Origin of the sequence: Paenibacillus cremeus, from assembly GCF_007786445.1 — a bacterium.
Lineage (GTDB): Bacteria > Bacillota > Bacilli > Paenibacillales > NBRC-103111 > Paenibacillus_G > Paenibacillus_G cremeus.
Map to the genome: position 1 here is coordinate 345,539 of NZ_VNJI01000001.1, position 57,671 is coordinate 403,209.

44 protein-coding genes and 1 riboswitch (2 of these 45 running past the window's edge) are annotated in these 57,671 nt (G+C 54.5%); of the genes, 33 read left to right on the forward strand and 11 right to left on the reverse strand.

The features are described 5' to 3' along the window. A protein-coding gene (locus tag FPZ49_RS01540) for a hypothetical protein (protein ID WP_144842573.1) crosses the window boundary here: on the forward strand, positions 1 to 138 show its final stretch. 1,710 nt of this gene lie to the left of the window's left edge; only the last 138 of its 1,848 coding nucleotides appear in the window; the start codon falls outside the window, past its left edge; the stop codon is at positions 136 to 138. A 68-nt stretch (positions 139 to 206) separates the two neighbouring features. On the opposite strand, the gene FPZ49_RS01545 is transcribed toward FPZ49_RS01540, so the two are convergent. After that, positions 207 to 1,094: a hypothetical protein gene (locus tag FPZ49_RS01545; RefSeq protein ID WP_144842574.1), complete on the reverse strand. Its 888-nt coding sequence runs from the start codon at positions 1,092 to 1,094 to the stop codon at positions 207 to 209. A 220-nt stretch (positions 1,095 to 1,314) separates the two neighbouring features. Here FPZ49_RS01545 and FPZ49_RS01550 point away from each other — a divergent pair, with 220 nt between their 5' ends. Then, positions 1,315 to 2,184 carry a DMT family transporter gene (locus tag FPZ49_RS01550; RefSeq protein WP_144842575.1) on the forward strand — a complete coding sequence of 290 codons (870 nt, stop codon included), beginning with the start codon at positions 1,315 to 1,317 and terminating at the stop codon, positions 2,182 to 2,184. Between the two features lie 74 nt (positions 2,185 to 2,258). Here the strand turns inward: FPZ49_RS01550 and FPZ49_RS01555 are convergent, their stop codons facing one another. Both FPZ49_RS01555 and FPZ49_RS01560 read right to left on the reverse strand, forming a co-directional pair. Then, positions 2,259 to 3,275 carry an electron transfer flavoprotein subunit alpha/FixB family protein gene (locus FPZ49_RS01555; RefSeq protein WP_144842576.1) on the reverse strand — a complete coding sequence of 339 codons (1,017 nt, stop codon included), beginning with the start codon at positions 3,273 to 3,275 and terminating at the stop codon, positions 2,259 to 2,261. Positions 3,276 to 3,801: 526 nt separating this feature from the next. Beyond that, the gene (locus tag FPZ49_RS01560; RefSeq protein ID WP_144842577.1) at positions 3,802 to 4,578 is read right to left on the reverse strand and encodes an electron transfer flavoprotein subunit beta/FixA family protein; all 777 of its coding nucleotides are present in this window, start codon (positions 4,576 to 4,578) and stop codon (positions 3,802 to 3,804) included. Positions 4,579 to 4,843: 265 nt separating this feature from the next. Between FPZ49_RS01560 and FPZ49_RS01565 the strand changes: the two genes are divergently transcribed. The 7 genes from FPZ49_RS01565 to FPZ49_RS01595 all read left to right on the forward strand — a co-directional run bounded on the left by FPZ49_RS01565 (position 4,844) and on the right by FPZ49_RS01595 (position 16,803). Continuing rightward, positions 4,844 to 7,003: a (Fe-S)-binding protein gene (locus FPZ49_RS01565; RefSeq protein WP_144842578.1), complete on the forward strand. Its 2,160-nt coding sequence runs from the start codon at positions 4,844 to 4,846 to the stop codon at positions 7,001 to 7,003. 60 nt (positions 7,004 to 7,063) lie between these two features. Then, complete coding sequence (locus tag FPZ49_RS01570) at positions 7,064 to 9,463, forward strand: 3-hydroxyacyl-CoA dehydrogenase/enoyl-CoA hydratase family protein (RefSeq protein WP_144842640.1); 2,400 nt, start codon at positions 7,064 to 7,066, stop codon at positions 9,461 to 9,463. Between the two features lie 411 nt (positions 9,464 to 9,874). Next, positions 9,875 to 11,071 carry an acetyl-CoA C-acyltransferase gene (locus tag FPZ49_RS01575; protein WP_144842579.1) on the forward strand — a complete coding sequence of 399 codons (1,197 nt, stop codon included), beginning with the start codon at positions 9,875 to 9,877 and terminating at the stop codon, positions 11,069 to 11,071. A 194-nt stretch (positions 11,072 to 11,265) separates the two neighbouring features. Further along, positions 11,266 to 13,038: an acyl-CoA dehydrogenase family protein gene (locus tag FPZ49_RS01580; protein WP_144842580.1), complete on the forward strand. Its 1,773-nt coding sequence runs from the start codon at positions 11,266 to 11,268 to the stop codon at positions 13,036 to 13,038. Between the two features lie 47 nt (positions 13,039 to 13,085). After that, entirely contained in the window at positions 13,086 to 14,780 is a 1,695-nt protein-coding gene (locus tag FPZ49_RS01585) for a long-chain-fatty-acid--CoA ligase (RefSeq protein ID WP_144842581.1), read from the forward strand. 67 nt (positions 14,781 to 14,847) lie between these two features. Then, entirely contained in the window at positions 14,848 to 15,174 is a 327-nt protein-coding gene (locus tag FPZ49_RS01590; protein WP_261381195.1) for an SCP2 sterol-binding domain-containing protein, read from the forward strand. Between the two features lie 369 nt (positions 15,175 to 15,543). After that, complete coding sequence (locus FPZ49_RS01595; protein ID WP_186445546.1) at positions 15,544 to 16,803, forward strand: sialidase family protein; 1,260 nt, start codon at positions 15,544 to 15,546, stop codon at positions 16,801 to 16,803. A gap of 2 nt (positions 16,804 to 16,805) precedes the next feature. Here FPZ49_RS01595 and FPZ49_RS01600 read toward each other — a convergent pair whose 3' ends face one another. Continuing rightward, entirely contained in the window at positions 16,806 to 17,714 is a 909-nt protein-coding gene (locus tag FPZ49_RS01600) for an AraC family transcriptional regulator (RefSeq protein ID WP_186445547.1), read from the reverse strand. 117 nt (positions 17,715 to 17,831) lie between these two features. Here FPZ49_RS01600 and FPZ49_RS01605 point away from each other — a divergent pair, with 117 nt between their 5' ends. Beyond that, positions 17,832 to 19,973: a glycoside hydrolase family 31 protein gene (locus tag FPZ49_RS01605; protein ID WP_261381196.1), complete on the forward strand. Its 2,142-nt coding sequence runs from the start codon at positions 17,832 to 17,834 to the stop codon at positions 19,971 to 19,973. 373 nt (positions 19,974 to 20,346) lie between these two features. On the opposite strand, the gene FPZ49_RS01610 is transcribed toward FPZ49_RS01605, so the two are convergent. Next, the gene (locus FPZ49_RS01610; protein WP_144842584.1) at positions 20,347 to 20,931 is read right to left on the reverse strand and encodes a TetR/AcrR family transcriptional regulator; all 585 of its coding nucleotides are present in this window, start codon (positions 20,929 to 20,931) and stop codon (positions 20,347 to 20,349) included. Positions 20,932 to 21,308: 377 nt separating this feature from the next. Next, positions 21,309 to 21,429: riboswitch (guanidine-I (ykkC/yxkD leader) on the forward strand. A gap of 63 nt (positions 21,430 to 21,492) precedes the next feature. On the opposite strand from FPZ49_RS01610, the gene FPZ49_RS01615 reads away from it, so the two are divergent. From FPZ49_RS01615 to FPZ49_RS01705, 19 genes are all read left to right on the forward strand, one after another. Continuing rightward, positions 21,493 to 22,527, forward strand: coding sequence for an ABC transporter substrate-binding protein (locus FPZ49_RS01615; protein ID WP_144842585.1), 1,035 nt, complete (start codon positions 21,493 to 21,495; stop codon positions 22,525 to 22,527). 49 nt (positions 22,528 to 22,576) lie between these two features. Further along, positions 22,577 to 23,380 carry an ABC transporter permease gene (locus FPZ49_RS01620; RefSeq protein ID WP_144842586.1) on the forward strand — a complete coding sequence of 268 codons (804 nt, stop codon included), beginning with the start codon at positions 22,577 to 22,579 and terminating at the stop codon, positions 23,378 to 23,380. Between the two features lies 1 nt (position 23,381). After that, a complete protein-coding gene (locus tag FPZ49_RS01625) occupies positions 23,382 to 24,212 on the forward strand; it encodes an ABC transporter ATP-binding protein (RefSeq protein ID WP_144842587.1) in 831 nt (276 codons plus the stop codon). 225 nt (positions 24,213 to 24,437) lie between these two features. After that, on the forward strand, positions 24,438 to 25,790 hold the full coding sequence (locus FPZ49_RS01630) for an Nramp family divalent metal transporter (protein WP_261381197.1): 1,353 nt from the start codon (positions 24,438 to 24,440) through the stop codon (positions 25,788 to 25,790). 45 nt (positions 25,791 to 25,835) lie between these two features. Further along, positions 25,836 to 26,129, forward strand: a complete 294-nt coding sequence (locus FPZ49_RS01635; RefSeq protein WP_186445548.1) for an FAD-dependent oxidoreductase — start codon at positions 25,836 to 25,838, stop codon at positions 26,127 to 26,129. A gap of 116 nt (positions 26,130 to 26,245) precedes the next feature. Then, positions 26,246 to 27,013 carry a ZIP family metal transporter gene (locus tag FPZ49_RS01640; protein ID WP_261381198.1) on the forward strand — a complete coding sequence of 256 codons (768 nt, stop codon included), beginning with the start codon at positions 26,246 to 26,248 and terminating at the stop codon, positions 27,011 to 27,013. 136 nt (positions 27,014 to 27,149) lie between these two features. After that, positions 27,150 to 28,823 carry a histidine kinase N-terminal 7TM domain-containing diguanylate cyclase gene (locus FPZ49_RS01645; RefSeq protein ID WP_144842588.1) on the forward strand — a complete coding sequence of 558 codons (1,674 nt, stop codon included), beginning with the start codon at positions 27,150 to 27,152 and terminating at the stop codon, positions 28,821 to 28,823. A gap of 303 nt (positions 28,824 to 29,126) precedes the next feature. Continuing rightward, a complete protein-coding gene (locus FPZ49_RS01650) occupies positions 29,127 to 30,257 on the forward strand; it encodes an ROK family transcriptional regulator (protein ID WP_144842589.1) in 1,131 nt (376 codons plus the stop codon). A gap of 74 nt (positions 30,258 to 30,331) precedes the next feature. Further along, positions 30,332 to 31,258 (forward strand): ABC transporter permease, encoded by a 927-nt coding sequence (locus FPZ49_RS01655; RefSeq protein WP_261381208.1) that lies wholly within the window; start codon positions 30,332 to 30,334, stop codon positions 31,256 to 31,258. A gap of 12 nt (positions 31,259 to 31,270) precedes the next feature. Next, positions 31,271 to 32,152 (forward strand): carbohydrate ABC transporter permease, encoded by an 882-nt coding sequence (locus FPZ49_RS01660; protein WP_144842590.1) that lies wholly within the window; start codon positions 31,271 to 31,273, stop codon positions 32,150 to 32,152. 30 nt (positions 32,153 to 32,182) lie between these two features. Further along, positions 32,183 to 33,823, forward strand: coding sequence for an extracellular solute-binding protein (locus FPZ49_RS01665; RefSeq protein ID WP_144842591.1), 1,641 nt, complete (start codon positions 32,183 to 32,185; stop codon positions 33,821 to 33,823). A 195-nt stretch (positions 33,824 to 34,018) separates the two neighbouring features. After that, positions 34,019 to 36,382: a helix-turn-helix domain-containing protein gene (locus tag FPZ49_RS01670; RefSeq protein ID WP_144842592.1), complete on the forward strand. Its 2,364-nt coding sequence runs from the start codon at positions 34,019 to 34,021 to the stop codon at positions 36,380 to 36,382. A 195-nt stretch (positions 36,383 to 36,577) separates the two neighbouring features. Then, positions 36,578 to 38,263, forward strand: a complete 1,686-nt coding sequence (locus tag FPZ49_RS01675; RefSeq protein ID WP_144842593.1) for an ABC transporter substrate-binding protein — start codon at positions 36,578 to 36,580, stop codon at positions 38,261 to 38,263. Between the two features lie 56 nt (positions 38,264 to 38,319). Next, positions 38,320 to 39,306 (forward strand): ABC transporter permease, encoded by a 987-nt coding sequence (locus FPZ49_RS01680; protein ID WP_144842594.1) that lies wholly within the window; start codon positions 38,320 to 38,322, stop codon positions 39,304 to 39,306. Positions 39,307 to 39,385: 79 nt separating this feature from the next. Next, positions 39,386 to 40,240 carry an ABC transporter permease gene (locus tag FPZ49_RS01685; RefSeq protein ID WP_144842595.1) on the forward strand — a complete coding sequence of 285 codons (855 nt, stop codon included), beginning with the start codon at positions 39,386 to 39,388 and terminating at the stop codon, positions 40,238 to 40,240. A gap of 39 nt (positions 40,241 to 40,279) precedes the next feature. Further along, the gene (locus FPZ49_RS01690; protein ID WP_261381199.1) at positions 40,280 to 41,272 is read left to right on the forward strand and encodes an ABC transporter ATP-binding protein; all 993 of its coding nucleotides are present in this window, start codon (positions 40,280 to 40,282) and stop codon (positions 41,270 to 41,272) included. After that, positions 41,244 to 42,197 (forward strand): ABC transporter ATP-binding protein, encoded by a 954-nt coding sequence (locus tag FPZ49_RS01695; RefSeq protein WP_144842597.1) that lies wholly within the window; start codon positions 41,244 to 41,246, stop codon positions 42,195 to 42,197. Before FPZ49_RS01690 ends, FPZ49_RS01695 begins: the two co-directional genes overlap by 29 nt. A gap of 33 nt (positions 42,198 to 42,230) precedes the next feature. Next, positions 42,231 to 43,715, forward strand: coding sequence for a sulfatase (locus tag FPZ49_RS01700; RefSeq protein WP_144842598.1), 1,485 nt, complete (start codon positions 42,231 to 42,233; stop codon positions 43,713 to 43,715). A 32-nt stretch (positions 43,716 to 43,747) separates the two neighbouring features. Then, positions 43,748 to 45,040 (forward strand): sulfatase-like hydrolase/transferase, encoded by a 1,293-nt coding sequence (locus FPZ49_RS01705; protein WP_144842599.1) that lies wholly within the window; start codon positions 43,748 to 43,750, stop codon positions 45,038 to 45,040. 63 nt (positions 45,041 to 45,103) lie between these two features. Here FPZ49_RS01705 and FPZ49_RS01710 read toward each other — a convergent pair whose 3' ends face one another. The 4 genes from FPZ49_RS01710 to FPZ49_RS01725 form a co-directional block, all read right to left on the reverse strand. Continuing rightward, positions 45,104 to 47,431 carry a helix-turn-helix domain-containing protein gene (locus FPZ49_RS01710; protein ID WP_144842600.1) on the reverse strand — a complete coding sequence of 776 codons (2,328 nt, stop codon included), beginning with the start codon at positions 47,429 to 47,431 and terminating at the stop codon, positions 45,104 to 45,106. Between the two features lie 175 nt (positions 47,432 to 47,606). Beyond that, positions 47,607 to 49,124: an extracellular solute-binding protein gene (locus tag FPZ49_RS01715; protein ID WP_144842601.1), complete on the reverse strand. Its 1,518-nt coding sequence runs from the start codon at positions 49,122 to 49,124 to the stop codon at positions 47,607 to 47,609. A gap of 27 nt (positions 49,125 to 49,151) precedes the next feature. After that, positions 49,152 to 50,030 (reverse strand): carbohydrate ABC transporter permease, encoded by an 879-nt coding sequence (locus FPZ49_RS01720; RefSeq protein WP_144842602.1) that lies wholly within the window; start codon positions 50,028 to 50,030, stop codon positions 49,152 to 49,154. Positions 50,031 to 50,072: 42 nt separating this feature from the next. Then, positions 50,073 to 51,029 carry an ABC transporter permease gene (locus FPZ49_RS01725; RefSeq protein WP_144842603.1) on the reverse strand — a complete coding sequence of 319 codons (957 nt, stop codon included), beginning with the start codon at positions 51,027 to 51,029 and terminating at the stop codon, positions 50,073 to 50,075. Positions 51,030 to 51,263: 234 nt separating this feature from the next. Between FPZ49_RS01725 and FPZ49_RS01730 the strand changes: the two genes are divergently transcribed. The 4 genes from FPZ49_RS01730 (at position 51,264) to FPZ49_RS01745 (ending at position 56,717) form a co-directional block, all read left to right on the forward strand. Continuing rightward, a complete protein-coding gene (locus FPZ49_RS01730) occupies positions 51,264 to 52,568 on the forward strand; it encodes a hypothetical protein (protein ID WP_144842604.1) in 1,305 nt (434 codons plus the stop codon). Next, entirely contained in the window at positions 52,562 to 53,116 is a 555-nt protein-coding gene (locus tag FPZ49_RS01735; RefSeq protein ID WP_144842605.1) for a hypothetical protein, read from the forward strand. The genes FPZ49_RS01730 and FPZ49_RS01735 overlap by 7 nt, the downstream gene beginning before the upstream one ends. Before the next feature lie 30 nt (positions 53,117 to 53,146). After that, a complete protein-coding gene (locus FPZ49_RS01740; RefSeq protein ID WP_144842606.1) occupies positions 53,147 to 55,030 on the forward strand; it encodes a heparinase II/III domain-containing protein in 1,884 nt (627 codons plus the stop codon). Positions 55,031 to 55,253: 223 nt separating this feature from the next. Beyond that, positions 55,254 to 56,717 (forward strand): hypothetical protein, encoded by a 1,464-nt coding sequence (locus FPZ49_RS01745; protein ID WP_144842607.1) that lies wholly within the window; start codon positions 55,254 to 55,256, stop codon positions 56,715 to 56,717. Between the two features lie 63 nt (positions 56,718 to 56,780). Here FPZ49_RS01745 and FPZ49_RS01750 read toward each other — a convergent pair whose 3' ends face one another. Further along, positions 56,781 to 57,509: a glycosyltransferase family 2 protein gene (locus FPZ49_RS01750; protein WP_144842608.1), complete on the reverse strand. Its 729-nt coding sequence runs from the start codon at positions 57,507 to 57,509 to the stop codon at positions 56,781 to 56,783. A 30-nt stretch (positions 57,510 to 57,539) separates the two neighbouring features. Further along, positions 57,540 to 57,671, reverse strand: partial view of a PIG-L deacetylase family protein gene (locus FPZ49_RS01755; protein WP_144842609.1) — the end only. Its footprint extends 570 nt past the window's final position; the window shows 132 of its 702 coding nt (coding positions 571–702); the start codon falls outside the window, past its right edge; its stop codon occupies positions 57,540 to 57,542.

Here is a 57,671-nt window from a genome sequence, read left to right on the forward strand (position 1 = left end):
ATCAGCGGCAAGCAGTACATCACCTTCGACAATCTGAAGACGGATGAGCAGCTGTACCCGTTGTCTGTGAACATCTATGAAACGATCACGACGGCAACCGGCGAAGCGAAGCGCTTGGTCGGCGTGCTGCAGCAGTAATGAAAAAATCCGCTCGGTGGCTTAGTGGCCATCGGGCGGATTTTTTTGGTTGCTGTTGGGAGGGGCCGCTAACGATTGGTTCGGCTGCCTGGGACGACAACCATTGGATTGATCCAAAAGGGTGAGCCTTTGCGTTGGGCTGTTACTGCTGCTGTCTTTTTGGCGGTCCGATTGACCGTTGGATTGGTGCTGCGAGGCTTGCCGGTGGCGGAGAAGGTTCGATTTTGCTGCTGCGTATTCCACTCGGTGGGAACTGGTTTCGCTGAGCGGTTGGCCTGTTGCATCGGCTGCTTGTGCTGCTTCGGTTGCTCTGCAAACCCTTGGGACACATGCTGCGGTCCATGCGATTTATCCCCAGTGAAATACAACATCCGGGTGACCTGATTATACTCAAGCCAGTGGCTGTCGCTGCTGTTTAAGCCCAGCTTGGCTGCGGCTTGCGAAGGGAGCACGAAGTCCTCATCGAGCTCGTTTTCCGGTACGACCAATCGGAGCTTGAGCGTGGTCGGACCTTTTTTGATTCGGAGCTGGGAAGGAGGGTTTTCTGTTCCTCCCAGCATGCTAAGCAGCGAGTAGCCGATGACGACGCGGTTTTGCCGGTTTTGAGAGCGTTCGATGGTGATCGGGACGTTCACGCGGCTAGTTGGCATCGAGTTGAACATCAGCTGTGCGCTTTCCTCGTCATAGGTCAATCTGTAGCGGGAGCCGTGCTTTAATCCCAGTTTTTTGGCCGTTTCGGGATTCAGCTCCATGTAGTGGAAGGCGCATTCGTCGGCTTTTTCCCGAACAATGGTGATTTGGGGCAGCTCTATGCCGCCGCGCATCAGCGTCACCTCATCCCCTGGCTGCAGGATATGCAGATCGTGGGGAAAGCCATTATAGCAATCTGTTACCAGCACGATCTCCGATGCGCTCACGCTTTTACTTACCCAAAGATCCAAAATTCCTCTTGCCACCGGTTCCACTCCCTCTTCTTTATGTTCTATCTCAGTTCACGACACTCTTCCGTGCTACAGGGTATGTTAGGAACCCGGCTGCCGTCTGTATCGTTGTCCATGGTGAAATGTCACGAATCGGCTGGACTATACCGAGCAAGGGCTAAATGTGCTACGATAGGCTGAAGTGCTGTTTTTGTCGATTATTGCCTGGGAAATGAGTCAAGGGAGGGGATGCTGGATGCGGTGGCTGCCTGTAGTGCTTTTGATTACAGCTACTTTTTTGATGGGATCATCGTTCGTGATTGGAAAAATGGGACTGGCCTACGCGCCTCCGCTTATGCTGACTGCGTACCGGTTTTTGATCGGCGGGGGCTTGCTGCTGGCGGTCGTGCTGTGGAAAATGAAGCGTTGGCCCTCGTTTGCCACGGTCTGGCGAGCGGCCGTGATCGGGGCTTTTCAGACGACGGGGGTGATGGCTTGTATTTTCATCTCCATGAAGACGATCAGCGCGGGGGAAAGCTCGATTTTGACGTTTACGAATCCGATCTTTGTGCTTGTGCTCTCTAGTTTGCTTTTGAAGGAGAGGTACCGGCTGCGGCAATGGTTCGGTGTGCTGCTAGGATTGCTCGGAGTGAGCTTCGTACTTAGCGCGGAGCTGAGTTTTAATTATGGCATGTGGATCGGCCTGCTTTCCGGCATCCTATGGTCGTTCGCAACGCTGCTGGTGAAGCGGTGGGCTGGGCATTTTACCGTGTGGCTGCTGTCGGGGCTGCAAATGACGTTCGGCGGCTTGCTGCTTTGGGGGCTCTCGATCCTTAGCGAGCACGAGCCGGGGCAGTGGAACGCGGTTAGTATCTCGATTTTGCTCTGGCTGGCGATTCCGGGCTCGATTGTTCAGTTCGGGCTCTGGTACATGCTGCTGTCACGGATGGAGCCGTCGCGGGCGTCGTCGTTTCTGTTTTTGGCACCGGTGTTCGGTGTGCTGACTGGAGCTTGGTGGCTGCACGAGCCGCTTGGAGTGGGCAAGCTGGTGGGTGGGCTGATGGTGTTTGCGGGCATTTTTTTGGCGAATTTCAAAGGCGGCGTGGAGCGGGCGGGCGCGGAATGATGTAAGAAACCCTGAGTATACCGGTTACCGGTTGTACTCAGGGTTTTTGGATTTGCGTTTGCCGCTGGGCTAGGTTACCCGAGCGCTTTTTTGAACTCCTCGGTCAGCAGGGGTACGACCTCGAACAGGTCGCCGACGATGCCGTAGTCTGCCACCTGAAAAATTGGCGCGTCCGGGTCCTTGTTGATCGCGACGATGACGCGCGACTGGCTCATCCCCGCCAGATGCTGGATGGCGCCGCTGATGCCGCAGGCGATGTAGAGCTCCGGCGTCACGACCTTGCCGGTCTGGCCGATCTGCAGCGCGTAGTCGCAATAGCCGGCGTCGCAGGCGCCGCGGGAAGCGCCGATAGCTGCGCCCAGCACCTCAGCGAGCTGCTCGAGGGGCTGAAAGCCCTCGGCGCTTTTGACACCGCGGCCGCCGGAGACGATGATTTTGGCTTCCGTCAGGTCGACCTTGCCGGACGTTTTGCGCACGACATCCTTCACCACGGTGCGGAGCGAGGGGGCGGGCGTGAAGTCGATGGAGACGACGGAAGGCGTAGGCGCGTCCGGCTGCTGCGGCTCCACCGGTTCGGCGGGCGGGAGGTTGTTCGGACGAATGGTGACGACCACCGGCTCGGCTGCCGCTGTCCCGGCGGTGAAGTGAAGGGTTTCAAACGCTTTGCCGGCATAGATCGGACGCGTGAAGCGGATATCGCCGCCGCCGTTGTCGCTGTGCTCGATGGCTATGATGTCGGAGATTTGCCCGGCATTCAGGTGTGCGGCCAGCATCGGAGCGAGGTCGCGGCCGATCGCTGTGTGCCCCAGCAGCACCGCGCGGGGCTGCAGCTCTTGCAGCAGCGGCTTCAGCGCGGTGAAGTACGCCTCGGGGTTGTAATGCTCCAGCTCGGCGTGATCGACGAGCTGGATGCTTTGGCAGCCGTAGGGAGCGAGAGCCTCGCCCAGCCAGCCGATGTGCTGGCCTAAGGCGGCGACGCAGACGGCATCGCCTTCGTTTTTGATGCGCTGCGCCGCATGCAGCGCCTCTAGCGTGACCTGCCGCAGCGCGCCGCCTCGCTGCTCGGCGATCACGAGTATCGCTTTGCTCATGGTGCGTGTACCTCCTTTTTGTTGAGTGGTGAGGGAGAGAAAAGCGGCGGAAAAGCCGCTTTGGAGCGTGCTCGAAGGGCCCGGGAGAGCGAATAAAGCGGAAAAGTCGCTTTGGAGCGTGCTCGAAGGGCCCGGGAGAGCGAGAAAAGCGGAAAAGCCGCTTTGGAGCGTGCTCGAAGGGCCCGGGAGAGCGAGTAAAGCGGAGAAGCCGCTTAGGAGCGTGCTCGAGGGGCCCGGGAGAGCGAGAAAAGCGGAAAAGCCGCTTTGGAGCGTGACCGAAGGGCCCGGGAGAGCGAGAAAAGCGGAAAAGCCGCTTTGGAGCGTGCTCGAAGGGCCCGGGAGAGCGAGTAAAGCGGAAAAGCCGCTTTGGAGCGTGCTCGAAGGGCCCTGGAGAGCGAGTAAAGCGGAAAAGCCGCTTTGGAGCGTGCTCGAGGGGTCCTGGAGAGCGAGAAAAGCGGAAAAGCCGCTTTGGAGCGTGACCGAAGGGCCCGGGAGAGCGAGAAAAGCGGAAAAGCCGCTTTGCCGGCTACAGCACCTTCGCCTCCGTGCGCAGCAGGTGCACGAGCTGCGCCGCCTGCGCCTGCGGGTCGCCCGCAAGCCGCTTGCCGGCCCCACGGGCGGAGGGCAGCGCGAGGCTGAGCCGCTCGGTTCGGGCTGCGACGGCCTCCACCGTCAGCCCAAGGTCTTGCAGCGAAAGCCGGTGAAACGGCTTTTTCTTCGCTTTCATAATGCCGGGCAGCGACGGGTACCGCGGCTCGTTCAGGCCCTGCTGCGCGGTGAACACCGCTGGCAGCGTGACCTCCAGCGTCTCCGCATCGCCCTCGGCGTCGCGGAGCACGACGGCGACCCCCGCCGCCGAGTCGATGTCGAGCTGCGTGATCGAGGAGACGTGCGGGAGGCCGAGCAGCCCCGCGACTCGGATCGCCGTCTGCCCGGCGCCTTGGTCGACGGAAAATAAGCCGCCGAGGATCACGTCCGCCTTCGGCAGCCGGCCAAGGGCGGCGGCGATCATCAGCGAGATGCCGCGGCTGTCCGTCAGCGTGCCTTCGCCGCTGATCAGCACCGCCTCGTCGGCGCCCATGGCCAGTGCCGTGCGAAGCGCCTCGGCGGCGCGCTCGGGGCCGACGCTGACGACGGTTACGGTGCCGCCGTGGCGCTCTTTTTGCCGGATCGCCTCTTCCACCGCATACTCATCATACGGGTTAATGATAAATTTGACGCCGTCCTCCGACACTTGCCCGCCGTGTACAGCGACTTTTTCCTCGGTATCGAACGTTTGCTTCAGCAGGACCACGATGTGCATACCACTCGCTCCTTTCCTTAATGCCCACTACTACAAGTCTATTGGAAACCGTCCATGAAAAATGACTCGGAATTTGAGACAGTCATGGACTGCGAATTTCGCTCATAAGTATAAAAGTACATACCAAATGTAAACGCTTTCGGACAAACCTTCCCTTTCCGTCGGTACTGTTGCTTCACACAAGTGATGAGTTCAGAGGTGAGCAGAGCCAGGGCAGCGCAGCAGAGAGCAGCACTTCAGCTTCAGCGAAAGGACGGAGGCGCGGATGTGGCTAAAGGTGAACTTCCTTTTATTTTTAGTGACGCTTGGGTGCGGCGTGTATTGGTTTGCACAGGCGGTGGCGAGACGATGGCTGTACATCCGGCTCGGTCAGCCGAACGATCCCGTCGACGAGGGGGCACGAAGGCAGGGGCTTTCCGACTTTATGAAGCAGGTTTTCGGCCATCGAAAGCTGATGAAGGACCGGCGAAGCGGCTGGATGCATGGGGTTATTTTTTACGGCTTTATTGTGCTGCAGTTCGGCGCGCTAGACGTTATTTACAAAGGACTTTCGGGAGGCGGGACGTTTCCGCTATTCCGGTTTCAAGCGTTCAGCTTGATGCAAGAGCTGACGGTGGCGCTGGTGCTTCTGGCGATGCTGTATGCCGCGTTTCGGCGGTATGTGGAGCAGCTGCCTCGGCTGAAGCGGGGCTGGAAGCCTAGTTTAGTGGTGTTTTTTATCTTCTTTTTGATGCTGTCGGTGCTGCTCTCGCTCACCTTCGACCGCGTCGTGCAAGGGCTGGCGCCGTCGGGATACGCTCCGATTTCGTCGTTTTTGGCCGCCGGGTTTCAGGGCCTGTCGGGGGAAGCGGCGCTGGTGCTATTTTACGTGTGCTGGTGGATGCATTTGCTTATTCTTCTAGCCTTCCTCGTGTACGTTCCCCAGTCGAAGCATTTTCACATCATTTCGGCACCGGTCAATTTGTGGCTGAAGCGGGGAGGCGGCAAGACCCATCCTTTAAAAGCCTTGGATCTGGAAGAGGAGGATACGGAGACGTTCGGTGTCGGCCGGATCGAGGATTTTTCACAAAAGCAGATGCTGGACTTTTACGCCTGCGTGGAATGCGGACGCTGCACGAATGTGTGCCCCGCCTCGAATACGGGGAAGGTGCTGTCGCCGATGCATTTGATCACGAAGCTGAGGGACCATTTGACCGAAAAAGGAGCGGCCGTCACCTCCAAATCGCCTTGGGTGCCTGCGTTCGCCTTTACCGATCATGAACAGGTGCGAGCACATCGTATGGTTGAGGGCATGGAGTGGACCGAAGTACAAGGTTCTTTGATTACGGATATCCGGCCAACGGTGGGGTGGCAGCAGGCCTCCTGGCAAACCCAAACGGAAACGCGCCCCGAGGAGCTCGAGCTGATCGGCGATGTAATGACGGAGGGTGAAATTTGGGCTTGCACGACGTGCCGCAACTGCGAGGATCAATGTCCGGTCGGCAACGAGCACGTGGATAAAATTATCGACCTACGGCGGCATCTCGTGCTGATGCAGGGCAGTGTACCGACGGACGGCCAGCGGGCGATGCAAAATATCGAGCGGCAGAGCAATCCTTGGGGGTTGAACCGGAACGACCGGGCGAACTGGCGCAGCGATTTGGAGGCTCTGGGGATCAACGTGCCCACAGTGAAGGAGAATCCGAAGTTTGACTATTTGCTGTTTGTCGGCTCGATGGGCTCCTACGATCTGCGAAGCCGTAAAATCACGGTCGCGCTAGTGAGGCTGCTTCGGGAAGCTGGCGTCAATTTTGCCATTTTGGGCACCGAGGAAAAAAATTCAGGGGATACCCCGCGCCGAATGGGCAATGAATTTTTGTTTCAGCAGCTGTGCCAGGAGAACATCGAGACGTTTCAAAGATATCGCGTCCGACGCATTGTGACCGCCTGCCCGCATACGTACAATACGCTGAAAAATGAGTATCCGGATTTCGGCCTGAAGGGCGTGGAGGTGCTGCATCATACCGAGCTGCTTGCGAAGCTGCTTGCGGAAGGAAGACTGAAGCCGGAGGCTCGCGTGCGGGAGCGGATCACGTACCACGATTCCTGTTATTTGGGCCGGTACAACGGGGTGTATGAGCAGCCCCGGGATATTTTGCGGGCCATTCCGGGCGTGGAGCTGGTGGAGATGGAGCGCTCCCGCGAAAATGGCATGTGCTGCGGCGCTGGCGGCGGCATGATGTGGATGGAGGAGGCCGGCGGCAAGCGGGTGAACCAAGCGCGTACCGAGCAGGCGCTGCTGACGAAGCCGACGGTCATTTCGAGCGCGTGCCCGTACTGCCTGACGATGATGGAGGACGGGACGAAGCTGAAAAACGTCGAGGATCGCGTTCAAGCGAAGGATGTTGCCGAGCTGCTGGCTCGGTCAGTGTTTGGGGAGGCGTAGGGTGAGTGTTTGAAAAAGAAACTAGGAGCTTTTGGAAGCTGGAGGTGCAAACCAATGAGCATAAGCAAACCTATCCGCAAGGCGGCGGTCATCGGTTCGGGTGTCATGGGCTCGGGGATTGCCGCGCATTTGGCCAATTGCGGGATCGAATGCCTGCTGCTGGATCTGGTGCCGAAGCAGCTAACGGTGGAGGAGACGGCCAAGGGGCTGACGCTGGAGCATCCGGCGGTGCGCAACAGGCTGGCTGCCGGTGCCATTGCAAGGCTGGCGAAGCAGAAGCCGGCGCCGCTCTATGACGATAGCTTTGCGAAGCGGATCACGCCGGGCAATATTAGCGATCATTTGGCGCAGATTGCCGGGGTCGACTGGGTGATCGAGGTCATCGTCGAAAACCAGCAGGCCAAACAGGACCTGCTCGCCCAAATCGAGCTCCATTGGAAGCCGGGAACGTTCGTTACTACGAACACCTCAGGCATTTCGGTGAATGCGATGTCGGCGGGGTGCGGGGAGGCGTTCCGGCGTCATTTTCTGGGCACGCATTTCTTCAACCCGGCCCGCTATATGAAGCTGCTGGAGTTCATTCCTGGCGAGCATACGGACCCGGAGGTGGTGGCGGGGCTGAAGCAGTTTTGCGAAACGCGTCTGGGCAAAACGGTGGTGATCGCCAAGGATACGCCGAATTTTATCGCCAACCGGATCGGCACGTACGGGCTGCTCGTCACGCTGCAGGAGATGGTAGACAACGGCTTCCGCATCGAAGAGGTAGACGCCGTCACCGGGCCTGCCATGGGGCGGCCGAAAAGCGCGACCTTCCGCACGCTCGATCTCGTCGGTCTGGATACATTCATGCATGTGGCGAATAACGTGTTTACGAATGTGAGCGATCCGCAAGAAAAAGCGGTGTTTGACGTCCCGAACGTGCTGAAAACGATGGTCGAGCGCGGCTGGCTCGGGGAAAAAGCGGGGCAGGGCTTCTATTTGAAGCAAAAGGGAGCGGACGGGGGCAGTGTCATTTTGTCGCTGGATTTGGCGGCGATGGCATATGTTCCTCAACGTAAGGTGGCGTCGGTATCACTGGATGCAGCCAAACGCGCCAAAGGTGCGGGGGCACGCACGAAAGCGCTGATCGAAGCGGGGGATAAGTACTCCCTGCTCGCGTGGAACATTTTGAAAAAGGTGCTGCTCTACTCGGCTGACAAGGTGGGGGAAATTGCAGGCTCGATCCATGAGATCGACGAGGCGATGAAGTGGGGCTTTAACTGGGAGCTCGGGCCTTTCGAAACCTGGGACGCGATCGGGCTGGCGAAGTCGGTGGAGCGGATGGAGGCGGAGGGCGATTCCGTGCCGGCTTGGGTGAAGGCGTGGATTGCCGAGGGGCATGCGGCGTTTTATGAGAAGCGGGATGGCGGGCGGTTTTTCGTGCACGACGGGCAGCTTCGCAAGCTGGAGATGCCGCCGGAGGCGATTTCGCTTCGTGAGCTGAAGGAGCAGGGCCGGGTGGTGCGGTCCAACAGCGGCGCGAGCTTGATCGATCTGGGCGACGGGGTCGCGTGCCTGGAGTTCCATTCGCCGAACAATGCGATTGGCGCGGATATTTTGCATATGATCCGGCAGAGTACGGAGGCGGTGCGGGACGGTTTTGACGGGCTGGTGATTGCAAATCAGGGCAAAAATTTTTGCGTCGGCGCGAACCTCGTGATGCTGCTGATGGAGGCGCAGGACGGAGAGTGGGATGAAATTGACGGGATTATCCGGCTGTTTCAAAGCACGATGTACCGCTTGAAGCGGTTCGAGAAGCCGGTAGTGGCGGCGCCCCACCGCATGACGCTGGGCGGGGGCGTGGAGGCGTGCATGCCGGCGGATCAAGTGATCGCTTCCGCGGAGACCTATTACGGGCTCGTCGAGGTCGGCGTGGGCCTGATCCCCGCAGGGGGCGGCTGCAAGGAGCTGGCGCTTAGAGCGAGTCTTAGCGCGACGCATCCGGAAGCGGATATTCAGCCGTATGTGAACCGCGCTTTCGAGACGATCGGCCTCGCGAAGGTGTCAACCAGTGGGCATGACGCGATCCGGATGGGGCTGATGCGGCCCGGCGACCGGGTCGTGACGAATCCGGATCATCAGATCTATGAGGCGAAGCAGGCGGTTTTACGCTTGGTGCAAGCGGGCTACGAGCCGGAGCGCGAGGAGAAGTTCCGCGTGGCGGGCGCCGACGGCAAATCGGTGCTGCTCACCGGCGCGCAGGCGATGCGCCACGGCGGCTACATCAGTGAGCACGATCTGAAGATCGCGGCGAAGCTTGCGCATGTGCTCGCTGGCGGCGATGTCCCGGCGGGGACGCTGGTGACCGAGCAATATTTGCTCGAGCTGGAGCGTGAGGCGTTCCTCAGCCTCTGCGGCGAGCCAAAGACGCAGCAGCGGATGCAGCACATGCTGACGAAGGGCAAGGCGCTGCGGAATTAGGCGGTTGCCGTGAGGGTGCTGGCGAGGGAGTAAAGCGGGATTGCCGCTTTGGAGCGTGCCCGAGGGCCTGGGCGAGAGAGTAAAGCGGGATATCCGCTTTGGAGCGTGCCCGAAGGGCCCGGGAGGGTGAGTAAAGCGGCATATCCGCTTTGGAGTGTGCCCGAAGGGCCCGGGGCGAGTGCGTAAAGCGGGATTGCCGCTTTGGAGCGTGCCCGAGGGACTGGGCGAGTGCGTAAAGCGGGATTGCCGCTTTGGAGTGTGCCCGAAGGGCCCGGGCGAGCGTGTAAAGCGGAATATCCGCTTTGGAGTGTGCCCGAAGGGCCCGGGGCGAGTGAGTAAAGCGGGATTGCCGCTTTGGAGTGTACCCGCTGGCCCAAGGAGAGCGAGTAAAGAAATGTGAGGTGAAACCATATGAGTACAAATCCCAGAGATCCGGTAATCGTGTCGATCGTGCGGACGGCGGTGGGTAAGGCGAAGCGGGGCAGCCTTGCACAGACGCGGGCCGAGGATCTCGGCAAAGCAGTGCTGCAGGCGGCCGTCGATCGGGTGCAAGGACTGCGCAAGGAAGAGGTCGAGGACATCATCATCGGCTGCGCGATGCCGGAGGGGGAGCAGGGGCTCAACTTCGCGCGCATCATGTCGCTATACGCGGGGTTTCCGGTGACGGTGCCGGCGCTGACGGTCAACCGGTTTTGCTCGTCGGGGCTGCAGACGATCGCCATGGCAGCGGAGCGCATACGGCTTGGCGATGCGGATGTGATTATCGCCGGGGGCGTAGAGAGTATGAGCCACGTACCGATGGCCGGCTTCAAGCCGGCGCCCCACCCGTACCTGGCGGAGCATATGCCGCAGGTGTACATGGGCATGGGGCACACGGCGGAGCTGGTAGCGGAGCGCTTCGGCGTCTCGCGCGAGGCGCAGGATCAGTTCGCCGTCAGCTCGCACCGTAAGGCGGCGGAGGCGCTCCGGCAGGGACGGTTCAAGGAGGAGATCGTCCCCTTGACCGTCGCGATGGCGCAGTTTGACGAGCAGCACAGCAAGGTGACGAAGCGCGAGTTCGTCTTCGACACGGATGAAGGCGTACGAGCGGATACAACGGAGCAGGCGCTGAGCCGGCTGCAGCCGGCCTTCAAGCTCGGCGGCACGGTGACGGCGGGCAATGCCTCGCAGATGAGCGATGGAGCGGCGGCGGCGGTCGTCATGAGCCGGGAAAAAGCGGACGCGCTCGGCCTCACGCCGTTGGCCACGTTCCGCGCCTTTGCGCTGGCGGGCGTCGAGCCGGAAATTATGGGCGTCGGCCCGGTGGAGGCCATCCCGAAAGCGCTTCGCAGAGCTGGCCTCACGCTGGACGACATTCAGCTCTTTGAGCTGAACGAGGCGTTCGCATCCCAGTGCCTGCACGTCGTGCGCGCGCTGGAGATCGACGAAACAAAGGTCAATGTCAACGGCGGCGCCATTGCGCTCGGCCACCCGCTCGGCTGCACGGGAGCGAAGCTCGCTACTACGCTGATCCATGAGCTGCGCCGCAGAGGCGGTGGATACGGCGTCGTGTCGATGTGTATCGGCGGCGGAATGGGGGCAGCGGGCGTATTCGAGGTTCATAGCTAACATTGCTTACATTCGATGTAACGAGCATAACCAATAGCTGCCTTCCGAGCGCCTAATGTTGTTCAAAATCGGGGAGTGCAGCCAATAGTTGCTTCAAAAGCAGCTAGTACATGAAGCGTGCTTCAAATCCGTCCATCAGCACGCTTTTGCACCCGCAGCCAAGCCATCGTCAACGAAGAAGGGAGAGGATCGGGATGAGCCGCATCACAGGCGGAAGCTTCATCATAGAGGAGATCGACTGTCAGCAGGTGTTCACACCGGAGGATTTCACCGAGGAGCAGCGGATGATCGCTCAGACGACCGTCGATTTTGTTACCGGGGAGGTCGCTCCGCACGATGAAGCCATCGAAAAGCTAAACTACGAGCTGACGGTCGAGCTGCTCCACAAGGCTGGAGAGCTGGGCCTGCTCGGCGCGGATGTGCCGGAGGCGTATGGGGGCCTCGGCCTCGACAAAATCAGTTCGACGCTCATCGGCGAGAAGCTGTCGAAGGCGTCATCGTTCGCGCTCACTATCGGCGCGCATGTTGGCATCGGCACGCTGCCGATCGTCTACTTCGGCTCCGAGGAGCAGAAGCGGCGCTACCTGCCTAGGCTGGCGACCGGCGAGCTTATCGCCGCCTACTGCCTGACGGAGCCGTCCTCCGGGTCGGATGCGCTGGGCGCCAAAACGACCGCACGGCTGACGGAGGATGGGCAGCATTATATTTTGAACGGGGCAAAGCAGTTTATTACGAATGCGGGGTTTGCTGACGTATTTATCGTGTATGCAAAAGTAAACGGCACCGACTTCAGTACCTTCATTGTCGAGCGAACGATGGAGGGCGTGAGCGTCGGCCCCGAGGAGAAAAAAATGGGCATCAAGGGCTCCTCGACCCGCCCCCTCATTCTCGAGGATGTGAAGGTGCCCGTCGGAAACCTCCTTTGGGAAGCGGGCAAAGGCCATCTGATCGCCTTCAACATCCTGAACATCGGCCGTTACAAGCTGGCGGCGGGCTGCCTCGGGGCCTCCAAGGATGCCATAGAGCTGGCCTCGGAATATGCCAATACAAGAAAGCAGTTCGGGCGCCCCATCTCGTCGTTTCCGCTCATCGGCCGCAAGCTCGCGGACATGAATATCCGCACCTTCGTGCTGGAGAGTATGGTGTACCGTACGGGGGGGCTATTTGAAGACGGCCTGAGCGGCTTGGATCATACCGGTCCGCAGATCGGCGTCCAATCGGCCAAAGCGATCGCGGAATTTGCCATTGAATGCTCAATCAACAAGGTGTTTGGCTCGGAAACACTCAGCTTCGCGGTCGATGAGGGCGTTCAAATTCACGGCGGCTACGGCTTCATCCAAGAGTACAAAATCGAGCGCATGTACCGTGATTCGCGGATCAACCGGATTTTTGAGGGGACCAATGAAATCAACCGGCTGCTCATTCCCGGCACGCTGTTCAAACGGGCGCTCAAAGGCGAGCTGCCGCTCATGCAAAAGGCGGTGGCGCTGCAATCGGAGCTGATGGAGCTGATGCCGGCGGGGCAAACGTTCGACGGACCGCTGGAGCAGGAGGCGCATCTCCTCGCCATGACCAAAAAAATATTTCTCATGGTCGGGGCGCAGGCGGTTCAAAGCTACCAGATGGCGCTGGAGCAGGAACAAGAAATTCTCGCCATCCTGGCCGATCTGATGATTGCCGTGTATGCCATGGAAAGCGCGCTGCTCCGCACGCAAAAGCTCCTCGCCGCCGTCGGGGAAGCGAAGGCGCTTAACGCCATACAGATGACAACAGCATACATCCATGACACGTTTACCAGTGTGGAGGCGTGGGCCAAAGAGGCGCTGTGCGCGATGGAGACCGGCGATGTGCTGCGCACCCAGCTCTCGATTCTCAAAAAGCTGACGCGAACCGTCCCCGTCGACCGCATCGCCCTCAAAAAAACGATCGCCGCCCGAGTCATCGAAGCTGAGAAGTACGTCGTTTAGCGCCTGCTAGCTGTGCATCCTACAACAGGAGAATCGGGGTGGTCGTGATGGCCGATAAACCGTGGATCAAGCATTATCCCAGTGAGGTACCGCTGACCTATGATTACCCGAAACGGAATTTGGCCCATTTGTTAACGGATTCTGCCGCAGCTTACCCGAACCAGCTGGCTATCGATTTTTTAGGGAAAAAAATGACCTACCAGCAGCTCCACGAATCGTCCTGCCGCTTTGCCCAGGCCCTGAAGCATCTGGGGGTGAGTAAAGGGGACCGCGTCGCCATTATGCTTCCGAACTGCCCGCAGACGGTGATCGCATATTTCAGTATCCTGATGATCGGAGGGATTGTCGTGATGACGAACCCGCTCTACACGCCTCGCGAGCTCGAGCACCAGCTGAAGGATGCCGGGGTGAAGGTGATGGTGACGCTGGATTTGCTTTTTGAGCGCGTCTCCAAGGTGGTTCAGCCGACCGGCATTCGCCAGCTGATCGTCACTTCGATAAAGGATTACCTGCCGTTTCCGTCCAATCTTTTGTACCCGCTGAAAGCGAAAAGGGATGGCGTGAAGCGTGACGTGGTGTATGGCGACGGCGTGTATGCCTTTACCAAGCTGCTTAGCCGGTTTGAGCCTGTTCCTTGTCTGGAGGAGGTCGATGCGGAGCGGGATTTGGCGGCGATTCAATATACGGGCGGGACGACTGGGGTTGCCAAAGGGGTCATGCTGACCCACTATAACCTCGTGGCCAATACGATTCAAAACCGGCTTTGGAGCTACCGCTTGAAGCAGGCGGGGGAGGTGTACTTGGTTGCGCTTCCGTTTTTCCACGTGTTTGGGCTGACGGTGCTGCTCAATCAAGGGGTGTATTTGGCGTCGAAGCTGGTGCTCCTTCCGCGGTTCGAGATCGGGCAGCTGCTGGAAACCATTCGCCGGACGAAGCCAACGATGTTCCCCGGCGCACCGACGATGTACATCGCGATGATTCATCATCCGGAGATCGATGAGTACGATTTGTCTTCCCTAAAGGTATGCGTCAGCGGTGCGGCTCCCCTGCCTCTGGAGGTGCAGCAGCGATTTGAAGCCCTGTCGGGCAGCCGGCTCATCGAAGGCTATGGGCTGACGGAAGCGTCGCCGGTTACGCATGTCAACAACATTTGGGAGCTGCGCAAAAGCAGCTCGATCGGCATTCCCTATCCGGACACTGACGCGCGTGTGGTGGATGCGGAGACGGGGGAGGAGTTGCCTGTCGGCGAGGTCGGGGAGCTGACGGTGCGCGGCCCGCAGGTGATGATGGGCTACTGGAACCGGCCCGAGGAGACGGCTAAGACGGTGAAGGACGGATGGCTGTATACGGGTGATATGGCGCGGATGGATGAGGACGGTTTTTTTTACATTGTGGATCGGCGCAAGGATTTAATCATTGCAGGAGGGTACAATATTTATCCGCGTGAGGTGGAGGAGGTGCTGTTCGAGCATCCGGAGGTGGAGGAGGCCGCCGTGGCCGGAGTGAAGGATGCATACCGGGGGGAAACCGTGAAGGCGTACATCGTGCTGAAAAAAGACAGCGACGCCGATAGCGAGGAGCTGGGGCAATGGTGCCGGGAGCGATTGGCGGCTTATAAGGTGCCCCGGATTTACGAGTTCCGAGACAGCCTGCCGAAGTCGATGGTGGGCAAGGTGCTTCGGCGGAAGCTGCTGGAGGAGGAGGCGGAGCGGGCGAAGGAGGATGCGCCGGATTCGTCTTGATTTGGAGAACAGGAGTAGCTCAAGGATCGCGCATCATCGATCAAGTACCTAGCGAGGCGAGGTGAGTATGATGAGCATACGTGACGAATTTGAGCATATTATCGCTCGAATGAACGCCAATCCGGATCCGATCCGATCGCTGCAGGCGGTTTATCAGTTTAAGCTGGGGGAGGGCCAGTTTTTGCAGGTGAAGTTCCATTCCGGGCAGGTGGAGCTGTTCGACGGGACGCCTCTGAGGGCGGAGTGCCGCATTATTCTTAGTGAGCAAACGCTGCGGAAGCTGATCAACGATCAGCTGAATGCGGTCGCGGCCTATATGTCGGGGGCGCTGAAGGTGGAGGGGAAGCTGAGCCTGGCGTTCAAGCTGTCGGAGGTGCTGAAGGCTTATATTTGATTACAGGTGCAGCCTGCTTCTTGTACGTTGAGAGGCGGGCTTGTTTGCATTAGGGGCTGTCCGGGAATCGGCGGGATCGAGTTCGCTGAGGAACGGCCTTTTTGTCGTGGGTATGAGGGGGACGAGCTATTAAAAATCCTTATTGACAGCGCTTACAAATGGCGTATAATAATGGTATTAAAGGTCAGAAAAGGGTTAGAAAGTGTGAGTCATCAGCTCCCCGCATTGACTTTACTAGGAGGTGAGGCATCTAGCGAAACGTTTGCGCCAGTGCTGCAGGAAGCTAGGCTAATGCGGTGCTGCATCATTTTTCAACGGATTTGAGAAATGCTGCCTACTCACTATGGATATGTCGAAGGGAGATTTGTAATGAAAAAGACCATCGCCGTACTATGCACCCTCGTTTGCTCGCTGCTCGTTTTGCTTCAAACTGCGTTTGCTACCAGCGCCACCGTGGCGACGAGCGAGGATTATCGCGCCCTGGGCTATCCGGATGGACGGAAGCTCGTGCGGGATTCCGCCGGCAACGAATATATGGCCTACCGTAAAAAAGACAGCGTCAGCGGTCTATACCAAGTCTACGTCTCTAAATCGACCAACGGCGGCACGACCTGGGCGGACACGAACGGCGGCAAGCCGATCAGCACCGTGACGGGCGGAGACCATCAGCGGGTGCCTTCGATTGCCATCGATTCGCACAATACGCTGCATGTCGTCTGGTACGGAACCGACAGTACCTATAACGGCACCGACGAGCGTCAGATCAAGTACAGCAACTCGACGGACGGCGGCGCAACGTGGACGGCGTGGAGAAACATCGCCCCAGTCTCCGGCTACTCCGGTCAAGTGTACTGGGAGGAGCATCCGGTCATTTATATCGATGGCACAGACAATATTTACATCGTGTGGGAGGGGCAGGACAGCACCTACTCCACGAACCAGCAGACGAAATTCATCAAGTCGACGGACGGCGGCGCCACCTTCACCGCCTGGAAAAACGTCTATGCTGGAGGTACTGCAACGAACCAGTCTAGGCCAACGATTGTCGTGGATTCCACGGGCAAAATTTTCGTCATCGCCTATGGCAACTACAGCGGCACGCAAAATATCATCGTCTCGACGTCCACGGACGGCGGCAGCACGTTCAGCAACTGGTCGGCGGTCAGTGCATCGACGTTCGAGCAGCGCCATCCAAGCGCAGCGATCGATTCCGGCGATAAAATCCATCTCGTTTGGCGCGAAGCCGATTCCTCCGGCAAAACGGTGATCCGCTACTCGAAGTACATCAGCGGCGCCTTCTCCGCTCCGGTGTCGATCTCGCCATCGGCGGGGTACTATCAGTTTTTCCCGAGTATCTCCAACTACAGCGGCAACCAGTATGTCGTGTGGACGGAGACGACGGATGCGTCGGGCTACCCTTCGGAAAATCCGGCGACCGGCAAAGTCGTCTATGCCGTGAAGCTGAGCGGAACGACGACGTGGACCAAGTCGGATTTGACCACCTATGGCACCAACGCGTGGGCCAGCATTCGCTGGTCGTCGCACCGCATGAACGGCGGCACAGTGGATATCGTGTATTCCTCCGGCTCGGCCAGCCCTTACAGCTTGAAGTACATGACGCTGCCGTAAGGTTAGGTGGCGGTGTAAGAAGTCTCGCGGATTCGTCTGCGGTATTGATTCGGCGATTCGTCCATATGCGCGGAAAATTGCCTTGAAAAATAATGCACGGAAGCAAAGCCGAGCTTTTCAGCGATGTGCGTAACCGACAGGTTCGTCTCGCGGAGCTCGGTTTTTGCTTGCTCCAGCCGGCAGCGCATGAAGTACTGCTGGGGGCTGTCGCCGGTTTCTTTGCGAAACAGCTCGTACACGTATGCTTCGCTCAGGTTCAGGGTAGCCGCCCATTCGGCCGGTCGAAACACATCGGTTAGATGGGTTTGCATCCAAGTGATGATGGTGCGAATACGCGGATCGTTCGGCTCGAAAGGGTGAGCCAAGAAATGTACAAATCCGGTGAGGAACGCTTCGAACAGCGACCGCAGCCGGATGGGGGCGGTAGCCTCTACGGATTCGAACTCCCGGATGACAGAAAGGTAAGCGTCGAGCCATTCGGCTTGGGCGGGAACGACGATTTTGGCTGGAAAAACGAGCGTGGGAGGCGTTGTAAAACGAACCTTGTCCACGCTGAGCTCGGGATCGTAGGCTTCGAACCGGTACTCGTTGAGCCGTTTGTCGCCTTTGAGCTTGGGCGTTGTGCTCCAGAGCAAATCGACGTATACAGAGGCGTGAACCATTGGGTCCTGGCTGTCTGCGGCGAAGCTGTGCACCGTACCCGGCTCGATGTAGAACAGGTCGTGCGGCTCTGCCCGGTGCTCGCTTTGGCCGATCGTCAGCATGCCTCGTCCGCTTTTGATATAGATGAACGTATGCGCGTAGGGGAGTCGGGGGCCGATTTTGGCCCGGGGACGGAAGGGATACACATCCGCGCCCAGTACGCGGGATCGGATGTCGTGAAAAGCAATGTGCTGAATTTGCATGGGCATGTTTGGTGTAACTCCTCGCAGGAAACTATCCTTGAATCGTGCAAAAAGTATACCACAGGCTAAAGCCAGTTTCAGCCTCTTTTTGGTAAGATGGATCTTATGGAACAGGAGGAGAGGATGAACGACATGAGCACGCTGCAGTGGATCGAGCATTTGCCTGGGATTTGGAAGACGACGGCGGGATCGCCGCAAGGGTTGACACCGCTCAACTTGATGGGACGCGAGCCGAAAAAGGACGCGCTGGCACGGATGGGGGAGCGCGCGCTGCCAGAGGAGGCGGCACAGGCGCAGCTGGAGCAAAAACCGCGCAGTGCTGTGCTTAGCCTTCCGCTGTCTGCCGAGGAGAAGCTGTATGGCCTCGGGCTGCAGTTCATGAAGCTGAATCAGCGCGGGCGGACACGGTTTTTGCGTGTGAACAGCGATCCGAAGCAGGACACGGGGGAAAGCCATGCGCCGGTGCCGTTTGTCGTATCGGACAAGGGGTATGGGATTTTGATCGATACGTCGCGGATTGTGACGGCGCATTTGGGCTCCACCGTCCGGCTCGCCGAGACGAGAGAAGCGCAGGCGATCGACCGGAACAATCAGCGCAAGGAGTGGAAGGCGACGCTGGTGTCCGAGCGGATGGAGCTGGTGCTGCCGCCTGAAGGCGCGGAGGTGTATGTGATTGCGGGAGAGAATGCCCTCGAGGTCGTGCAGCGGTATAACCTGCTGTGCGGCGGCGGAGCGCTTCCCCCGCGCTGGGGGCTCGGCTTCTGGCACCGGGTGCCGACGCTGTTCACGGACCGCCAGGTAGTGGAGGAGGCGCTCGAATACCGCAAGCGCGAATTCCCCTGCGATGTGATTGGGCTGGAGCCGGGCTGGCACAGCAAAAGCTACCCTGTCACCTACGAATGGTACGAGGGGCGCTATCCTAATCCGACGGCGTTCATCGAGGAGCTGGAGCAAAACGGGTTTAAGGTGAATTTGTGGGAGCATCCGTACGTTTCGCCGGAGGCTGGGATCTATGAAGCCTTGCGTCCGTTGTCGGGCACGCACTCCGTGTGGGGCGGCTTGGCTCCGGATTATTCGCTCGAAGCTGCGCAGTCCGTTTACAAGGAGCAGCATCGGCGGGAGCATGTGGAGCTCGGAGTGTCGGGCTACAAGCTCGATGAGTGCGACGGCAGTGAATTGACGAACAACTCGTGGATGTTCCCGGCGCACGCCGAGTTTCCATCCGGCTATGATGGGGAGCAGATGCGGCAGCTGTACGGTCTAATGTTCCAAAAAATGACCGCTGAGCTGTACCAGGAAGCGGGCCGGCGCACTTATGGCTTGGTTCGTGCCTCCGGTGCGGGTGCATCCTCGCTGCCTTATGTGCTGTACTCGGATTTGTACGACCACAAGCAGTTTATTCGCGCGCTCTGCAACGCTTCGTTCAGCGGCCTCTTGTGGACGCCGGAGGTGCGCAAGGCCAAGGACGCTGAGGACTGGGTGCGCCGGATGCAGGCCGTGTGCTTCTCGCCGATGGCGATGCTCAATGCCTGGGGCGACGGCACGAAGCCGTGGAGCTTCCCCGAGGTGGAGCACATCGTGCGGCACTACATTCAGCTGCGCATGCGGCTGCTGCCGTATCTGTACAGCGCGTTTGCGCGGTACAGCCAAGACGGCACGCCGCCGTTTCGCGCGATGCCGCTGGTGAGCGATGGCGAGGGACGAGGCGGAGCTGGGGGTGTCGCTTCGGCTGCAGTGAAGGGCGAGGCGGTCGACACCGTCGACGCCGCGTACGGCGGCAGCAAGAAGCGGGAGTGGGACGACCAGTTCATGGTCGGCGATGATCTGCTCGTCGCGCCGCTGTTTGCGGGCGAGACGGAGCGGGACGTGTACCTGCCGCACGGCCGCTGGTACGGGTTGGAAAGCGGCGAAGCCTACGAAGGCGGAGGCGTCATTCGCGTCGCTCCAGGGCTGGAGCGGATTCCGGTGTTTGTGCGCGATGGAGCGATTCTGCCGCTGACGCCGTGGAGGCCGCACGCGCCGCGGGCTGGGGAGCAGATGCCGCTGGAGCTGTGCCATTTTGGCGAAGCGGCGGGAGCTTGCGAGCTGTACGATGACGATGGTGTCAGCTTTGCTTACGAGCGGGGCGAGTCCGTTTGGCGCAGCATCGAAGTGAAGCGTGCCGCCGGCGGAGCGTGGGAAGGGCACATCAGTGGGCATGAGGCCGCGTTCCCTTCGACCTTTAGCGAGGTGCGCTGGCATTTTGGCCTGAGGAAGCTGCCATAAAATTGTTGAAATCCCGCCTGACCTGTTTTTGGAGGTCGGCGGGATTTTTGTGTTGAAATCCGCGTTGCGGCGTGCGAAGCGAGGTGAAAGTGAGCAGCAGAGCGGAAAATCCGCGTTGCGGCGTGCGATGTGAGGTGAGAGCGAGCAGCAGAGCGGAAAATCCGCGTTGCGGCGTTCGATGTGAGGTGAAAGTGAGCAGCAGAGCGGAAAAACCGCATTACAGTGTGCGATGTAAGGTGAGAGCGAGCAGCAGAGCGGAAAATCCGCGTTGCGGCGTGCGATGTGAGGTGAGAGCGAACAGCAGAGTGGAAAATCCGCGTTGCGGCGTGCTAGGTGGAGCGCATGCATGCCATCGCAACTGCTTCTCCTGCACTCACCGGCTAATGCCGCGCCAATAAATGCGCCAAGCGGCAGCCAGACGCTCGTCGAAGGCATCGCGCCGATACAAATACGATTGTACGAAGCAGCCGTCCATCAGGTAAAAGTACGAGGTCAGCAGCTCCTTCACGCTCCAGCCGCGGACCTGTCCGGCGCTGAGCGCCGCTTCGAATACAGCGGTGAGCGGCTCCGACAGCTGCTGCTCCATCAGCAGAAAGCGTTCCTTCAGCCCGCTGGCGAGAAAGCGCGGCGGAAAGAGCAGCGCCCGCTTCAAGAACGCGGCTCGCTCTCCGCCAAGCTGGAGACCGCCACAATATTCCAGCAGGAGCCGACACAGGATTGCCTCCGTCGTGTCGCACTGCTGCTGGCACTGCTCCAGCACCTGCTGGATCGCCTGCGTGTGCTCGCGAAGCACGTCCTCGAAGGTGAACAGGAACAGCTCCTGCTTGCTTTGAAAATGAGCATACAGCGATGGGGTTTTTAGTCCGACGCGCTGGGCGATGTCCGATAAGGCGGTGCCATCATACCCGCTGCGTACAAACGCATGTAAGGCGGCCTGTTTAATCGCGGTCGTTGACATGGTCAGATCCCCCGCCCGCGGGCTTCAATGGCATCGAGCAGCTTACGAAAGAGGACGGGCAGCAAACGGGGAGGCGAAGTCTCTTGCTTCTTAACGCTTCGATTCGTAAGCATAGGATACCAGCACCTTTCGTATTGAGGGGAGTGGGGCGAGACGATAAAGTCATGTTTCCAATACTCGTCGCCCTATTTGTTAGATATTATAACATGAATGATGACAAAAAGGGAGTAATCAACAAAATTAATGTTAATTATCTTGACATGTAATCGGGAGGTCAGGTAAGATAATGACAACAAAGCTGCAACTGGTCAGCGTAGTAACACGATTCAGTTGTCAGCAAGCTGCAACTGAACGATGTCAGTTGTTTCAGCTTCATACAAGATGTCATCTAGGGTTCCGTAGCCTGTTTGCCCACAATTGCAGCTGGCTAGCTGGTCCAAGAGTTGACACACGGTGACGCGAGCGCCGTGCACACGGAGGGATAAAAACCCGGGAGGATATTTAGCGAAAGCGATATCTTTCCGGGTTTTTGTCGATTCCACAATTCGGGAGGGGTATCGGATGAGAAACGGAAGAAAAATCGGGTTGGTGCTTCTAAGCTTTCTGCTATTGATTGGAGTCCTTTTGGCTGGCTGCGGCGGCAGCAAAGAGACAAGTGCAACAAGCGGCGGAGCTCCGGTGAAGCTGGCGCTCAGTCCTTGGCCGGGCTGGTTCGTATGGTATCTGGTGAAGGAGAAGGGCTTTTTTGAGAAAAATGGAGTGAAGGTCGACCTCGTCTGGTTCCCGGTGTACAGCGATTCGCTCGCGGCCTTGTCGACGGGGAAGGTGGATGCCAACAGCCAGACACTGAGCGATACGCTGGCGCCGGTTAGCAAGGGGATTCCGCTCAAAGGCGTACTCGTCAATGACAATTCGGCAGGCGGAGACGGCATTGTCGTCAAGCCGGGCATCCAATCGCTCAGCGATTTGAAAGGGAAAAAAGTTGCTACCGAGCTGGGCACGGTCGATCATCTGCTGATGCTGACAGCGCTGAATAAGGCAGGGCTCAAGGAAAAGGATGTGAACTATGTGAACATGACGGTGAACGACGCGGGCCCAGCTTTTATCTCGGGCAATCTGGATGCCGCGGTGCTGTGGGAGCCGTTTTTGAGCAAATCGATCGAGGAAGGCAAAGGCAAGCTGCTTTTCTCCTCCAAAGAAACGCCGGGGCTCATTCCCGACCTGCTCGTCTTCCGTGAGGACTTTACCAAGAAGCGCCCGGACGATGTGAAGAAAATTTTGAATGCGTGGTTCGATGCGCTGGAGTATTGGAAAAACAATCCGGAGGAGTCGCTAGCCATCATGGCGAAAGCCGCAGAAACGCCGCTGGACGAATACAAGAAGGGTGTGGACAGCGTGAAAATCTTCAATCTCGACGATAACCTCGGCGCCTTCCGTAAGGGAGAGGACTTCACCTCGCTGCAGTTCACTGGACAAAAAACAGCTGAGTTCCTGAAAGGACTCGATATGCTTTCCTCAGTACCTAAGCTGGAGCCGATTTTGGACGGACATTTTATAGAAGAAGTGGCCAAGGAGCGTAAGGAGCGCAAGCAGTAAATCCGGCTTTAATCTATTGCCAGATGCACAATTGAAAGGGGGGCAAGTCATGAGCAAACGACGCAAAAGTATTTTCCAAATTCGCGGAAATCTAAGCAAGCGGGTATATTATTCAGGCGTCATCGGCATCTTTCTGTTTATTCTGCTCGTTTGGAGCGTGATGAGCTACGGACAACTGGTAGAGCGAACCTTTCTGCCGACACCGGACCAAGTGCTGCTGCAGTTCGGGCATCAGCTCTCCAGCGGGGATTTTTGGGGGCACATCGGCATCAGCATTTACCGGGTGGGAATGGGCTTCCTCCTGGCATGCATTTTGGGCATCCCGCTGGGCATTTTGGCTGGCACGTTCCGGTTCGCGGAAGCGGTGGTGGTGCCGCCGACGGAGTTCATCCGCTACATGCCGGCGACGGCCTTCGTTCCCTTAATTATGGTATGGGCGGGGATCGGTGAAACGGCGAAGGTGCTGGTCATTTTTGTCGGGTGCTTTTTCCAGCTGGTGTTGATGGTGGCGGATAATGCAAGGGCGGTGTCAAACGATCTGCTGCAGGTATCCTATACGATGGGCGCGAAGCGCTGGCAGGTGTTTGAAAAGGTGCTCGTTCCGGCCCTGCTGCCAGATCTCATGAATACGCTGCGGCTCGTGCTCGGCTGGGCGTGGACGTACCTCGTGGTCGCGGAGCTGGTAGCGGCGAATAACGGGCTTGGGTTTGCGATTATGAAGGCCCAGCGGTTTTTGAACACGGATATTATCTTCGTCGGCATTATCGTGATCGGCCTCCTGGGGCTCATAACGGATCGGATGTTTGCATACTGCCATAAGCGGTTTTTTCCATGGCTGGAAGGAGGACGATAAAATGGCGAAGCTAATCTCCAATTATTCGGATTATACGGATACCGAAGAGTCGGCCGGTCTGGGACCGATCAAAATCGAGGCGCAGTCGCTCTCCAAGGTGTACGAAATAGACGGGAAGCGCACCTTCCTGGCGCTCGACAATGTCTCCTTTGACATTCGGCAAAATGAATTCGTCAGCTTCGTCGGCCCATCCGGCTGCGGAAAATCGTCGCTCTTGCGCATCCTGGCGGGTCTCGAAGAATTCACCTCGGGGCAGCTGCACATCTCCGGCAAAGAAATCGAAGGCCCGGGCGCCGACCGCGGGATGGTGTTCCAATCCTACACGCTTTTCCCTTGGCTGACGGTGCGGGAGAACATCGAATTCGGACTTACGCTGAAAAATGTGCCGCTATTCGAGAAACGGCGGATCGCGGATCATTTTATGGAGCTGGTACAGCTGACGCGGTTTGCAAAATCGTATCCGAAGGAGCTGTCGGGCGGCATGAAGCAGCGGGTGGCCATCGCCAGGGCACTAGCGAACAACCCCGAGGTGCTTCTGATGGATGAGCCGTTCGGCGCGCTCGATCCGCAGACGAAAAGCTCGATGCAGGAGATGCTGCTGGACATTTACCGGAAGGAAAAAACGACGGTCGTCTTTATCACGCATGACATCGAGGAGGCCATCGTGCTGTCGGAGCGCATCTATGTGATGCAGGCCCACCCGGGGCGAATCGCCCAAGTGGTGCAGGTGCCGCGGAGTCTGCGCAGCCAACCGGGGGTACGGGACACGGAAGCGTTCATTCAATTGAAAAAACATATTCACGCCTTGATCGGCGGAGATTCGAACCATTAGTTAATCGCAGCGTTCCCGAGCTTCGGAAGTTCGGGGGCGTATTTTTTTGGCGGAAAAGTTGCCCTTGACAAAAATATTTTCGGATGTACAATTTAATTAATCATCTTTTTCCTGATGCAGCATATAACTGTTGATATAGTCGGCAGTTGATTTTTTTTACCATAAAAGTTTCCCTAGGGCAACAAAGTTAGCTTGACCCATAACCGTAATTATGAGGTGAGAAGCATGAAGAAAGAAGGTACTGCGATGGCTTTTGGTGCGGATGACGGATGGAGAAATAAACGGACGCAGCCTACGCTTCCGGAGGTTTATAGATCGCTGCAAATCCCTAAGAAAGGGTCGTGGTTCAAGAAGTTTCTTGCCTTTGCGGGTCCTGGCTATATGGTTGCTGTGGGCTACATGGATCCAGGAAACTGGGCTACGGATATCGCCGGTGGCTCGATGTTCGGGTATACGCTGCTGTCGGTCATTTTGCTGTCCAACCTGATGGCAATTTTGCTTCAGGCCTTGGCAGGAAAGCTCGGGATTGTCACCGGCCGAGACTTGGCGCAAGCTTGCCGCGATCATTACAGCAAGCCTGTAGCGATGGGGCTGTGGGTGCTGTGTGAGCTAGCGATCGCCGCCTGTGATTTGGCCGAGGTGATCGGGTCTGCGATTGCGCTGCAGCTGCTTTTCGGCATCCCACTGATCTACGGGGTCATCATAACGGCGCTCGATGTCCTGATCGTGCTGCTGCTGCAAAATAAAGGCTTCCGTTATATAGAAACGTTAGTTATCATTCTGATCGTCACGATCGGCGGCTGCTTCGCCACTGAAATTTTTCTTTCCAAGCCGGATGTCGGCGGGATTCTGAAAGGGTTTGTGCCCAGCAAGGAAATCGTCATCAACCCTACGATGCTGTATATTGCCATTGGGATTTTAGGAGCTACGGTGATGCCTCACAATCTGTATCTTCACTCGTCTGTAGTGCAAACCCGTCAGATTGAGCAAACCAGCTCAGGCAAGCGGCAGGCGATCAAATATGCGACATGGGATTCTACGATTGCATTGTTTTTCGCTCTATTTATTAACGCGGCGATCTTGATCATTTCCGCAGCGACGTTCCATAAGGCCGGAATGACTCAAGTAGCCGAAATTGGGGAAGCCTATGATCTGTTGACCCCACTGCTTGGAACGACGATCGGCAGTATTTTGTTCGGGGTGGCACTGCTCGCTTCGGGCCAAAACTCGACGCTGACCGGCACCTTGGCAGGCCAGATCGTGATGGAAGGCTTCTTGAATTTCCGCCTTGCGCCATGGCTGCGCCGCTTGATCACGCGGATGATTGCGATCATTCCCGCAGTTATTGTCACAGCGATCTCGGGAGAAAGCGGGACGACACAGCTGCTTATTTTGAGCCAGGTGATTTTATCGCTGCAGCTTTCGTTTGCGGTCATTCCACTGATTCAATTCACCAACGATAAGAGAAAAATGGGCGAGTTCGCCAATCCGCTCTGGCTGAAGGTGCTGGCTTGGATCGTAGCTACGGTTATTGTTGGCTTGAACGCTTACTTGTTATTCCAAACCTTTTTCGGATAAAAAGCTTCTACGCTTCTACTATATAAAGCCCCCTGGTGGGCTTTTTTGCTTTGTTGCAGTGCTACTCTAGAGCTGTGTAAGGAACAGACGAACGAGCAGTGGCTGGAGAACAAGGCTTACGGCCGGAGATCGACCTCGGAACGATGTGATCTTCTGCAGAATGCCTTGCAGCCGGGAACCATCCGCTATGGCTATAAGCTGACGGAGGCAGTGGCGCTGGAATGCGGTCAGCATGCGCTTCATTTTGAGAATGGCGAGCAGGAGACGGTGGATCTGGTGATTGGTGCCGATGGGGCCTTCTCCAAGCTTCGGCCGCTGATCAGCCGTTTGATGAGATGATGGTACAGGTGGAGCAGTAAAGGTGCAGGGGAAAGCCGCGATGATGGGACAGTCCCATCATCGCGGCTTTTATTTTTGTCCTGTCCCGTCGCCATCCGACATAGGATGGAATAGGTGTGAGTAGACAACCATTCCTTTTTTCGAGGTGGATGATGGGCGGATATAACGCATTGTGGGGGTTTTTGGCTTCGTCGGCAGGGCTGCTGATTGGGGGAACGGGGGCCGGGTGGGTCAAGGGACAAAAGGTGCCGCTGGTGTTCTCGCTTTGTGCGGGCATGATCATCGGCCTGGTGGTGCTGGACATTGTACCGGATAGCATCCGGCTGGGCGGATGGCCTCCTGCGGTGGCTGGGCTGCTGGTCGGAGTCTGGGTGTACAGCCAGCTGGAGCGATGGTCGAGACGGGTGATCGTCCTTACGCATGAACCGAAGCAGGAGGTATTCCTTTATTCGGGCGTCCTGATCGCACTAAGCATAGCGATTCATAATGTGCCGACGGGCATCGCACTGGGGGCCAACGCTTCCGAGGCGCTGGCGCGGCCGATGCTGCTGACGATCTTTTTTCATACGATTCCGGAGGGCATCGCGGTGTTCACGCCGCTCATCATGGCCGGCTACGGGCTGATGTCCTTGCTGGTGATTACGCTGGTCGTATCGTTGCCGATCGCCGTCGGAGCTCTGATTGGCGGATCGATCGGGCTCGGCAGCCCGTTGTTGCTCACGCTTGTCATCGCTCTGGCGATGGGGATGACGCTCGCGGTGGCGGTGAAGGAAATGCTGGGCAAAGCGGTGAAGGACTCCTCGCTTGGCTTTTGTGCGTATGGTGCGATAGCGGGGTTTGTACTGATGGCGACGTATTTGCAGCTGGTGAGTCATGGCGGGTGAGGGTGGAGTTGGCGGCATTGGCAAGCCTATGCGATGGGAAGGGTAAAGGGAGGTCTTTTCGTATGATTATTTTCCTATAATTTCCGGGGGGAAACTGATATGATAAACGTATCGTTTTTGAAAGAGGTGCGCGTGGTTGATTTTGTTGTTAAAGCCGGACTTTATCGTCTTTTTAGTTTTGTTATTTCTACTAATCTATTTCTTTGTCACCGTGACGATCACGAGCTTGCATAAGGTGTATTTGTTTTTTCATTTTTGCATGATGCAGTGGTCGCTGTTGCAATTTCTAATCTCTACCGTGAACAGCAGAGAGCTGCAGCTTTTCTTCTTAAAGGCGGCCTTTGTCGATTTGTCGATGGTGGCTATCGGGTGGCTTGCGTTTACCATTTTTTTAACGGGTCATTCGGCTTTTTTGCGGAGCAGAGCGTCGCTGCTGATTTATATCCCGGTACTGCTCGCCGCTATCGGAATTATGCTTAACCCGCACGGCCTGTTCGCGTTGCCTTCACCCACCGATGTCTCAAGAAGAATCTATGGGCCGATTTTTTGGATGACGGTCGTCTTTCTGTTCGGTTATATCGCCGCCTCCGTTATGATCATCTCCCGCGCTCTGAAGTCGGACCTGACCTCCCGCAGTAAAAAAGCGATTAAGCAAGTGCTCTATGGCATTTCCATCCTGTCCTTGCTTGCATTACTCGACATTTTGCTCAATGTGGTCTTTTCGGCCTGGCTGCCGATCATCCCGGGCTTGACTTCGCTCGGTATTTTCATGTCGGTCACGCTCTTCGTCATTTCTCTCCATCGCGATAAAGTGCTGGACATTGCTATCATCGCGCATAAAGATATTGTCAATATGATCCAGCAGGGGATTATGGTGCTGGATGAGAACGAAATCATAATGGATATGAACAAATCGCTGCGCTCGCAGGTGGGGCTGAAAATCAGCGATCGCTTCGATATGCATGCTTTTCTGTCGAGGGCCTACGTGGCCGAAGGACTGGATTCGTTTCTTGAGCACTACCAGAGGTATCCAATGACGAAAGGGAAGCTTGAATTCGTATATGATCCGCTCAAGCAGCACTGCATGACGATTCACGTATCGCCGGTTATCGTTCATGGAGAGAGGATTGGGCGGATTGTCACCTTTGAGGATGTGAGCGAAATCTACCACTTGCTTGAAAAGTCGAGTCTGCAAAATCAGGCTTTGCGCGAACAAAACAAGTCGCTGACGCGAATCCGGGACGAGCTCTCGCAAACCAACGCCAAGCTGGAGCAGCTGGCCGTAATTGACAGCCTGACAGGCTGCTACAATCGGCACTATCTGACCCAGCGGCTGGAGCACGAGGTGCTGAAGAACCAGAGCCAGCGGATTCCGTTCGCTCTGCTTTTGCTGGACATTGACCGGTTTAAGGTCGTCAACGACCAATACGGGCATTTGGTGGGAGATGCCGTAATCTGCAGTACGGTGAACGTGATCCTGCAGGCGCTTCTGCCCCAAGACATTGTGGCTCGTTATGGCGGAGAGGAGCTGCTGATTTATTTGCCCCAAGCGGATGAGGGCGATGCCGACGTATTGGCGGAGCGATTGAGGTCGTCGATCGAGGCCAATGAAATCGAGGTCGGAGAGGATGGTGCAACCCTGTCCGTGACGGTAAGCATGGGGATGCTATCGATCGAGCCATCCGGCGAGATGCCGGCTCTATACTTAAAAGATCTGCTCGCGGCTGCAACGAGGCGCTCTATCAAGCGAAACGGGCGGGGCGCAATCGGATTGTCAGCCGAAGGGCACGACCCGGCGAGGCGACCGTGATTGGCATCGCCGAGAGATAGCACAAATTGTTATAGTATAAGCGAAAATAAAAGCAAAGAAGCGGGCACAAGTTACGCTTCTTTTTTTGGTCTAAAAGGCCAATAAATGAAAAATAAAATTACCTTTATATTAAAGAAAAAGGAAAATTTAGGAGGTAAAACTCAAAACTTGTAGAATATGTCAGTATATTAACTTTCTTTTTCGAATGGAGAAAGTAAGACAATAAGTTGGGAAGTGAGGTCTGAATTGAAGAAAAGAGAGCACAGAAATGGAAGTCAGCAGTTAATTAAGGAAATAAATCAAGTGTTGATTTTCAATGATGTTCGCGAGAGAGGACCGATTTCCCGTTCGCAGCTGGCTAAGGAATTAGGGTTAAGCCCCACGACCGTAACCGTCATCGTAGATTATTTTATGGAGCATGGCTTCCTGATGGAAACAGGAAAAGGCGATTCCAGCGGGGGAAGGAAGCCGATTCTCGTTAAGCTGGCGCCCGATGCGGGCCATGTGATTGCAGTCGACCTGAACCAGAGCAGAGCGGCCATTCTGAATCTGGAGGCTGAAATATTGAGGGTACGCCATTTGCCCGATGCCGGAAAGGAAGGCTGGGTCCGTTCGCTCATTCAGGTCATAAATAGTTTGATTTTGGAGAGTGGAGCCGATTTTCGTTTACTTGGAATCGGTATCGCCGTTCCGGGGATCGTCAGTCTGGATAAAGGGGAAGTGATTACCGCCACCAACTTCAACATCAATCATTTATCGCTGAAGGAAGAGCTGCAGAAGCATTTCCATGTGCCCATTTTGCTGGAAAATGACGCTAACGCAGCGGCCTACGGGGAATATTTGTACGGCTACGGCAAACAGGTTGCTAATTTTGTATACCTGCATGTCGGAAAGGCCGTTGGTGCGGGTTTGTTTCTAGCCGGCAATCTGTTTACCGGCGGGGCAGGAGGAGCAGGGGAACTGGGCCACATTACAGTGGTTGAAGATGGCCCCAAATGCCGCTGCGGTAATCAGGGCTGTCTGGAGTTGATGATCAATGAATCGGCTCTTGCGGACAAATGGCAGGAGTGGGTGACGGACGGAGCGATATATCCGGGCTTGTCCGGGCTGGTGCAGCTAAGCAACAGCGGCCATGGAGGTGCACAGCGTGTGATGAATTATGTAGGGAGCTTGCTTGGCCGAGGGCTTGTGACGCTGATTCATTTGATCAATCCGTCTTTCATCTTATTGGGAGGTGAGCTTGCGTTAAGTAATCCGTATTTGCTGCAAAGGATAAAGAAATACGTCTCGGAGCAAAGTATTCCCATTTTTTCCAGACATGTTGAAATTAAAGAAGGAATGACTCGCTCGAATGCAGGCATTATTGGTGCCGGATCATTGGCATTGCATTATTTTTTCGAGCATTTGCACCTGGAGAAATACATCAGAGCTTAATCGTGATTGGCGCTAATGAAAAGAGATGGAGGTGGAGGGCCGTGGCACAACTATCCGTTACGGATGACCCAAAGCTGAAGACGTATGTTGGTCGCAGGAAACTGCGGCTCCAGCCGTTTTTGAAAAACTGGGAGCTGTATGTGATTATTACTCCCGTATTGCTTTATTTTATTGTTTTTGAATATGTTCCCATGTACGGAGTTCAAATCGCGTTTAAAAACTTTGTGGCGACGAAAGGCATTTGGGGCAGCCCATGGGTCGGTTTTGACCACTTTGAACGCTTTTTTAACAGTTATTTCTTCTGGCGTCTGTTAAAGAACACACTGGGAATCAGTCTGTATCAGCTTGCTGTCGGTTTTCCTGTTCCCATACTATTGGCGCTGATGATGAATGAGCTGCGGCTTGGCGTTTTCAAAAAATTTGTACAAACGGTTACTTATGCTCCCCATTTCTTATCGACCGTCGTTTTAGTCGGCATCATCGTCATTTTTCTATCTCCCCAAAGCGGGATCGTCAATCAAATCATCGTCCATTTGGGCGGACAGCCGATTTCATTTATGACGGAGCCGGGATGGTTTAAATCGATATTCGTGTGGTCCGGGGTGTGGCAGCAAATGGGCTGGGGCTCCATTATTTATTTGGCGGCCCTTGCAGGGATCGACCCGCAATTGCACGAAGCGGCCAAGGTGGACGGAGCCAGCCGGCTGCAGCGGATCTGGCATGTGAATTTAGCCGGAATTATGCCTACCGTCGTGATCCTGCTAATTTTGAATACCGGTTCCATCATGACGGTCGGCTTTGAGAAGGTCTATCTAATGCAGAATGATGTCATCCTCGAAAGTGCGGATGTAATCTCCACGTATGTGTACCGTACGGGAATTATTCAAGCACAATACAGCTTTGCCGCAGCCGTAGGCTTATTTAATTCGGTAATCAATTTAATCATGCTGGTTACGGTGAATTATATCGCCAAACGATTGAATGAAACCAGTCTATGGTAAGGAGGACAGGGGATGGCCCGCAGCCTGGAGGATAAGTGCTTCGATACCGTCAACGGAATATTGCTGGTGTTAATTACTATTATCGTATTATACCCCCTGGTCTTTGTTCTGAGCGCTTCCATCAGCGATCCTTCGGCAGTGGCGAGAGGGGAGCTGTGGCTTCTCCCTAAAGGGGTCAATCTCCAAGGCTATATTAAAGTATTTCAAAATCAGGATATCGTTAGCGGCTACGCCAACACCATTTTGTATACCGTGGTTGGGACCGCCATTAATTTGCTGCTGACGATTTGCGCAGCCTACCCATTATCCCGCAAAGATTTCAAAGGCCGGCATGTCATTACAGGCTTTCTGATGCTGACCTTGTTTTTTAGCGGAGGGATTATTCCGACGTACTTATTGTTGAAAAAGCTCGGCATGCTGGGCACCATTTGGGCAATTGTCATCCCGAATGCGGTAGCGGTGTGGAACGTTATCATCATGAGGACCTTTTTTCAAACCAGCATTCCTTACGAAATTCAAGAATCGGCGGCTATGGATGGATGCAGCAACACCCGGATTCTGTTGTCGATCGTTCTTCCCTTATCGATGCCGATCATCGCCGTCATGCTGCTCTTCTATGCTGTCGGCCACTGGAACGCTTTCTTCAATGCGCTCATGTATTTGACCAACCGCAGTCAATACCCGCTGCAGCTTATTTTGAGGGAAATCCTGATCCAAGGGCAAATGCAGGCCATGCTGGACATGGCGGACGATTCTCTGGCCAAGAAGCTGATGGAAGTGGAAGTCATTAAATACGCGGTCGTCGTCATTGCGAATCTGCCTGTACTATTGCTGTATCCATTTTTGCAAAAATATTTTGTGAAGGGCATCATGATTGGAGCCTTGAAAGGATAATCAACCAATAACGGGTGAGGAGCGTTGTCTATGAAAAAAACGCAATGGACAGCAGTACTATTATCAGCGGTCATTACCGGAGGGATGCTTGCAGGCTGCAGCGACAAGGGAAATGAGTCGGGCGGGGCAGCTGCCCCCAAGGATAGCCCGGGTGCCAAACCGGCGGAGTCCAAATTCAATGCCACCGGCTTTCCGATTGTGAAGGAGCCTCTGAACATGACATTTATGGCGGCCAAGGCTCCGACAACGGCCAACAATTGGAATGAGACGATGCTGTGGCAGGAATACGCCAAAATGACGAATATGCAAATCAATTTTCAGCTGACTCCGTTTGATGCTTTTACAGAAAAGCGCAACCTTGCCTTGGCCAGCGGCGATTTACCTGACGCGATCTTTCTGGCCAGGATGAACACCTCGGACCTGGTGAAGTACGGCGGCCAGGGGACGATTATTAAGCTGAACGATTTGATCGACAAGTACGCCCCGAATTTAAAGAAAATTATGGAGCAGTACCCGGATATTAAAAAGGGGATCACGATGCCGGACGGCAACATCTATAGCTTCCCGAACATTCTGGCTCCTGAGTTTACTTCCGTCCGTTCAGGGAAGCTGTGGATCCGCAAGGATTGGCTTGAGGCGCTGAAAATGCCGGAGCCTTCGACGACGGAGGAGCTTTACAATTACTTGAAAGCCGTGAAGTCGACGGATTTGAATAAAAACGGCAAGGCGGATGAAATCCCGTTGGGAGGAACGAAGATTGCTGATCTGGTGATCCAGTTCAAAGGATACTTCGGCCTGATGAACCGCGGGGCCAATCATCCGTATGTCGATGTGGATCCGGCGAGCAATCAGCTGCGGTTTATCCCGACGGACGACCGGTACAAGGAAATGCTGCAATATTTAAATAAGCTGTACAGTGAAGGCTTGATCGACAAGGATATTATTCCGAACGAGAAGGATCAAAACAAGTTTTTTGCCAAAGGGGCCGAAGGCGTGTACGGCGCTTTAAGAATCAGCAGTCCCTTCACGCTGATGAAGCAAACCAACTACATCGGGCTGCAGACGCTGAAGGGTCCGCGCGGGGAAAAGGTGTATTCCGATTCACGCCCTGCCGTTTCGGGACCTGGGGCCTTTGTGATTACCAATAAAAACAAAAATCCGGAAGCCACGGTTCGTTGGATGGATTATTTCTACGGCGAGGAAGGCAACAAAATGTTTTTCATGGGCTTCAAGGATAAAAGCTACATTGAAAAACCCGATGGCAGTGTAGAATATACCGACGAAATTGTTAAAAATCCGCAAGGGCTAACCTTCGAGCAGGCTTTGGTGAAGTATGTGACTTGGCCGGGGGGCGGATATCCGGGGATCGTCCGCGAGAAATATTTTAAGGGCGCGGAAAGCTTGCCGGAGTCCGTCGATGCAGCCAAAAAGTTTGCGGCGGACATGCCGAAGGAAACTTGGTCCAGCTTCAGCTACACCGACAAGGAAAACGAGAAGATGATCGCACTCAGCACAGATATTCAGACGTATGTGGACGAAATGACGGCTAAATTCATTACCGGTGGCACACCGCTCTCGGACTTCGATAAATTCGTGGCTACGATTAAGAAAATGGGTCTGGATGATTACATGAAGCTGTATCAGGCTGCTTACGAAAGATATAAAAAGTAAGGGAATAGCGTCACCATAGGATATAACAGAAATAGGGGGGCCTCGCTCGAGGCTCCTTTTTGTTACTACTGCAATCTCTCGGATGCGTCCTTCAAGGGGATGGCGCTAAATTATAATTTTTGCCTCTGTAACGCTATGATATAATATTACACAAAGCGTTACGTTCAATGGTTAACCCATCGGAGGAGGCCGGCTATGCTGTCGTTGATTAGACTCGCTTTCTCGAATTTCAAGTTTCGCAGTCTGTTTTTCCGGATCTTGTGCTGGTTTGTCATCGTTTCGATTGTACCGGCTTTGTGCATCGGGTATTTCAGCGGCAGGTTCAGCCAATCCTCCGTTCAGGACGAGGTGAACCGTTCCAGTATTCAGATGCTGGAGCAGACCCGAAGATTGATGGACTTGCTGCTTAATAATGTAGATCAGGTGGCCATTCAGCTAGCGCAATCGAAAGCGCTTCAAAATCCCGCGTCGAGCACGGATTTGGCGGATAAGAACCTGGATAGCGTCAAGGAATATTTGCTGGAAACCTATATTAATTCGCCTTATATTGAATCGATCTATGTTTATTATGCCGGCACGGAGATGGTGCAGAGCCCGCTTACGTATAGCCCGGTCTCGGAAGCCGAGGATGCCGGGTGGCTGCCCTACTACAAAGAGTTGAAAAAAAAGGACGGAACCTGGATCGTCCGGGAGAATCCGGCTTCAGACGAAGGAAGGAACGGCTTTCCGAATCTGGTCACGTTAATTCGCCCGTTCCCGCTGACCGGCACGGAGAAGCTGGGAGCCATTATCATCAACCTGAATCAGCAAGCGTTATTTCAAACCCCGTCTTTGCGCCTGATGCGCCCTGAGGAAGAGATTTGGACGGTGAGCCCTGACGGGCATTACGCGTACAGCAACAAAGACGGACTGAAGGTCAACGAACGGGACTTCTCAGTCATACAGCCCAAGCTTGGCTCTGACGTTATGGCCTTCAGCGGAAAGCTGCGCGGCACTGAATTCGCCTTTACATCCGTAACCTCCCCTTATACGGGATGGAAATATATTGACGTGATTCCCAATGAATCGTTCTACTCCCGAAGCCGTGAGCTGCAGACCTTTATCATCCTGCTTGCTGCTTCCTGTATCGTGGTGGCGATCGGCTTGGCGTTTGTCACTTCCATTCGCATTTATACCCCCATTTATACGCTGATGGAATTCGTTCGCAGCCGGGCAGCCGGCAAACAGGGCTTCAAACCGGTGGAGCACGGCGAAATTTCGGTGCTGTTCTCTGAATTTACGCGATTGTTCGAGAACCGGACGCAGCTGGAGCAGCAGGTTTATCGCGATCAGCCCGTCTTGCGGCAAAGCTTTCTGAATTTGATCCTACATGAACGTACCTCCCGGCACGAGGAGCGTTGGGAGAGGTTTGCTTATTACAATATTCCTGTTGCCAGATACGGCTTCTTCGTGACCATCTTTCGAATTGACAATTATCCATCCTTTGTATCCGCTTACAACAATACCGACCAAAGCTTGATCCGTTACTTTATCGCCAAGCTGGCCGAGGAAGTCGCTGCTGAGCATTGGAATTCCTATAGCTTAAATACGGAAAGCACCGATATTCTGCTCATCTGCAACTTAAGGGAGGCGCCTCCGTCCCTGGAAGCCCTTCGCATGCAGATGGAAGAAACCATGCGCGTCGTCTGCGGAAATGTCCGCCAATACCTAAAGCTGACGGTAAGCGCGGGGCTTGGCGATTGGAAAAGCGACCCGGGTGACATCTCGCTGTCTTTCGAGGAAGCAAAGGAGGCGCTTGAGCTCCGGGTTTTTCAAGGATATGCTTCGCTAAATGCCATCTGGCGGCAGCGAAGGACGGCGGCCTTGGGCTCGGCGCTTAAACCGGTTCAGCAGGCGAAGAAGGAGCTTTACAGACAGTTGAATGAGAGGAACGATGCGCTGCTGAAGGAAAGCTTGAGGCAGCTGGAGTACAAGCTGGTGTCGATGGAGGGGCATTCCTATCAGCTGATCCGTCACGCGGTTTTCCAGTTGTTCTTGGAGCTATATGAGCGCGCAGTGGAGCTCGGCTTGGAGCCGGTGCCGGAAGCAGCCATCATGGAATGGCACCAAGCCTTTATGAATCGGGAAACGGTGGAGCAGCTCATTCACTGTCTCGGTGCGAGCATGACGGAGCTTCAGCAGCGTGTGGAGCGAAGCGCCGCCGCCGAGCCGCCCTCCATCGGCAAGCAGATCGCCGATTATGTGCAGGCTAACTATGCGCATGATATTTCGCTTGGCGGCATTGCCGATCAGCTGCAGATGGACCCTTCCTATGTGAGTCGATTGTTCAAGCAGGAATTTCAAGTCAATTTTCTCGACTATCTGATCTCGGTCCGCATGGCGAAGGCCAAGCAATTGCTCCAGGAAACGGACATGAGCGTCAAGGATATCGGGACAGCGGTCGGCTACACCAACCAACGCAGCTTCAACCGCATCTTCAAAAAGGCGGAGGGCGTTGCTCCGAGCCAATATCGGGAATCCCTCGTGCCGCAGCGGCTCAACATGGACGAAATTTATTGATCTGTCACAAAAGGTGAAGGATGTCAGAAAGAGACCATACGATGAACAGGCTGTACCATGCTCCTTTTTTTCAGGCGGTGTCCGGTTTGTCAGAAATGGTCTCTTTCGTTTGCACCTGGATGCGGCTAAGATGGGGCTGTAACCGATAGCCGGTTTGAACCGCACCGCACCTTATCTATAGGAGGTAGAAGTCGAATGAATCATGGCACTAAAAAAAGCTCGATCGTCCTGCTGCTGTTCATTCTGATGGCAGGAATCGTAAGCGCTTGCTCGGGAGGGGGAAGCAGTACCGCTGCAACGAACAAAGGCGATGCCGGAAGCTCAGAGAAAAAGGAGCAGGCCAAGCCGAGCGGAGCGCTGGTCATCTACCACATGTCGGAAACGATCAATCCGGAGCAGGTGACGAATTTTAACCCTTTCCTGCCGACAGGGAATTGGGGGACTTTTTTCGATTATGTGTTTGATCCGCTCTATTTTTTCAACCCTGTAAAGGGGGAGCTGCTGCCGAGGCTGGCCGAGAAGGAAGGCGCTTGGTCGGGTGATAAAAAGACGTATACGGTGAAATTAAATATGAAAGCCAAATGGCATGACGGCAAGCCGTTTACGGTGGACGATGTGATCTACTCCTTCAATGCGATTAAACAGAATCAGGTGCTGGACCGCTATCAGCTGTGGGGCGACCAACGGCTCAAAGAGGTATCGGCGCAAGGGGCGGATACCGTTGTCTTCAAGCTTGGCGCGAGCTTTCCTTCGCTGCCTTATTACTTGACTACGGTGAGCATCGTACCTAAGCATCTTTTTGAAAAGGAGAATCCGACCACGTTTCTGAATAAAACGCCGATCGGTACCGGACCGTTTGTGTTCAAGAGCTTAAACGACAGCGCGATCGTGCTGCAAAAAAATCCGGAGTACCATCTGGGTGCACCGAATATCGACCAGCTGTACATTAATCGGTATAACAATTCCTCGACGCTAACTCTGGCTCTGGAGAAGGGGGACGTTCAAGCCTCCGCCGGCACGGTGGCCATGCCCAATGTTCCCAAGCTGCTCGAGAATCCGGCTAATAAAATGCAAATTTTTCCCGGCTTAAATACATTCTCGGTCATCATGAACAATGAGAAGCCCGGTTTGAACGATCTGGCTGTCCGAAAAGCGATCCAACAGGCGATCGACCGCCCGTCCTTAATCGACAAAGGAGAGAGCAACGGCGTGTTTCCGGCCAACCCCGGCTTCTTGTCATCGGTGTTCGGCGAAATGACCGATAAGAAGCTGGTCGAAGACGCTTCCTACGGGTACAACCCGAAGGCTGCGATCAAATCGCTTGAAGACGCGGGCTATAAGAAAAATGCCAAAGGCATCTATGAAAAAGGCGGCAAGGAGCTTTCCTTCACGTACCACATGGCCGCAAATGCCCCTGCGCAGAACAAGGAAGGCGCCATGATTACGGCTTGGTTGAAGGAAATTGGCATCGACACGACGGTGAAGCTGGTTACGTGGCCGGAGCTGACGAAGCTGAGCATGTCCGGCGATTACGAGCTGCTGCAGAACGGACTTAGTACACCGCCGGACCCGCAAGCTCAGCTTGAGGTGTTCCACAGCAAGATGACGGCGCCAACCGGAACGAATACGCCAGGTTTGAATTACATGCGCTTTAAGGATGCCGAGATCGACAAGTGGCTGGATGAAGCTTCCTCGGCCGATGAGGCTAAGCGAAAAGAGCTTTACTATAAGGTGCAAAAGAAGGTAGCCGATCTCGCCCCCATGGCGGTCATGTATAATGTCGGCGGCCATATTCCTTACCGGGTCGACCTGTTTACGAATTACAACGAGAAGGTTCCCGTGTTCTCTGCGTTGTCTTTAAAGGAAGTTAAGAAAAAATAACAGAGTGACTACCCTAGGTGGCGGCTCAGGAGAGCCGCCCGAAGGAGGAGACGGCCTTGCGGTACAACGCCGTATATTTGCTAAAGCGGATCGGCTTTGCGCTCATTACGTTTTATGTTGCGGTTACCTTGAATTTTTTGCTGCCCCGGCTGATCGGGGGGGATCCGGCGGACACGCTCGCTTCGGAGAAGGCGCTAGGATCCCAGGAGGTGGCCAAAGCGCTTAGGGAGCAGTTCGGTTTGAATGATCCGAGCCTGTTCCATCAATATGTACGTTATTTGAAGGAGCTTCTCCAGGGCAACCTGGGGGTGTCATACGTCAATTATCCGGCTCCGGTCGTGGATGTGATGCTGAAGGCGCTCCCTTGGACGATCGGCACCGTGCTGACGGCTACGCTGCTGAGCTATCTCGTTGGCTGGCTGATCGGAATTCGCGGGGCCTGGAAGGCAGGCACGATCTTTGACAACGTCTCGCTGTTCGGCTCGTTTTTTCTCAATGCCGTGCCGTATTTCTGGATCGCCATCCTTTTCGTGATGATCTTCGCCTTTCATCTGGACTGGTTTCCCCTGGGACAGGCGTTCGATCCGACCTACGATAGTCTGGATACCGGCGGCAAGCTTCTGTCGATTCTGCATCACGCCTTCCTGCCCGTGTTTACGCTTATTATCGCTTCGCTGGCCGGGCATATTCTGGTGCTGCGCAATAACTTGATGCGCGTCCTTTCGGAAGACTATATGCTCCTTGCGAAAGCGAAGGGTATTTCCGAGCGCAGGCGAAAATACATGTACGGCGCGCGCAATGCGCTGCTGCCTTCCTTTACCGGCCTCATGATGTCGCTAGGTCATGTGATCGGGGGCGCCATTACGACGGAGATCGTGTTTTCCTACCCCGGGGTCGGACTGGTGACGTTCAACGCGATTTTAAATCATGATTATCCGTTGATCCAAGGCGCGTTTCTATGCATCGCCGTGTCCGTTATCATCTTTAACCTGATCGCCGATCTGGTATATCCGTTGATCGATCCGCGCGTCGCTTTGAGTTAGTTCACGCTAGGGGGCTGCACCCGGCGTCACAATCCGTGTGCAGCCCCCTGAAGATAAAAGGATTGGTGGAGGAGAAGGTATGGGAAAACTGGCAGCATGGATACGGCTTGCGTTTCCAGGGGCTAAGGGAAAGGCGGGACTGGTGATCATTCTCTTTTTTACCGTGATCGCGGCCTTCGGACCAACCCTAGCTCCGAATCCCAAAAACTTTATCGGGTTCGAGTCTTGGCTTAAGCCGTCGCTGATTCATCCGCTCGGAACCGACAGCTACGGGCAGGACGTCCTGAGCCAAATGATTTACGGGACGCGCACTTCCTTTATTGTGGGCATCTTGGCCGGACTGATTACAACTGTCATCGGGGTGGTGGTCGGTTTGGTGGCCGGCTACAAAGGAGGTTGGATTGGGGAGTCGTTGATGAGGATTGTGGATCTGTTTCTTATTATCCCCACGATTGCGCTGATGATCATCCTCGCTTCTTTTTTGCCTTCGATTGGCATTCTAAGCACGATCTTTATTATCGGGCTGCTTAGTTGGCTCTATATGGCCCGCAGCATCCGAAGCCAAACGATGTCAGAGCGGGTGAGCGGATATGTGGAAGCGGCCCGGATGGTAGGGATGAGTGACGTCGAAATCATGTTTAGCGAAATTATGCCTAATATTATTCCAGTTATTTTGGCTAATTTGGTCCTGGTAACGACGCAGGCGGTGCTTGCCGAAGCAGGACTTAGCTTTCTTGGGCTGGGTGATCCGACAAGCGTCAGCTGGGGAACGATCCTATCCCTGGCCAATGCAAACAACGCCGTGCTGTTCGACGCCTGGTGGTGGATTATTCCCCCGGGGCTCGCCATCGCCTTACTCTGCTTCGGCTTCATTCTCATCGGCAACGGCATACTGGATCAATACCGGGCCAACCGCGGCAATGCAGCACTGTAGTCCTTGAACTAGATCGAAGCGGAGGGAGACTGGAAGTTGATGGAATTGCTAAAGGTAAGCAATCTATGTATTGAATATGCTTCACCACGCGGTATCGTCAAGGCGGCAGATGGAGTCAGCTTTGCCATCAACCGGGGGGAGATTTTTGGCCTGGCCGGCGAATCAGGCTGCGGTAAATCGACGACGGCTTATGGGATTTCCCGGCTGCTGCGTCCACCGGCGCGTTTGTCGGCAGGCAGCGTGAAGCTGGAGGACGTCGAGCTGACGACCTTATCGGATGCGGAGTTTGACCGGCTGCGGTGGTCGAAAATTTCCATTGTACTGCAGAGTGCCATGAACAACCTGAATCCCGTGATGAAAATCGGCGATCAATTGGCGGATTCGATCCTAACCCATGAACCCATGACCAAGCAGCAAGCACTGCAGCGGGCACGTGAGCTGATGCAGCTGGTCGATTTGCCGATGGACCGGCTCGGCAGCTTCCCTCATGAGCTATCCGGCGGTATGCGGCAGCGGGTCGTCATTGCCATGGCGCTGTCTCTAAATCCAAGTCTAGTCATCATGGATGAACCGACCACCGCGTTGGACGTCGTCGTTCAGAAGGGCATTGTCAGCAAGATTATGGAGCTGCAGCAAACCTTCGGCTTTTCCATCCTGTTCATTACCCACGATCTGCCGCTGATGCTGGAGATGTGCAGCCGAATCGGCATCATGTACGCCGGCAAGCTCGTAGAGGTCGCTTCGCGCGAGGAGCTGCTGGAGGGACCGCGGCACCCTTACACGCAGGGGCTGCTTCGCTCGTTCCCATCGGTCAGTGGTCCGCGCAAACGGCTTGCGGGCATTCCGGGCAGTCCCCCGGATCTGATCACACCGCCGGCAGGGTGCAGATTCCATCCCCGGTGCGGACAGGCGAAGCCACGGTGTATCAACGCTGAGCCGATCGCTTTACCAGTAGGGGAAGGCGTCGTGGCCTGCCATTTATACGGCGAGGAGGGGACGGCGTATGAGCAAGCCTCTGCTGCAAGCGAATAAGCTCGGAAAAGCGTTTGCCTCGCGGTCCTTGTTTCGCAAGCATTCGTTCCAGGCGGTGCAGGACGTCAGCTTTCGGCTTCATGCCGGCGAAATCCTCGCGATCGTCGGAGAGTCCGGCAGCGGCAAAAGTACGATTGCCCGCATGATCACGAATTTGATTCCGCCTTCCGAAGGGGAGGTGCTCTATGACGGCATTGCTCTAAAGGGCAATACCGCCTTGCAAAAAAAGCTGCCTACCAAGGTTCAAATGATTTTTCAGGATCCGTTCGCGGCACTCAATCCGCATCACAGGATCGGCTATATTATCGGGCGCCCGCTGAAGGTGCACGGAATTGTCCCGGGCGATGTCCGCTCCAAGGTGCTGCAGCTGCTTAATCAGGTCGGCCTGACGCCGGCGGAGGATTTCATCGATAAGTATCCTTACCAATTGTCGGGCGGGCAAAAGCAGCGCGTGATGATCGCCAAGGTGCTCGGTCTCGATCCGAAGATTATTGTGGCCGACGAACCCACCTCCATGCTGGACGTGTCGATCGGCATTGACATTATGAACTTGATGCTGGATCTGAAGGAACATCGCCAGCTTGGATATATTTTGATTACGCATAACCTGGGCAGCGCCCGTTACATGGCTGACCGCATCATGGTCATGTTTGCCGGACAAATCGTGGAGCAGGGCCCGACTGAGGAGCTCATTGCGCAGCCTAAGCATCCGTACACCAAGCTGCTGCTTCAGTCGTCGCCCGAGCCTTGGAGGGAGATGGCGTGGGAGCCGATCGAGATGATCGAGCCGGCCGGAAAGCCGCTGCCGCAAAGCGGCTGCCGCTTTCAGCATCGCTGCCCGTTCGTTCAGGATAGTTGCCGGCACCAGCCTGTGGCTATGCGTGCGGCAGGGGAAGGGTATGAGGTCCGGTGCACACTATATTAATTCTGTCATTTCGGAAAGGAAGGATGTGATGAGATGAAGGCGATACTGGTTTTGTTCGATTCGCTTAACCGCCATATGCTGCCGCCTTACGGCTGTGATTGGGTCCATGCGCCCAACTTCCAGCGGCTGGCGGAGCGGAGTGTGACCTTCGACAACAGCTGGGTCGGCAGCATGCCCTGCATGCCGGCCCGCCGCGACCTGCACACCGGACGGTACAACTTTCTGCACCGCAGCTGGGGGCCGCTCGAGCCCTTTGACGATTCTATGCCGGATTTGCTTAAGCGCAGCGGAGTACATACCCATCTGGTCAGCGACCATCTGCATTACTGGGAAGCGGGCGGAGCTACCTATCATACACAATACAGCACGTGGGAGTTTTGTCGCGGGCAAGAGGGAGACCCTTGGAAGGGGCAGGTACGAGACCCGCAAATTCCGGAGCACGTAGGCGAATATTCGGGCTACCGCGGGAAGCTGTTCCGGCAGGATTGGATCAATCGCGCGCACATGAAGGAGGAGGAGCAGCATCCACAGGCGAAAACGTTCGCGCAAGGTATCGAGTTTATCCGCGCCAACCATGGGGAAGACCGCTGGATGCTGCAGATTGAAGCGTTCGACCCGCACGAGCCATTTTTTAGCCATCAGATATATAAGGACCTATACCCGCATGATTATAACGGGGCGCACTTTGATTGGCCGAATTACCAGCAGGTACAGGAAACCCGCGAAGAAGTGGAGCATATCCGCTATGAGTATGCGGCGCTTGTGAGTATGTGCGACGCTTATCTCGGCAAGCTGCTCGACGAGATGGACGAATACGGGCTGTGGGAGGATACCCTGCTCATCGTTGGTACTGACCATGGCTTCCTGCTGGGGGAGCATGATTGGTGGGCTAAAAATACGATGCCGCTGTACAGCGAAATCGCTAGAACCCCCCTTTTCGTATGGGATCCCCGGACCGACAAACGGAATGAGCGTTCGGCCGAGCTGGTGCAGTGGATCGATCTGGCTCCAACGCTGCTCGATTATTTCGGGGTTTCCATCCCTTCAGATATGCTCGGCTTGCCGCTGCTCGACAGGCTGCATTCCGGTTCGTCCAGGAGAGAGGCTGTTTTATTCGGTTATCACGGGGCTCATGTCAACTGCACTGACGGCAGGTACGTGTACATGAGAGCGCCGGCTCGGCCGGACAATAAGCCGTTATACAACTATACGCTCATGCCGTCGCATATGGCTGCGATGTTCAGCGTAGCGGAGCTGCAGGGAATTGAGCTGGCGGAGCCGTTTTCGTTTACCAAGGGCGTGCGAACGATGAAGATCGCGGCCGGCACCTATATCCGTGCACACGAGTATGGCACCCTGCTGTGGGATCTGGAGCAGGATCCCGGCCAGACTAGCCCGATCACGAATCCCGAGGTGGAGCAGGCGATGATGCACCATATGTTGAGATTGATGCAGCAATGCGGGGCGCCGGCGGAGCAGTATGAACGATTGGGGCTGCCTGTGCCGGACCCGGAGTGACTGCATTTTCAGAGAAGAGAGGAACGAGCGCGATGAGAAAGCCGAATATGATCGTAATATATTGCGACGACTTGGGCTATGGGGATTTAGGCTGCTATGGGTCGGATACGGTGAAAACCCCTCACCTGGACCGCTTGGCTGAAGGCGGCGTACGTTTTACTGAGTGGTACTCGAATTCCCCTGTGTGCTCGCCGTCCCGGGCTTCGCTGCTTACGGGGCGTTATCCTGCGAGGACGGGGGTGGAGCAGATTCTGGGCGGCAAACGGGGAACCGCCGGCTTGGCGCCGGAGCAAGTCACGATTGCCAAGCGATTGAAGCAGGCCGGTTACCGCACGGCATTATACGGGAAATGGCATCTGGGCATGGCCCCGGAGACGAGCCCTAACGCACATGGATTTGATGAGTTTTTCGGTTTTAAGGCCGGCTGCATCGATTATTATTCGCATATTTTTTACTGGGGTCAGGACAACAAGATCAACCCTGCCCACGACCTATGGCAGAATCAAGAGGAAGTATGGTGCAACGGCGAGTACATGACGGAGCTCATCACGAAGCATGCCGTCGAATTTATCGACCGGGAAGATGAGGAGCCCTTCTTCCTGTACTTGGCGTATAACGCTCCCCACTACCCGATGCATGCACCCGCCCAATATATGGAGCGCTACGCTCATTTGCCATGGGACCGGCAGATGATGGCGGCCATGATTTCGGCAGTCGATGATGGCGTGGGAGACATTGTATCGGCGCTGCAGCAGGCAGGCTTGTTCGAAGATACGCTAATCTTCTTCTCCAGCGACAATGGGCCTTCGGTCGAGACTCGCAATTGGCTGGACGGGACCGAGGATTTGTATTATGGAGGCAGCGCGGGCATCTTCAGAGGTCACAAGGGCAGCTTGTTTGAAGGGGGAATCCGCGAGCCGGCGATTCTCAGCTATCCCGCCCGGATCGCGTCCGGTCAGGTGCGTAATGAGCCGTGCCTTATGATGGATATGGCTCCGACTTTACTGGAGCTGGTTGCATTGCCTGCACCGAGGGAGGAGATGGACGGCCGCAGTATTTTAAAATTGTTGAATGGGACCGAGGGTGCACCCCATCCGCAGCTGTTCTGGCAGTACAACGGGCAGCTGGCGGTGCGGGAAGGCCATTGGAAGCTGGTGCTAAACGGCCGGCTCGACTTCGGTCGTCCGGTAGCGGATCTCGTTCATTTGTCCAATTTGGAGGACGATCCCGGTGAGCGAATCAACCTGAAGGACCAGTACCCTGAGGTGGTGGAGCGGCTTAGTCGGAGCATCCGCGAGTGGCAGGCAGAGAATCTAACCGTGTGAGATGGTTCAGCAGGATAACTAAAAATTGGGGGCACCTCGTTCGAGGCCAGCCCCTTTTTGCTATTACTGCATTCCCTCTAACGCATCCTTCAAGGGAGATTCGTGCAGGCGATATTCCCCTGGAGTAAGACCGGTGACCTTCTTGAACATGCGGATAAAATTTTGCGAGTTATTATATCTCATGCGGTCGGCAATCTCCGATACCTTGAGCTCGGACGTAGCCAGCAGCTCCTTGGCCTTTTCCATTCGAAACGCAATAATGTAATCGCTGACCGTCATGCCTACTTCTTCTTTAAACATGCTGCTGAAATGGGATACAGGCATCGACACCAGCTCGGCCAGAAGAGGGAGCGATAAATCGCTGTCGTAGCGCAAATGGATATACTCCAAAACATGCTCAACGGTATCATGCTTCCGCTGCATTCGGCGTCGGTTGATCAGCTCAACGATCGGAGGGTAAACCTCTCTCTTCAGCCAGAGGACGATCTGCTCGGTCGTTCGGCATTTATGCACACGCTGATACAAATTATAGCTGAATAGCGACGGGCCCGATACAGGATCAAGCTCATAGACCATGCGTAGTGAGGAGGCAATAAGCTGTGTGAACGATTGTCTTACATGCTCGTAGTTGAGTGGATCGGCCTTTTTTAAGTGACAGGTAAATTGATCAAGGAAATGGCAGATTTGATCCAGGTTGCCCAGCTTGATCTGGTTGAGAATTGATTGCTCCTGCTGGGTCGGATAGACCGTAACGGCTGAACTCGGCTGCACCCTTCCGATGAACAGGACTCGCCCGCTGCCCTCCACAAGCTGGTACTGCAGCGCCTCCAGAGCTTCCCGGTAGGCCAGGTGAATCTTTTGTGCGCTATAGTAATAATTCCCCACGCCGATCGTAGCGGTGATATGGAGCAGGCTCTCAATGACTTCGCGGATTTGATCGGAGATGAGAAAAATTTCTCCCTGCAGCTCTTGCTCGTGGTCCTTTTCGTTGCCATGGTTGATGATGACCGCGATGTGGTTATCCGGCGTTTTCACAACGACCCCGTCTGCGCGTTCCCGGATGATTTCTCTAGTAATGTTGATTGCGGCATAGACAAACAAATTGACATCGCTCTCGGTCTGTCCCCGTAGATGATCGAGCTCTATACAGAGCACGGAATAGCAAGGATACTGGGTCGGAATGTTGTAGTACTCCAGCTTATTTTGCAGCTCCGACGCATCCAAGGTGGACGTCAGCAGGGTTTGGATAAAATTAGCCTGCAGCAGCGGCATCGATTCTTGAACCTGCCGGACCAAGGACTCCTTGGTTGTTTGAAAGGATTCCGCGTAGTGCCGGATTAACCCGAACTCGTCCATTTCTTTGGCAGGCTGAGGCATGGAGCCGCCGATCGATTTCATCAGCTCCAGCAAATTGGCGATGATGGTTGAGAACCGTTTGGACAGCCCCACGGCGGCCGCCAAGCTGATTAAGATCAGGAGGCAGCATGCGGCTATGATCATTTGCTTAATCCATCGGAAAGGGGAGGTAAGCACCTCGTAAGGGATCACCGATATGTACTTCCAATCATTGTACGGAGACTTGATGTAATTCACCATCAGATCTTCCTCGGTGTTTTCTCCGCGAATGCGTTCGACCCCGAATTTCTCCGCATCCTCCGAGGCGATAAGGTTTCGAATGAAAGGGTACGCTAAGAAATCATTTGTTAGCAAATGCTTATTCCAGTCGGAAAAAATATGATTCGAAGGCGTAATGATGATCATTTCCCGGTTGCCCAGCTGCATATTTTGAATGATTTTAAAGAAAGCGCGTTCATTAATGTTGATGATCAAATACCCTGACGTTTTGTCGGAGGAATCGGAGATAGCGCGGATGAGAGTAACGACGTGAGAGCCTCCGCGGGGAACAGTTGATTCAGACTTTCGATCCAGCCAAAAAAAGGGCTCCGTAGCTGTGGATATCGCTTCCATGACATGCGAATCCAGCTTATCAGCGGAGGTTAAACCACCGCTCGGGGAAACGATAAGGCTTGAATTCTTCAAATATAGGTACACGGAATCGACGTCATTGATCAGCACTTCCATCGAAGTTAAAATCGTCATGACATCTTGAAATTTCTGCGGATTTTCAAATGGGTTGGCTAGCTTAGTGAAGTCCTTGAGGGTAGGGGAATAGGCGTGCTGCAGGACGATTTTGTCCGTGCCGATCAGCATGGAATCAATTCGTTCCTGAATTTGTTTCATCGTATCCCGATTTGCTTGTCCAATCTCGACCATCAAGCTGTGGCTTGAAATCAAGTACGTGGTAATGCCCAGCAAAATCACGGGGATGATTGCCATCAGGGCTGCGGAAATAATCACCTTGAGGCGCAAGCGTAATGCTCTTCTTTTCACTGACACCCTTCGAATGATACTAGTAAGCAAATCGCTTCACTACTTTCATCATTAGGTTTAATTCCTGTCTATGAGTTCTACATAAGCTTGCTCATTCCTTTATAGATAAGTAAAAATATTCCAGAAGAACTAGGTCTGCCTAGTTCTTCTGGAACGGTGCAATTACAGAGCGGACTTATTTCTTTTGCGATTTATACCAATCGTTCGTCTCCTTAGTGATTTGCTCGCCGCCTTTTTGCTTCCAATCGGCGACGAATTTATCGAACGAATCGATCGGGGTTTTGCCCATCACGATGTTGACGAACGTTTCATCCTTAAACTTGCCGAGCTCGGTTCCTTTTTCCGAAGCGGTGGGGGAAAGGAAGGAGACGGCCGGGTTTTTAATGCCTTTATCCTTGACCATATCCAAATTATCATGCTGCTTTTTTTGTACGTCAGCCGGTGCGGAAAGGACCACATACTGGTACGGATCGTAGGCGTTATTAATAAATGGAGAGCCGTCGGCCTTCAGCTTTTCACTATTCAGCTTGAGGGTGCCATCTGCATTTTTCGTATAGTGAACGCCTTCCAGCCCGAAGCGGCTGATCTTATACCCTTCATCGCTTGCTTGGTAATCCAGAAAATCCATGATCGTTTTGACTTTGGCTTTATCTTTGGCCAGCTTGGCCGGAATGACAATTTCTCCAAAAAATCCGGTGGTTTCTCCGAAGCCGGACTTTCCGGTCGGTCCGACAGGAGGCTCGATCATAATCAAATTGGCTTTCGGATCCACTTTGGATAAATTATCCACATACCTAGCGAAATCACTGGTTTGTCCTCCGAGCATGATGCCGGCTTTGCCGCTTTCAAGCTTTTCCCAGACCTGCGTATTCTTAAGTACGGCAAAGTCTTTGTCGATGCCGCCTTCCTGATACAATTTCCGCAGCCAATCGAGCGCTTGCTTGCGGCCCGGCGTAATATCGGCGCTCATCAGCGTTCCGTCTTCCATCGCGCGCCAGCCATTGCCCGTATCGAACGCCATCCACAGCGCGTCCTGGTGGGAAACGTTCTCGCCCATCACGATCCCGAACGTATCCTTTTTCCCGTTTTTATCCGGGTCATCGTTCGTAAATTTGATAGCGGTTTTATAAATGTCATCGACCGTTTTCGGGATCGGCAGCCCGAGATTGTCCAGCCAATCCTTGCGGATAATGACGGCCGCACGCGTCAGTGCCCGAGGGCGGGGAATGCCGTAGATTTTACCGTCCACCTTGATGTTGTCCCAAATGGCTTGCGGTATTTTTTGCAAATTAGGAGAGGTTTTAATTAAATCGTCCAGCTGCAGAAAGGCGCCCTGCTTGACCAATTTATCGAATTCGGGGTCCGGATATTTCGTCCATACCATCGCATCAGGCATGTCTCCTGAAGCTACTGTTACGGCCAGTTTCTCGGTATAGCTATTATCGGGAACCCCCATGCTTTCGTACTCCATATTGAATTTATCCTCGGCCATTTTCCAAACCTCCGCTTTTTGCGGCGGATCACTGTACAGCGGAAACATCATGCTTACTTTGACGCGGCCTTTCGAGGCATCTCCACCTTTGGCCGTGCCTGGGGCCGATGCTCCTTGGGAGCAGCCCACGGTAAAGCTTACCAGCATTCCCGCAGCGAGCGTAAGCGATGTGCTTTTGAAGGATTTGGAGCGATAGTTCATTTCAGAAGACCTCCTTAAAAGTATTGGTTAACCTTTTACAGAACCGAGTAAGACGCCTTTGGCAAAATGCTTCTGCAGAAACGGATACACCAACAGAATCGGAACGGTAGCGACCATGATCGCGGCCATTTTGATCGTCGCCGGCACGACTTGCTTATCCGCGCTGCTGAGCGCCTCCAGGAACTCCTGCGTCGATCCTTCAATAATCATTTGCCTGAGCACGACCTGAATCGGCCAAAGATTGGATTTCGTAATATACATGACTGCGCCGAAGAAGCTGTTCCAATGACCAACGGCATAAAACAAGGTGAAGGTGGCTAATGCGGGCATCGATAAAGGAAGAACGATCCGGAATAATACCCCTAAATTTTTGCAGCCATCGATGCGGGCGGCCTCCTCCAGCTCCTCCGGGATGCTTTGGAAAAAGTTTTTCATGATAATCAGATTAAACGCGCTGATCGCACCGGGCAAAATCAGCGACCAGACGGTGTTCAGGAGCCCGAGCGATTTCACAATCATGTAGGACGGAATCAAGCCTCCGCTGAACAGCATCGTGAATAATACCAGGAACAGGATGACTGAGCGGCCTTTCAGCCTTTTTTTAGCAAGGGGATAAGCCATAAAGGTCGTAAAAAGCAGGTTGACGAAGGTTCCTAGCACGGTGATAAAAATGGTAATCCACAGGGAGCCGACGAAATGGCGGTTGGAAAAGATGGTATGATAAGCATCCCAGGTGATCCCTTGGGGCCATAGGATCAGGCCTCCTCGCAGCACCTGGCTTAAGGGAGCCAAGGACGTCGCCAGGATATATACAAAAGGAAACAGCGTGATTGCAGCACTCAAGACCAAGAAGATCACATTCGCTGTATCGAATAATCTGCTGCCTAGGGTAGGCTTATAGCGCATTCCGGATTACCTCCTTTTTAAAAGCTTTCTGTATGCGCCCGTTCAATAGACGCCTTCCTCGCCAAACCGTTTGGCCAGCCAGTTGGCGCCTACGACCAGAACTAGTCCAACAACCGACTTGAACAATCCGACGGCCGTCGTGAAGCTGAACTTCCCGCCAACTAATCCCTCCCGGTACACGTAGGTTTCAAATACATCCCCAACGGAGGTCACTGTGGAATTCAGCATCAGGAAAATATGCTCAAAGCCGACGTCCAGTATATTACCGAGCCTTAGAATAAGCAGGATGAATATCGTGCTGCGGATGGCTGGAAGCGTCACGTGCCACAGCTGCCGCCAGCGGCCGGCTCCGTCCACGATGGCGGCTTCGTAGAGCTGAGGGTCGACCCCGGTTAGGGCGGCCAGGAAAATGATCGTTCCCCACCCGGCTTCCTTCCATATACTCTGGGATACGATGAGGCCCCTGAACCATTCCGGTGTGGTTAAGAAGGGCAGTGCTTCCCCTCCGCTTGCTTTGACCAGCTCATTCACCAAGCCGCCTTGAGTTCCCAGCAATAGGTAGGTCATGCCTGCGACGACGACCCAAGACACAAAGTGGGGGATGTAAATGACCGTTTGCACGAAACGCTTGAACACTTGCATCCGCAGCTCATTTAATAAGAGCGATAAAATTATCGGCGCAGGGAAGAAGAAAATCAGGTTATAAAAGCTGATCACTATCGTGTTGCGGAAGATGAGCCAAAACTTTTCGTACGTGAACAAGGTGACGAAATGCTTAAAGCCTACCCAGGTACTATCGACGATCCCTTGAAACGGACTGTAATCCTGAAAGGCGATGATGATTCCCCACATGGGCAGATACTTAAATAGAAGGAAAAAGAGAAAGCCCGGGACCATGAGCAAATATAAATCCCAATCGACGAACAGGCTCCTCCATTTTCGCTTTGCTGGAGCTGCCGTTGAGGCAATCGCAGGATGTCCGATTGAATCCGTTTTCATTATGATTCGTCGACCTCCATTCTTGGTTGGCTTGTCATAAAATTAATCTAACACCACTTGGTAATGGATGGAAACAATCATTTGCAAATGATCATCCATGGCTGCAACGGTGCGCCTTTTTTAGATAATCATTTGCAAATGATCATGATAATCTTTTGTATCGGATTATTTATTTCCTGAATTTTCTAGTTTAGAATGACGGTGTATGGAGATCTCGGGAGGTGGCTATGGACCGTGAATTACAAAGAATTAAAGGAAGCGTTGGATTTTGGGACTCAGGCAGGCGGAAACAGCCTGATGTTTACAGAAGGGCGCTCGAACGAGAAGTGGCTGGAAATTAGGGAAGCTGCTTTTTACAAGGACATGCTGGCTGAAATCACAGAGGCAAGCAGCAGACTTTTGAACGAGCCGATTGAAGCTCTTCCTTATTCTCTTTACAAGATTTTCGATGAAACCGGTTCCAGAAAGGAATACGAGCGGGCGTATTTCAAGCGCAGATTACGGCTGAACACCTTCGCCATCATGTCCAAGCTGTATGGAGAGAAGAAATACATTGAAGCTTTGGAGGATACGATTTGGGCCATATGTGACGAATATACGTGGTGTTTGCCGGCGCATTTAGGTGGAACGTCCGTCTCTATCGTGGAAAATATAAACGGGCGAGAACCGAGCGCAGGTGAAATCAGTGCGAGGGTTCGGGAGCACCGGCATGTGGTGGATTTATTCGCGGCTGAAACGGGCTTTGCGCTCACAGAGCTGATCGCCATGCTGGAGGATCGGCTATCGCCGCTTGTCGTGTATCGGGCGAGAACCGAGGTGAAGGAACGCATCCTAGAGCCCTACTGCGAGCTGAACTCCTCCTTCCACTGGGAACGAGTGACGATGAACTGGGCCGCAGTTTGCGGCGCAGGCGTAGGCGCTGCAGCGATGTACCTGATCAAGGACGACGCAACGCTTGCCCCGATCATCCAGCGTCTGATGGGCACGATGAATTGCTTCCTTAGCGGCTTTCACGAGGACGGTGCGTGTACGGAAGGCATCGGCTATTGGAATTACGGCTTCGGCTTTTTTGTTTCCTTTGCGGAGCTGCTGAAGCAGCGTACAGCCGGCCAAATCGATTTGATGCAGGGCGAAAAGATCAAGCAAATCGCTTTATATCAGCAGAAAAGCTATTTGACGGGCGATCATGTCGTCAGCTTTTCAGACGCTTCCTTAACAGCCAAGTATCAGCTGGGCCTGACGCATCTCCTTAAGCAAAAATATCCTGAGGTCGAGATCCCGGATCTGAAGCACCGCGCGACCTTTGAGGACGATCACTGCTATCGGTGGGCCCATGCGATCCGAAACCTCGTCTGGTGCGATAGTCGTTTGACGGGCGGCCGCTGGGGAGAGGCTTTTTATTACCTTCCGGACTCTCAGCTGCTGGTCAGCCGATGGGCGGCAGACAACGAGAGCTTGGTTTGCTTCGCAGCCAAGAGCGGACATAACAATGAGCCGCACAATCAGAACGACATCGGCAGAGCGGCGAAACCTTGCTGACCGATCCCGGCGCCGGGGAGTATACGAAGCAATATTTTGGCAAGGAACGGTACTCGTTTCTTTGCAACGGCTCACAAGGCCACTCCGTGCCGGTAATTGACGGCAGTTACCAACAGCAGGGCCGAGCCTATGAGGGCAAAATATTGGATGTCCAGACCGGCCCGGACAAGGATGTTCTGGTGATGGATATCGCGCAGGCTTATGCTCATGATCGCTTGCAAAGCTTAATTCGCAGGCTGACCTTCGAGAAAAAAGGCAAGGGCCGGTTAGTGGTGCAGGACCGGTATACGTTTCGTGAGCCGCCGGCTTCTATCGTGGAGCGATTCGTTACTTTCCTCAAGCCGACGGAGATTGCGGAAGGACGCGTAAGAATTCAAGGCCGTCGGACTGCCGAGCTTGTGTATGACGCGGATCAATTGGCATGTACGATCCAGCGAGCGGACTTCGTCAATCACCAATCCGGCAAGGTCGATCTTTACCTCATCGATTTGGCGGTGAAGTCTCCGGGAGTTGAGGAGCAAGTGACGGTTAGCGTGGAAATCGGTTGATTTAACTCAGGAAAGGATGGGTGCCAAAAAATGTTCACCGAACGTTATGTCAATGACGAGCTTCAGGAATGGTTGATTCCGAAGGAGTCTTTTAAACCTTACCCGGCCATCGAGGATAGAGAACCGTGGGACTCGCTGCCCGAATCCACACGGCATCGCTGGATTTCCGCCGGGGAGCAGTATCTGGGCTACAGCTGGCCGACCTTGCCTGCCGTGCTGTACATGGATTTTGTGCGGAACGGAAACCGTACGAGGTATCAGGACATCTATTTTAACCGGCGAGAAGCATTGGCCAAGCTCGTGATCGCGGAATGCATGGAAAATAGCGGACGCTTCGTGGACGAAATTATTAACGGGGTGTGGTCCATCTGCGAGGAATCGTACTGGGTCGTTCCGGCCCACAAGTCGATCTCTCTGAAAAGCGCAGGGGATCCTCTGCCGGATGTGAGCGACCAGGTGATTGATTTATTCGCCGCCGAAACAGGAGCGCTGCTGGCCTGGACGCACTATTTGCTCGGCTCCAGACTCGAGAGGGAAAGCCGGATCGTGACGGATCGGATTCGGCTGGAGATGAAGCGGCGTATTTTGGATCCGTTCCTGGAGCGGGACGATTTCTGGTGGATGGGATTAGGCGACCGGAAAAACGTCAACAACTGGAACCCCTGGATTCATTCCAACTGTATTACAGCCTTCTTGCTCATGGAAGAGGATGCTCACCGGCGGGTTCAAGGCATCCAAAAGTCGTTGCACAGCTTGGACTCCTTTATGAATATTCATCATTCGGATGGCGGCTGCGATGAGGGGCCGGGGTATTGGGGCCGTGCGGGGGCCTCGCTGTTTGACTGCTTGGAGATGCTGTATATGGCCTCTGACGGTCGGATTAATGTATACGGTGAGCCGCTGGTCAAGGAGATTGGCCGTTACATCTATCGCGCACATATATCTGGAAATAACTACGTCAATTTCGCCGATGGGGACGCCAAGCTCTCGATCGAAGCCGATGTCGTATACCGCTTCGGCCTTCGGATCGATGATCCCCGGATGGCGGCGCTTGGCGCCAGCGCTTTCGAGAGTGGCCGTGGCGGTAAGCCCAAGCGCTTATCCCTGTTGCGTGCGATTCCCGCCCTCTTCAATGAGCGGGAGCTGGCGCTGGCGGCTCAGAAATCCGAGCCTCCATTCGTAAGAGATGTCTGGATGGATGGCATCGAGGTCATGACGGCACGTGAACGGGAAGGGTCTGACCGAGGCTTGTTTCTTGCAGCGAAGGGCGGGCATAATCACGAGAGTCATAATCATAACGATGTCGGCCATTTTATCGTGTATGCTGACGGGAAGCCTTTTCTAATCGATATTGGAGTCGAGGAATATACCTCCAAGACCTTCAGTCCGCGGAGATATGAGATCTGGACGATGCAGTCGGTCTATCATAACCTGCCGACGGTGGAAGGGGTGCATCAGCAGGCTGGAAGGCCATTCGCAGCCTCCGATGTGAAGTATCACTGCGGTGATGAGCTGGCCGGCTTGACGCTTGATATTTCAAAAGCTTATCCGCTCGAAGCAGGTATAGAGCAATGGAAACGAAGCTACATGCTGCACCGTAGTGCCGACGATCATTTCATCGAGATCGTGGAGAACTTCAAGCTTCGCCATGAATCCAAAGATATTATGCTCAGCTTGATGACGGTCTGCAGCCCTCAGCTGGGCGGCGGCGGATTCATTACGCTTCAAAATGCAGAAGGGGACAAGCTGCAGCTTGAATACGACGACAGCGTGCTTGAGGCAGCCAGCGAGCGAATCGAGGTAGAGGACCACCGCTTGCGGCAGGTATGGGGCGATGAGCTGTTCCGAATTGTGCTGAAGGCTAAGGCGCCGGCATCAGAAGGAACATGGACGACCCGGATCAGGCAGCTGTAAGGGGGTCGTCCGTCAGGGTAGGGGAGCTTGCGTTACCGCACGCTCCTCTCCTGCTTTTACAGACGGAAATCCGGGAAAGGCGGGGATCGGTTTGAACGTAATACCGAAACGACCGTATCTGTTACCGTTGGCTATGACTTCATTCATGATATACTGAGTAGACAGGAGAGGGGGGATAGTCACCTCTGCCAGAGTACCATGATTATTATAGGAGGAAGTAACGATGGAGCATGAGCAGCTTAAAGAATTTGTCACGTATGAAGCATTCGGTGCCAAGGGTGATGGCGAGACCGACGACATGGAGGCGATTTGTGCCGCACATGCCTATGCCAATTCGCATGGGTTACCGGTCAAGACGAAGCCTGATGCCACGTATTATATTGGATCCAAAGCTTTAACAGCGGTGATCGAAACCGATGTGGATTGGGGGACTACCCGATTTACCATTGACGATACGGCAGTAGAAAATCATAAGCTGGCTTGTTTTCACGTTAGGTCTGTACATCAGCCTTATGAAGTGAAGATCCAGACTCTGACCCGAGATCAGAAGCAATTGGATCTTCACTTGGAGGACGATTGCTATGTTATTGTAGCCAATGCCAACGTAAAAAGGTTTATCCGCTATGGATTAAATCAGGACAATGGTTCCACCCAGACCGACTGCTTTATTTTGAACAAAGATGGGTTCATTGCTTCACCAATTGATTGGGACTACGAGGAATTTACCCGGGCAGAGGCATGGCCGATCGATCAGATCGTTTTGAAAATCAACGGCGGTATTTTTACAACCCTAGCGAATCGCGGAGAGTCCAAATATGATTATTACAGCCGTGGGATCGACATCACTCGTTCCAATACCGTAATTGACGGGATGGTCCATTATGTAGCAGGTGAAATAGGACACGGCTCTCCGTACAGAGGATTTTTAAGTGCCATGCGTTGTGCTTATGTGACCTTTCAGAACTGCTTCGTTAGCGGACATAAGATTTATACGACCATTGGCTCGGCTGGTGAGCCTGTTCGGATGGGCTCTTATGATCTGCATGCGAATAGTGTCATTGATTTTAAGCTGCTGAATTGTCGGATGAACAATATTACAGACCGTACGCGCTGGGGCGTTATAGGCTCTAATTTTTGCAAAAATATATGGGTGGAAAACTGCACGTTATCGCGGCTGGACGCGCATATGGGAGTCTCCGGTACATATACCATTAAGGACAGCCATATGGGGTGGCAGGGGGTTAATGCCATTGGCAGAGGACTGTTGACCCTTGACAACGTAGTAGCTTACGGGCGATCGCTAGTGGAATTTCGGCATGATTACGGCAGCACATGGGAAGGCAACGTCGTCATTCGGGACTCCAAGTGGATTCCATCCGGTACCGGCGCCCTAGAGCTGTTTTCCATGGGGAATCATGGTGAGCATGATTTCGGCTATCCGTGCTACATGCCTCAGCAAGTGGAGATTGTGAACCTGCATGTAGATGATTCTAACTTACCGGAAGACTATGAAGGCTTGTACTTGTTTTCCGATCCTTGTGATCAAGGGAGCTATGACGAAAAGCCCTATCCTTATCTGGCGTGTAAAAAAATGACGGGTCAAAATATCACCACAGCAAGCGGTAAGCAGCTCCAAATTTGTCGAAACCCGAAGCCTTTTGCGCAGACAGAGGTATTACTATCGTAATAAGTTTAACCGCCTTATTTGTTTAAGGCGGTTTTATTTTGTTACGGATGTTAGAAGTTCCTCCTATTCTCGTACGACGTATTTTTTGTAATTGTCTCCTCGCGCTATGATTCGGGTTTGGGGATGAGACAAAAACTCCTTGTCTGTTTTTTTCCAGGTATGGCTGTTCGTCTGCTTTCGCCGCAAGGCGCAAAAATTGTACCGGTCCCCAGCATATAACTTGAAACCCTTCTTTCGGCAGGTGCGACAGAATTGTACGTCCTCTCCCAATGAGCGGTTGGCGAACTTAACCCGCCGCCATACCTTCTTCTTGTAAGTTAAAGTGCCCCCGGCAAGGACAGAAACAAATTGATTTTGCGCGTAAAAGCGTTGAATGAGCAGATGCTTCCCGCTTAAATGAATAAAATAAGCCCGCTTCCCTACAACGTCCGCCCCCGAGCTTTTAAATGCACGCATCATATCTAAAAGATAATTAGGCGCGTAGTATTCGTCGTCATCCATCCTTGCAATATAAGAGTGTCTGGCTCGTGCGGATGCAAAATTCAAACAAGCTCCTAAAGTATACTTGGAAGGCAGCCGGTAAACACGTGCGGCTTTGAATTTGACGGCTAATTGCTTATACCGGCTTAGATCAGCAGTGTCGCTGTTCACGACCACAATTAATTCTTTATTTGCCCATCGCTGACGTCCGTAATTGTTGAAAAGCACTCGTGCGAAGCTTGGTTTGTTTGTGCAAATAATTACGCTGATCCCTGGGATTGGCGTGTTAGTTCCTTTTTGCCCTACCACCATATCAACTCACCTCATACTCCGATTTGAAGTCTATCCTTTCATCCGAATGATCTGAAATGCTTCTGCAAATTCCTCATAAATCTGATTGCCGCGAAACTTCGCTTTATGCAGTAGACTTTCAGGATGAACGGGATGACGATTGGATCCGATTTGTGTCTTGTA

What these genes read in the sequence shown, in the direction of transcription:
- FPZ49_RS01550 (WP_144842575.1), top strand. Translation starts at nt 1,315, where the DNA reads ATGCGGTGGCTGCCTGTAGTGCTTTTGATTACAGCTACTTTTTTGATG.
- FPZ49_RS01555 (WP_144842576.1), bottom strand. Translation starts at nt 3,275, where the DNA reads ATGAGCAAAGCGATACTCGTGATCGCCGAGCAGCGAGGCGGCGCGCTG.
- FPZ49_RS01560 (WP_144842577.1), bottom strand. Translation starts at nt 4,578, where the DNA reads ATGCACATCGTGGTCCTGCTGAAGCAAACGTTCGATACCGAGGAAAAA.
- FPZ49_RS01565 (WP_144842578.1), top strand. Translation starts at nt 4,844, where the DNA reads ATGTGGCTAAAGGTGAACTTCCTTTTATTTTTAGTGACGCTTGGGTGC.
- FPZ49_RS01575 (WP_144842579.1), top strand. Translation starts at nt 9,875, where the DNA reads ATGAGTACAAATCCCAGAGATCCGGTAATCGTGTCGATCGTGCGGACG.
- FPZ49_RS01580 (WP_144842580.1), top strand. Translation starts at nt 11,266, where the DNA reads ATGAGCCGCATCACAGGCGGAAGCTTCATCATAGAGGAGATCGACTGT.
- FPZ49_RS01585 (WP_144842581.1), top strand. Translation starts at nt 13,086, where the DNA reads ATGGCCGATAAACCGTGGATCAAGCATTATCCCAGTGAGGTACCGCTG.
- FPZ49_RS01590 (WP_261381195.1), top strand. Translation starts at nt 14,848, where the DNA reads ATGATGAGCATACGTGACGAATTTGAGCATATTATCGCTCGAATGAAC.
- FPZ49_RS01595 (WP_186445546.1), top strand. Translation starts at nt 15,544, where the DNA reads ATGAAAAAGACCATCGCCGTACTATGCACCCTCGTTTGCTCGCTGCTC.
- FPZ49_RS01600 (WP_186445547.1), bottom strand. Translation starts at nt 17,714, where the DNA reads ATGCCCATGCAAATTCAGCACATTGCTTTTCACGACATCCGATCCCGC.
- FPZ49_RS01605 (WP_261381196.1), top strand. Translation starts at nt 17,832, where the DNA reads ATGAACGACATGAGCACGCTGCAGTGGATCGAGCATTTGCCTGGGATT.
- FPZ49_RS01610 (WP_144842584.1), bottom strand. Translation starts at nt 20,931, where the DNA reads ATGTCAACGACCGCGATTAAACAGGCCGCCTTACATGCGTTTGTACGC.
- FPZ49_RS01615 (WP_144842585.1), top strand. Translation starts at nt 21,493, where the DNA reads ATGAGAAACGGAAGAAAAATCGGGTTGGTGCTTCTAAGCTTTCTGCTA.
- FPZ49_RS01620 (WP_144842586.1), top strand. Translation starts at nt 22,577, where the DNA reads ATGAGCAAACGACGCAAAAGTATTTTCCAAATTCGCGGAAATCTAAGC.
- FPZ49_RS01625 (WP_144842587.1), top strand. Translation starts at nt 23,382, where the DNA reads ATGGCGAAGCTAATCTCCAATTATTCGGATTATACGGATACCGAAGAG.
- FPZ49_RS01630 (WP_261381197.1), top strand. Translation starts at nt 24,438, where the DNA reads ATGAAGAAAGAAGGTACTGCGATGGCTTTTGGTGCGGATGACGGATGG.
- FPZ49_RS01660 (WP_144842590.1), top strand. Translation starts at nt 31,271, where the DNA reads ATGGCCCGCAGCCTGGAGGATAAGTGCTTCGATACCGTCAACGGAATA.
- FPZ49_RS01665 (WP_144842591.1), top strand. Translation starts at nt 32,183, where the DNA reads ATGAAAAAAACGCAATGGACAGCAGTACTATTATCAGCGGTCATTACC.
- FPZ49_RS01670 (WP_144842592.1), top strand. Translation starts at nt 34,019, where the DNA reads ATGCTGTCGTTGATTAGACTCGCTTTCTCGAATTTCAAGTTTCGCAGT.
- FPZ49_RS01675 (WP_144842593.1), top strand. Translation starts at nt 36,578, where the DNA reads ATGAATCATGGCACTAAAAAAAGCTCGATCGTCCTGCTGCTGTTCATT.
- FPZ49_RS01685 (WP_144842595.1), top strand. Translation starts at nt 39,386, where the DNA reads ATGGGAAAACTGGCAGCATGGATACGGCTTGCGTTTCCAGGGGCTAAG.
- FPZ49_RS01690 (WP_261381199.1), top strand. Translation starts at nt 40,280, where the DNA reads ATGGAATTGCTAAAGGTAAGCAATCTATGTATTGAATATGCTTCACCA.
- FPZ49_RS01695 (WP_144842597.1), top strand. Translation starts at nt 41,244, where the DNA reads ATGAGCAAGCCTCTGCTGCAAGCGAATAAGCTCGGAAAAGCGTTTGCC.
- FPZ49_RS01700 (WP_144842598.1), top strand. Translation starts at nt 42,231, where the DNA reads ATGAAGGCGATACTGGTTTTGTTCGATTCGCTTAACCGCCATATGCTG.
- FPZ49_RS01705 (WP_144842599.1), top strand. Translation starts at nt 43,748, where the DNA reads ATGAGAAAGCCGAATATGATCGTAATATATTGCGACGACTTGGGCTAT.
- FPZ49_RS01715 (WP_144842601.1), bottom strand. Translation starts at nt 49,124, where the DNA reads ATGAACTATCGCTCCAAATCCTTCAAAAGCACATCGCTTACGCTCGCT.
- FPZ49_RS01720 (WP_144842602.1), bottom strand. Translation starts at nt 50,030, where the DNA reads ATGCGCTATAAGCCTACCCTAGGCAGCAGATTATTCGATACAGCGAAT.
- FPZ49_RS01725 (WP_144842603.1), bottom strand. Translation starts at nt 51,029, where the DNA reads ATGAAAACGGATTCAATCGGACATCCTGCGATTGCCTCAACGGCAGCT.
- FPZ49_RS01740 (WP_144842606.1), top strand. Translation starts at nt 53,147, where the DNA reads ATGTTCACCGAACGTTATGTCAATGACGAGCTTCAGGAATGGTTGATT.
- FPZ49_RS01745 (WP_144842607.1), top strand. Translation starts at nt 55,254, where the DNA reads ATGGAGCATGAGCAGCTTAAAGAATTTGTCACGTATGAAGCATTCGGT.
- FPZ49_RS01750 (WP_144842608.1), bottom strand. Translation starts at nt 57,509, where the DNA reads ATGGTGGTAGGGCAAAAAGGAACTAACACGCCAATCCCAGGGATCAGC.